The sequence below is a fragment of the Paraburkholderia sp. C35 genome, assembly GCF_003121405.1.
GTDB lineage: Bacteria > Pseudomonadota > Gammaproteobacteria > Burkholderiales > Burkholderiaceae > Paraburkholderia.
Genome location: NZ_QBUY01000048.1, coordinates 1 through 57,671, shown reverse-complemented (window position 1 = coordinate 57,671; position 57,671 = coordinate 1). Strand labels below are relative to the sequence as shown.

The window sequence follows — 57,671 nt, the reverse complement described above, 5'->3', positions numbered from 1 at the left end:
GGACAGGGCCGTGGTGACGGCTTTCGAGACAGCCGGCGCGTAGCCTTCGCCGCCCGCGCCAGAACCCGCACCGCCCGCGCCGCCGCGCGTCGGCGACGGCTCCTGCGGCACGGTCAGACCGACGGATTGCGCCAGATCGTTGACGGCTTCCGGAAAGGAAAGCCCCGCGTGCTCCATTAGAAAGCCGATGGCCGTACCGTGCGCGCCGCAGCCAAAACAATGATAGAACTGCTTAGTCGGACTAACGGTGAACGAAGGACTCTTCTCGTTGTGGAACGGACAGAGTCCCATGAAGTTCGCGCCGCCCTTTTTCAGTTGCACATACTTGCCCACCACGTCGACGATGTCGACGCGGTTCAGCAGGTCCTGCAGAAAGGAATGCGGAATCACAGTGCAGACGCGGCCTTAAAAAGAATGAGGCAAGGGTGCGTGGCGCACCCTGCCATGCGCGCGGCTCCGCAAAACGGGCGCGCACACGGCGTACGGGATCTGGCAGCCTACTTCGACAGCGCCGCCTTGACCTGCGCGGACACGGCCGTCATGTCGGCCTTGCCGGCGAGCTGCGGCTTGAGCACGCCCATCACCTTGCCCATGTCCTGCGGGCCAGCCGCGCCGACCTGCGCGACGGCCGCCTGCACCGCCGCAGCGATTTCCGCGTCCGACAGCTGCTCGGGCATGTACGCGCTCAGCACGTCCAGCTCGGCCTGTTCCTTGTCGACGAGATCGGTGCGGCCAGCCGTTTCGAACTGGGCGATCGAGTCCTTGCGCTGCTTGATCATCTTGTCGATGACGGCTGTCACGGCAGCGTCATCGAGTTCCACGCGATCGTCGACTTCACGCTGCTTGATCGCGGCGAGCAACAGACGGATCGTGCCGAGACGCTCGGTTTCGCGCGCGCGCATGGCTGCTTTCATGTCGTCGTTGATACGGGCTTTGAGACTCATCGTTCACCTGAAATGCGTGGAGGTTTAAAAACGGGTGAAGACGCGGCGCAGAGCGCAAAAACCCGCTTGGGATCGTTCCTCAAGCGGGTTAGTGCCAAATACGCGATGAATCCGTGCACCTGGATGCGGCCTGGCGGAGCTTTGACCGGAACAGCGATTCGCGCACTTCACGCCCTGCTGGCCGGTTACCGCAAGCGCCGGCATGCTCCCGCGCCGTCACCTTATGTGAGCCGCTGCTTTCGCAAGACAGACCGGGCGATAGCGACGACTTCACGTTGAATCAGTAAAACTTCTTGGGCAATTGCTGGCTGCGCAGACGCTTGAAATGGCGCTTCACTGCCGCTGCCTTCTTCCGTTTGCGTTCCGATGTCGGCTTCTCGTAAAACTCGCGCGCACGAAGTTCGGTCAACAACCCGTTCTTCTCTATCGTGCGCTTGAAGCGGCGCATCGCGACTTCAAAAGGCTCGTTTTCTTTTACGCGGATAGTCGTCATCTTTCAATAACGGAGCTTGGCGAAGAACGGAAAGTATAACAGTTGTTTCCCGCAATGGCGTTAGGGTGTCAAGCCCTTATCGGACGGGCTTCCGCGCCTGTATGGAATGCGTTGTTCGTCGGTTTCTGAACCGCCCTTAATCTGCTTGCCGCCCTTTGACCGCGCTATGGATTCACCGTGAATTCCGCTGCCGCCTGCCCGGCCGCGACACCCGACGCCCAAGCCCATTGAAAGTTATAGCCGCCGAGCCAACCGGTCACGTCGACGGCCTCGCCGACGAAATACAGGCCCGGCACGCGCGCGCTCATCATCGTCGCCGAAGACAGTTCGCGCGTATCGACGCCGCCGCGCGTCACTTCGGCTTTCTTGTAGCCTTCCGTGCCGTTCGGCGGCAGCGGCCAGCGCGACAGCGCCTCGCCGACCCGGCGCAGCGCCTTGTCGGGTAGATCGGCGAGACGCGCGTCGGCGGGTACGCCATGCGTCTGCAGCCAGACATGCGCGAGGCGCGCAGGCACCCATTCGGCCAGCAGATTGCCGATCTGGCGCTTCGTGGTGGTTTTCGCCTCGATCAACGCGTCGACGGCGTCCTGTTCCGGAAGCAGATTGATGTGCACGGGCTCGCCCGGCTGCCAGAAGCTCGAAATCTGCAGCACGCCCGGACCGGACAGGCCGCGATGCGTCAGCAGCAGGTCTTCCACGAACTCGCCGCCCGTTTTCTTCGCGCCCGTCGCCAGATGCACTTCCAGCGACACGCCCGACAACTCCGAAAACGGCTGCCAGTCGGCGGCGGCGAAGGTAAGCGGCACGAGGGCCGGGCGCGTGTCGATCAGCTTGTGGCCGAACTGCTTGGCGCCGCGATAGCCGAAATCCGTCGCGCCGATTTTCGGTATCGACAGGCCGCCCGTGGCGATCACCAGCGCGCGGGCGCGGATCGGGCCGGCGTGCGTGTCGAGGGTGAAACCGTCGGAATCGGCGTGATGCACCTGTTCGACGGCAAGCGGCCGGCGCCACGCGACGTTGCCCGCGTCGCATTCGCTCTTGAGCACATCGATGACGGCGTCGCTCGACTGATCGCAGAAAAGTTGCCCTTTGTGCTTCTCGTGCCACGTCACCCGGTACTGCTTGAGCAGCGCCATGAAGTCGCGTGGCGTATAGCGAGCGAGCGCCGAGCGGCAAAAATGCGGGTTCGCCGACAGATAATTGTTCGGCCCGGCGTAGAGATTCGTGAAGTTGCAGCGGCCGCCGCCCGAAATGCGGATTTTTTCGGCGAGACGCGCGGCGTGGTCGATCAGCACGACGCGCCGGCCGAGTTGCCCCGCCACCGATGCGCACATCATGCCCGCCGCGCCCGCGCCGATTACGGCGATATCGAAGGATTCCATGGGGCAGCATTGTAACCGGCGCGCCTGCTGCGGCCGGGTACGTCCGGCGGCGCGATGCCTGCGCTGCTATACTTTCAGGTTCCTTTTTTGATGATTCGGGCGGCAGGACAGGCGCCCGATCGGCGGTCGAATCATGCTCGTTCTCGGCATAGAAAGCTCCTGCGACGAAACCGGTCTCGCGCTCTACGACACGGAGCGCGGCCTGCTCGCGCACGCACTGCATTCGCAGATCGCGATGCATCGCGAATATGGCGGCGTGGTGCCGGAACTGGCGTCGCGCGATCACATCCGGCGTGCGCTGCCGCTGCTCGAAGAAGTACTGGAGCGCTCGGGCGCGTCGCGCGGCGACATCGATGCGATCGCATTTACTCAAGGGCCGGGACTTGCGGGCGCGCTGCTAGTGGGCGCGAGCATCGCGAATTCGCTGGCGATGGCGTGGAACAAGCCGACCATCGGCATTCATCATCTGGAAGGGCATTTGCTGTCGCCGCTGCTCGTCGACGCGCCGCCGCCGTTCCCGTTCGTCGCACTGCTGGTGTCGGGTGGACATACGCAACTGATGCGTGTCACCGATGTCGGCGTGTACGAGACGCTTGGCGAAACGCTGGACGACGCCGCCGGCGAGGCATTCGACAAGACGGCGAAGCTGCTGGGCCTGGGCTATCCGGGTGGGCCTGAGGTGTCGCGTCTTGCTGAGTTTGGCACGCCGGGCGCCGTGGTGTTACCGCGTCCGATGCTGCATTCGGGCGATCTCGATTTCAGTTTCAGCGGGCTGAAAACGGCTGTTTTGACGCACATGAAGAAGCTGGGCAGCAACGTTTGTGAGCAAGCCAAGGCTGATCTGGCGCGTGGTTTTGTCGACGCTGCCGTCGAGGTGCTTTCCGCCAAGTCGCTGGCGGCGCTGAAGAAGACGAAGCTCAAGCGGCTCGTTGTTGCAGGCGGGGTTGGCGCTAACCGGCAGTTACGGGAGGCTCTTTCTGCCGCCGCGCAGAAGCGCGGGTTCCACGTGCATTATCCCGACCTTGCGTTGTGTACGGATAACGGCGCCATGATTGCGCTTGCCGGAGCGCTGAGGTTGCAGCGCTGGCCCGCGCAGGCTGCGTCCGACTACGCTTTTACGGTCAAGCCGCGGTGGGATTTGGCGTCGCTCGCGCGATAAGCGTTGTGCTGCGTGGATAAGTGCTGACATCGGTGGTTTGCCTTCTGCTTCACGAAGGCAAACCACCCAAAAGCGCCGCAAACAACGACGCCCTTACTTCTCGATCACCGCGTAAGCCGAGTGATTGTGAATCGACTCGAAGTTTTCGGCTTCGAGCACATACCCAACAATTCTCGAGTCCGCATTCAGACGCTGCGCGACATCGCGCACGAGATCCTCGACAAACTTCGGATTCTCATAAGCGCGTTCGGTGACGAACTTCTCATCGGGCCGCTTGAGCAGACCCCAAAGTTCGCACGACGCCTCTTCTTCAGCGATACGAATCAGCTCTTCGACCGCCACGTCGCCGGTCAACTCGGCGTTGATCGTCACATGCGAGCGCTGGTTATGCGCGCCGTACTGCGAAATCTTCTTCGAGCAGGGGCACAGGCTCGTCACCGGCACCAGCACCTTCAGGAAGAATCGCGTCACGCCGTTGCGCGAATCCGCCGTCAACGTCACTTCGTAGTCCAGCAGACTTTGCACGCCCGACACGGGCGCCGTCTTGTTCACGAAATACGGAAACGACACTTCGATACGGCCAGCCTGCGCCTCGCGCTTCTCGAGCATCGATGCCAGCATCGCGCGAAACACCGTCGAATCGAGCGGCGCCTTGTTCTCTTCGAGCAGCGCGACGAAACGCGACATATGCGTGCCCTTCACTTCGGCAGGCAGATGAACGTCGAGATTCCACGTGCCGACCGTCGGCTGAACGCCGTCCGGCGTGCGCACCGTCAACGGATGACGCACCGCCTTTACGCCGACCCGCTGAATCGGAATCTGGCGGGTGTCGACCGTGCTCTGCACGTCGGGCATCACAAAGGCGGGGTTCATCTGGTTCATGTTCTTGTCCTCAACTGGCAGCGCGAATCGACGCGCAAAATGACAACCGCCGGCTTGCGCCGGCGGAGCCCGGCGGGTACGCAACCCGCCGATTCATATTGGAGTGGATGCAACGAGCCGTTTTCTGCTTCGAACGGCCCGCTATGTTACGCGACGCGTTTGACCGACTTGCCGCTCGCGTGCTCCACAAATCGCTCGCGGATGGATTTCGCGATGCCCGCAGCGTCGAGACCACACGACGCCAGCAGCTTCGCCGGGTCGCCGTGATCGATGAAGCGATCGGGAAGGCCCAATTGTAGTACGGGTCGGATAACCCCACTCTCCATCATGGCTTCCACGCACGCCGAACCGGCGCCGCCCATCACGCAGCCTTCTTCGACCGTGACGATGGCATCGTGCGTCTCAGCCAGCTGGCGCACGAGTTCGGCGTCGATCGGCTTCACGAAGCGCATGTTGGCCACCGTTGCGTCCAGTTGCTCCGCCGCTGCGAGCGCCGGCGCGACCATCGTGCCAAAGGCGAGAATCGCAATGCGCTTGCCAGCCGGTTGCGTCGACTCGCGGCGCACTTCGCCCTTGCCGAGCGGCAGCGCAGCCATCTGCTTGACCGTCGCCACGCCCGTGCCCGCGCCACGCGGATAACGCACGGCCGTCGGATTCGGCTGTTGCAGCGCCGTGTACAGCATCTGGCGGCATTCGTTTTCATCCGACGCAGCCATCACCGTCATGTTCGGGATGCAGCGCAGAAACGCCAGATCGTACGCGCCAGCGTGCGTCGCGCCGTCCGCGCCGACGAGACCGGCGCGATCGATTGCGAACACAACGGGCAGGTTCTGCAGCGCGACGTCGTGAATCAGCTGGTCATAACCGCGTTGCAGGAACGTCGAGTAGATCGCGACGACTGGCTTCAGGCCTTCCGTTGCCAGACCGCCCGCAAACGTCACCGCGTGCTGCTCGGCGATGCCGACGTCGTAGTAACGATCCGGAAAACGCTTCTCGAACTCGACCATGCCCGAGCCTTCACGCATTGCCGGCGTGATGCCGACCACGCGCGAATCCAGTTCGGCCGCGTCGCACAGCCATTCGCCGAACACTTGCGTGTAGGTCTTCTTGGCGGGCGTCGTCGACGGCTTGATGCCTTCGGCCGGGTTGAACTTGCCGGGACCGTGGTACAGCACGGGGTCGGCTTCGGCCAGCTTGTAGCCCTGACCTTTCTTCGTCACCACGTGCAGGAATTGCGGACCACGCAGTTCCTTGATGTTCTGCAGCGTCGGGATCAGCGAATCGAGGTCGTGGCCGTCGATCGGTCCGATGTAGTTGAAGCCGAACTCTTCGAACAGCGTGGCCGGCACGATCATGCCCTTCGCGTGTTCTTCGAGCTTGCGCGCGAGGTCGAGCACAGGCGGCGCATGGCGCAGCACGCGTTCTACGCCCGCACGCGCCGCTGCGTAGAAGCGGCCCGACATCAGGCGCGCGAGATGGCGATTCAGCGCGCCCACGGGCGGCGAAATCGACATGTCGTTGTCGTTGAGGATGACCAGCAGCGGCACGTCGTCTTCGACGCCGGCGTTGTTCATCGCCTCGAAGGCCATGCCCGCCGTCATCGCGCCGTCGCCGATCACGGCGATGGCGAAGCGGTCGTCGCCCTGCAGCTTCGCGCCGATCGCCATGCCGAGCGCCGCCGAAATCGACGTGCTCGAGTGCGCCGTGCCGAACGTGTCGTACGGCGATTCATCGCGTTTCGGGAAGCCCGAGATGCCGCCGAGTTGACGCAGCGAAGGCATCTGGTCGCGGCGGCCCGTCAGGATCTTGTGCGGGTAGGTCTGATGACCCACGTCCCAGACGATGCGGTCGCGCGGCGTGTCGAACACATAGTGCAGCGCGATCGTCAGTTCGACCGTGCCGAGGTTGGACGACAGGTGGCCGCCCGTCTGCGACACGCTGTCGAGCACGTAGGCACGCAACTCGTCGGCAAGCGGGTGCAACTGGCGGCGATCAAGGCGGCGCAGGTCCGCGGGGTCGTCAATGGTTTTCAGCAAGTCGTACATCGTCGTTCCATTGTAGGAAAACTTACGCGCCCGCACTTCATTCGCGCACACCCGAAGAGTCTTGTGCGGGCGGCGGGCTTTCGCGTTACATCTACTTCAGCTGACCCGGTTCACCACGAGGTCAGCCAACTCGGCGAGCCGCTGTGCGCGGGCGCCAAAAGGTGCAAGTGCTGCATGCGCGTCGCTGCGCAGTTGCGCAGCCAGCGCGCGCGAAGCGTCGAGCCCGATAATCGACACGTAGGTCGGCTTGCCGTCCTTCGCGTCTTTGCCGGCCGTCTTGCCGAGCGTCGCGGAATCGGTCGTGACATCAAGAATGTCGTCGACGACCTGAAACGCGAGACCCACGGCAGCCGAATACGCGTCCAGCGCCTGCAGCGCGCTGGCGTCGGGCGTGTCGCCTGTCAGTGCGCCCATGCGGACGGCTGCGCGCAGCAACGCGCCCGTCTTCAGGCGGTGCATCGTTTCGAGTTGCGGGCGCGTCAGCGTATGGCCGACGCTCGCGAGATCGATTGCCTGACCGCCGGCCATGCCGATCGAGCCGCTCGCCAGCGCCAGTTCGCGCACCAGCGCGGCCTGCTTCGCGGGCTCGAGCACGTCCGATGTCAACGCAACGAAAGCCTGCGATTGCAGCGCGTCGCCGACCAGCAGTGCCGTCGCTTCGTCATATTGGACGTGTACCGTGGGCTTGCCGCGGCGCAGATCGTCGTCGTCCATGCAGGGCATGTCATCGTGCACGAGCGAATAGACGTGGATCATCTCCAGCGCCGCCGAGGCCGCGTCGAGGCACTCGGCCTTCGCGCCCGTCAGTTCGCCTGCCGCGTGGCACAGCAGCGGGCGCACCCGCTTGCCGCCGCCCAGCACAGCGTAGCGCATTGCTTCATGCAGCCGCGCGGGTTCAATCGATTCCGCTGGCAAATACTGTTCGAGTGCGCCCTCTACCCGGTCCAGCACCGAGCGCATCCATTGTTCGAAGGTCATAGATCGTCTCCGCTGTCGGCAGCGGTTGTACCTGCTGTGTTCACGGGAAGCGGCTTGAGCGTCTCGCCATCGAGGACGCGCACCTGCTGCTCCACTTTTTCGAGCTGCTGCTGGCAAAACGCCACGAGTACGGCACCGCGCCGGTAAGCCGCGAGCGACTCTTCCAGATTGAGGCTGCCGCCCTCCATGCGCCCGACGAGCCCTTCCAGCTCCGCCAGCGCCGCCTCGTAGCTCTCGGGCAGCGGTGTAGTGTCGGAACCTTCCGCGCTGGTAGGGGACAAACCAGCCGTGTCTGTGGAAGCCGTCTTCGCCATGAATCGTCGCAAAATTAAAACAAGTCGGACATTCTACGGCAAAAGCAACATTTTCGACCTGTAAGCACACCAGGGGGTGTAGGCGCGACGCTTGCGCAACACTCCAGACGATAGAAATGAATCCAACGTTTGCGCCGCGAAATCGCGAGCATCCACGACATTTTTAACCCAAATCAGGCACTTAGTCGCCCCAAGGAGGGGGAAACAGGTATAATCGCGGGCTCCCTAAATCGAATCTTCGATGGTTGGGTTGTTCACTGCTTTCACGTCTTCATCGGGAGTGGGAATGTCCAATCTGAGCAATGCATTGCAGCTCAAGGCTATTCACAGCCAGCTGCCAGTCACGGCTTACTTTGACCCAGCGCTTCACGAGCGCGAACTCGAAACCCTTTTCAAGAAAGGTCCTCGCTACGTCGGGCACGAACTTATGGTGCCGGAAGCGGGAAACTATTTTGCCTTGCCCAGCGAACGCGAGGGGCGCGTGCTCGTTCGTAACCAGCAGTCGCAAATCGAACTGCTGTCGAACGTGTGCCGTCACCGCCAGGCAATCATGCTCAACGGCCGCGGCCAGACGGAGAACATCGTCTGTCCCCTGCACCGCTGGACCTACGATCTGAACGGCCAGTTGCTCGGCGCACCGCATTTCGCCGACAACCCCTGCCTGAACCTCGGCGCCACGCCGCTGCAAAGCTGGAACGGCCTGCTGTTCGAATCGCAGGGCCGCGACGTCGCGAAAGATCTGGCAAGGCTCGGCACGGCAAAGCATTTCGATTTCTCGGACTACATGTTCGATCACGTCGAGGTGCACGAGTGCAACTACAACTGGAAGACCTTCATCGAGGTCTATCTGGAGGACTATCACGTCGTACCGTTCCATCCGGGCCTCGGCAGCTTCGTCAATTGCGACGATCTGAAGTGGGAGTTCGGCGACTGGTACAGCGTGCAGACGGTCGGCGTGCACAACGAACTCGCGCGTCCGGGCAGTCCGACGTATCGCAAGTGGCACGATGAAGTGCTGCGCTTCCGCGACGGCAAGATGCCGGAATTCGGCGCGATCTGGATGGTGTACTACCCCGGCATCATGGTCGAGTGGTATCCGCACGTGCTGGTCGTGTCGTGGCTGATTCCGCAAGGTCCGCAGAAGACCACGAACGTCGTCGAGTTCTATTACCCTGAAGAAATCGCGCTGTTCGAGCGTGAGTTCGTCGAAGCAGAACGCGCCGCCTATATGGAAACCGCGCGTGAAGACGACGAGATCGCCGAGCGCATGGACGCTGGCCGCCTCGCGCTCATGCAACGTGGCGAATCGCAGGTCGGTCCGTATCAGAGCCCGATGGAAGACGGCATGCAGCACTTCCACGAGTTTCTGCGTCGCGAACTCGGCACGATCTGATCCTCGCGCCGCGCGCGGCATTGACGGCATCAAACCAGGAATGACGGGCTTCGGCCCGTCATTTTTGTTTAGACTAGAGCTATCGTTCGGCGCTGCCGAAGCCAGTCTCTCAGGAGCCGTCATGCCACACACTCACTACACCACGCTGATCTCCGCAGGCAATCTCGCCGAACGTCTCGCTGCCGCGCCAGGCAGCGTGTTCATCGCCGATTGCCGTTTCGATCTCGCCGATGTCGAAGCCGGCGAGAAAGCCTATGCGGCGGGCCATCTGCCGCAAGCACACTATCTGCACCTCGATCGCGACCTGTCCGGCGCGAAGACGGGCAGCAACGGGCGTCATCCGTTGCCGGAGCGTCAGACGCTGGTCGAGCGGCTGGCCGCGCTTGGCCTGAAGCATGGCCAGCAAGTCGTCGCGTATGACGCGCAGGATGGCCGTTACGCCGCGCGTCTCTGGTGGCTGCTGCGCTGGCTCGGCCACGATTCCATCGCGCTGCTGGATGGCGGGCTCGCCGCATGGCAAGCCGCTGGCCATCCGGTGACGCAAGACGCGCCGCCAACGGCAAGCGGCGACTTCAAGGCGGGCGCACCGCTGGCCGTGACAGTCGACGCTCAAGCCGTGCAACGCAACATCGGTACGAAAGAACGCGTGATTCTTGATGCCCGCGCGGCGGATCGCTATCGCGGCGAGAATGAGACGCTCGATCGCGTCGGCGGCCACATTCCCGGCGCCCGCAATCGCTTCTTCATGGATAACCTGACTGCCGACGGCCGCTTCAAGTCCGCGCACACCTTGCGCGATGAGTTCAACGCTGTGCTGCCCGCGGGCGTGTCCGGCGAGCACGTGGTGCTGCAATGCGGCTCTGGCGTCACCGCATGCCACAACGCACTGGCGATGGAGATCGCCGGGCTGCATGGCGCAGCGCTGTATGGCGGCTCGTGGAGCGAATGGAGTTCGGATTCGTCGCGTCCTGTCGCGACAGGACCGAATCCTTAACCTGATGCGTCTGCGGCGCCGTCACGCGAAGGCGCCGCAGACGCCTTAAAAACTCAACCGACGCCGTGCTCCTTGAACCACGCAAGCGCGCGGCGCCAGCCGTCTTCGGCATCGGCCTTCTTATAGCTCGGCCGATAATCCGCGAAGAACGCATGCCCAGCGTCGTCGTACACGACGAACTGAGAGCCGCGTCCCGCCTGCGGCCCTTGCGCGATGGCCTGCTTCATCTTCTCGAGCGAGTCTTGCGGGATGCTCTGATCCTGCAACCCGTATAGCCCGAGCACAGGCACCTGCAGATCGGATACGCGATCGATCGGATTGGCCGGTGTCATCGGCGTCTGGTTGCCGGCCACGCGTCCGTACCACGCCACGGCCGCCTTCACGCGTGGATTGTGCTCTGCATACAGCCACGTAATCCGCCCGCCCCAGCAAAAGCCGTTGATGCCGACCCGGTTCACGTCGCCGCCATGCTCGCCCGCCCATTTGAAGGTCGCATCGAGATCGGCCAGCACTTGCGAATCGGGCACCTTGCTCACGAGTTGCTCGTTGAGCTGCTGCATCGTCGGGTACTTCGTGGGATCGCCTTGTCGCGTGTACAGATCGGGCGCGATGGCGAGATAACCCTGCTTGGCAAAACGGCGGCACACATCGGCGATATGCTCGTGCACACCGAAGATCTCGTGAACCACGATGATCACGGGCAAATGCGTCTTGCCCTTCGGCTGGGCGCGATAGGCAGGCACCAGCGTATCGCCCGATTTGATGCCGACTTCGCCCGCTTCCAGGCCGTCGCTATCCGTGTGGATGGTCTGCGCGGAGACAGGCAGCACGCATGCCGCGAAGCCGCTGCCCAGCGCTGCCTTGATGAAGGTGCGCCGGTCGAAAGGAACGTGTGGAACGAGACTGTCGACTTCTGGCTTCAACATGCTGTGCTCCTCGTTGGAATGGGTAGTCGGCAAGCAGCCAACAGGATACGCGCAAAGCGCATCCTGTTGCATGAGCATCGATACCCGAGTGAGAAGCGTCAGTGCAGCTTGACGCGAGGAAGCGTCGTGCGTCGGAGCCAGTGCGCGAACGTATCGAGCACCATGCGCGCATAGCCGTGCAGCGCGGCGATATGCAGCCGGTACAGCGACATGTACATGAAGCGCGCAAACAGCCCTTCGATCAGCATGTTGCCGCCGATCACCCCGCCCATCAGATTGCCGACCGCGCTGAAGTGCCCGAGCGACACCAGCGAGCCGAAGTCGCGATACGTGAACTCAGGCAACGGCCGCCCTTCGAGCCGGTTGCCGAGTGCGCGCAGCAGAAAGCTCGCCTGCTGATGCGCGGCCTGCGCGCGCGGCGGCACGTTGCGCTCGTTGCCGGGCCACGCGCAGGCAGCGCAATCGCCGAGCGCGAAGACGTTATCGTCGATGGTGGTTTGCAGCGTGGGGCGCACTTCGAGCTGACCAAGCCGGTTCACAGCGAGGCCGTCTAGCTGCCCCAGCACGGGCGGCGCCTTGATGCCTGCCGCCCACACCGTCAGATCGGCGCGGATGCTCTTGCCGCTCGCCGTGCGCACGACGCCCGGCGCGACTTCCGCCACCGTCTCGCCGACCATCAGCTTTACGCCGAGCTTTTGCAGCAGTTCGGCCGTGGCAGTGGAGACGCGCTCCTGAAGCGCGGGCAGGATACGCGGCCCGGCTTCAATCAGTACGATGCCGACGTCATGCCGCGGATCGAGCTTGTGAAGACCATACGCGGACAACACCTGCGCCGTGTTGCGCAGTTCCGCCGATAGTTCGACACCCGTCGCGCCGCCACCGACGATCGCCACCTGAATGCGCGGCTCGCCGGAATTCGCTTCGACAGGCTCATGCACCTGATGCTCGGCGCGCATGCACGCGGCAATCAGACGTTTGCGGAAACGCTCGGCCTGATGCACGGTATCGAGGGCAATCGAATATTCCTGCGCGCCCTGCACGCCGAAGAAATGCGTCGTACTGCCGATCGCGATGACCAGCGTGTCGTACTCCAGAACACGCTCAGGCAGCAGTTCGGCGCCGTCGTCGTCGAGCACGCGGCCCAGCGTGATGGACTTTGCCGTGCGGTTGAGAGCGACCAGTTCGCCCTGCTGAAATTCGAAGCCATGCCAGCGCGCCTGCGCGGCATATTCCAGTTCCTGCGTGAACGGGTCCATGCTGCCCGCGGCCACTTCATGCAGGAGCGGCTTCCAGATATGAGTCGGATTACGATCGACCAGCGTGACCTGGCCGCGTGGCTCGCCGCCGCTCTTCCTGCGCGCATAGCGGTCGCCGAGCCGTGTTGCCAGCTCCAGGCCGCCCGCGCCTCCACCTACGACGACAAAACGATGCATCAGAACTCTCCGTATTGACCGATAAAGTTGTGCGTCGATGCGGCGCATGTCGTATGAATGCGCCGCTTTAAATCGCGTTCTGTCGATTGTCGGTGAGCAACGGGATACGCCACAAGTCCTTAAAAACCGAACCGTGACATGCGAGCGACGTTATCCCATTGACCCGAGGAGGCAACAATGCTGTGCCAGTGTGGCATGAACCTCACTGGCCTGTCAGCGTGACCGCCCGTGGCGCCTGCGCAGCGCTCAGTGCGCTTCCTCCCAGTTCGTGCCCGCGCCCACTTCGGCGACGAGCGGCACCTTCAGTTGCGCAACGCCGCACATCAATTCCGGCAGGCGCTTACGTACATCGGAGAGTTCGTCGTCGGGAACTTCGAGAATCAGTTCATCGTGCACCTGCATGATCATGCGCGTACGGATACCCGACGTCTCGATCCAGTCCTGCACCGCGATCATCGACATCTTGATCAGATCGGCGGCCGTGCCCTGCATCGGCGCGTTGATGGCGGCACGCTCGGCTGCCTGACGGCGCGGACCGTTGCCGCCGTTGATCTCGGGCAGCCACAGACGGCGGCCGAACACGGTTTCGACGTAGCCCTTCATCTTCGCGCTCGTACGCGTGTTCTCCATGTAGGCGGCAACGCCCGGATAACGCGCGAAATAACGGTCGATATAGAGCTTGGCTGCATCGCGCGTGATGCCGAGGTTCGATGCAAGACCGAACGAACTCATGCCGTAGATCAGGCCGAAGTTGATAACCTTCGCAATGCGCCGCTGATCGTTCGACACTTCGAGCGGCGTCACGCTGAACACTTCGGATGCCGTGGCGCGGTGAATGTCTTCGCCCTGCTTGAACGCGCGCAGCAATGCTTCATCGCCGGAGATATGCGCCATGATGCGCAGTTCGATCTGCGAATAATCCGCCGACACCAGCTTGTGGCCCGGCGGCGCGATGAACGCCTCACGAATGCGGCGGCCTTCGCCCGTACGCACGGGAATGTTCTGCAGATTCGGATCGTTCGATGCAAGCCGCCCCGTCACCGCGACAGCTTGCGCATAGTTCGTATGCACGCGGCCGGTAGTGGCGTTGACCATGCGCGGCAGCTTGTCGGTGTAGGTCGACTTGAGCTTCGACAACCCGCGATGTTCGAGAATCGTCTTCGGCAGCGGATAGTCTTCGGCGAGCTTTTGCAGCACCTCTTCGTCAGTGGAAGGTGCGCCGCTCGGCGTCTTCTTGATGACGGGCAGTTCGAGCTTCTCGAAGAAGATCTGCCCGATCTGCTTCGGCGAACCCAGATTGAATTCGCCGCCTGCCAGTTCGTAGGCTTCCTTTTCGAGTTCGACCAGGCGCGTCGCAATCTCGTTGCTCTGCACGCGCAGCTTTTCCGTATCGATCAGCACGCCGTTGCGTTCGATCTTGCGCAGCACGCGCGACGTCGGCAATTCGATGGTGCGATACACGTGATCGAGCGGCACTTCGGCAGCAACCTGCGGATACAGCGCCTGATGCAGACGCAACGTGATGTCCGCGTCTTCGGCAGCGTATTCGGATGCCTGTTCGAGCGCCACTTCGTCGAAACCGATCTGCGATGCACCCTTGCCCGCGACGTCTTCGTACTTGATCGTCTTCAGGCCGAGATGACGCAGCGCGAGGCTGTCCATATCGTGCGTGCGATGCGATTCGAGCACGTACGACTGCAACAGCGTGTCGTGCTCGATGCCGTCCATCGTGATGCCGTAGTTCGCGAGCACCTGTTCGTCGTACTTCAGATGCTGGCCGACCTTCTTTTTATCCTTGCTTTCGAGCCACGGCTTGAGCTTCGCGAGTACTTCGTCGCGCGGCAGTTGCACGGGCGCGTCCGGCCCGCGATGCGCGACGGGAATATACGCAGCCTTGCCCGCTTCGACGGAAATAGAAATGCCGACGATCTGCGCCGTCATCGGATCGAGCGAGGTGGTTTCCGTATCGAACGACGTGATGGCGGCAGCGTTGATCTTGTCGAACCCCGCGTCGAACTGTTCCCACGTCTGCACCGTGTCGTATTCGCGCTCGCCTTCGATGGTCGGCGCGGGCGGCACATCCGTTTCCGGGCCTTCCACTGCATCGGCGACTTCCACTTCACGCAGCCACGTCTTGAAGCCGCTGCGCGTGAACACGTCGCGCAGTTCTTCGCGCGATTCGGGACGTGTCGGCAACGTCTCTTCGAACGAGAGAACGTGTCCGGGCAGATCGCAATCGGTTTCGACGGTGACGAGCTTGCGCGCCATCGGCAGGAAATCGAGCGCGCGGCGCAGATTGTCTCCTACCGCACCTTTGATTTCATCGGCGTGTGCGACGATGCCATCAAGTGTTTCAAACTGCGTGAGCCATTTGATCGCGGTTTTCGGTCCGCACTTTTCGACGCCGGGCACGTTGTCGACGGTATCGCCGATCAGCGACAGATAATCGACGATGCGCTCGGGCGGCACGCCGAACTTGCCGACCACGCCTTCGCGATCGAGCTTCTCGTTCGTCATCGTATTGATGAGGGTGACATGATCCGTCACGAGCTGCGCCAGATCCTTGTCCCCAGTGGATACGATCACGTTCATGCCGCGCGCTTCGGCGCGCTTGGACAGCGTGCCGATCACGTCGTCGGCTTCGACGCCTTCGATCATCAGCAGCGGCCAGCCGAGCGCGCGCACGGCCACGTGGATCGGTTCGATCTGCTGCGAGAGATCGGTCGGCATCGACGGACGGTTGGCCTTGTACTCCGGATACCAGTCGTCGCGAAACGTCTTGCCTTTGGCATCGAACACGCACGCGCTATACTCTGCCGTAACCTCCTTGCGCATACGGCGCAGCATGTTGATGATCCCGTACAGTGCACCTGTGGGTGCGCCATCGGGACCGCGCAAATCAGGCATCGCATGGTAGGCCCGGTACAGATAACTCGAACCGTCAACCAATAGCAGGGTCTTACCTTCCAGGTTCTGTTCTTCAGGCATTATGACTAAGAGAAAAGTGATTCCGAGTCTGCGATCGCTCGCAGATCAAGAGCGCGCTACAGCCAAGAAGGCCCGCGCATCGTGGCAGATGTTCACGATTATGGCAGAGTTTATCGAGGCGACCGAGTACCTGTCGGAGATCCGCCCGGCCGTGAGCATCTATGGTTCGGCGCGTCTGAAGCCGGCCTCGCCGTACTACAAACTCGCCACGCAGATCGCGCGCAAACTGTCCGATGCGGGCTTTGCCGTCATCTCCGGCGGCGGCCCCGGCATCATGGAAGCGGCCAACAAGGGCGCACATGCGGGCAAGGCGCCTTCCGTCGGCCTGAACATCGAGTTGCCGCACGAGCAGTCGGGCAACCAGTGGCAGGACATCTCGCTGCGCTTCCGCCACTTCTTCACGCGCAAGGTTACGTTCGTGAAGAACTCGGACGCCGTGATCGTCATGCCGGGCGGCTTCGGCACGCTCGACGAACTGGCCGAAGTGCTCACGCTGATCCAGACCAAGAAGTCGCGTCATGTGCCGATCATTCTGGTCGGCGCGGAGTTCTGGAAAGGCCTGCTCGGCTGGTTCGAATCGCAGCTGGTACCGATGGGCCTCATCAATCCCGGCGACATGAACCTGATGCAGGTCATCGACGATCCCGACCAGGTGCTCGAAGCGGTGCTGGCGTTCTATGAAGAGCGCGAAGAACCCGAACAGCATCCGAAGTCGGATGAAGACCGGATGTTCTATCTGTGATCGTCTAGCGCGATTGCATTGCGGACCTGGCCGAAGAGGCTGCGTCCGTGATGCGCGCTACGGCCGCGGCTGTACTACCGAGCGCGTGCTTTGCCACGCGCTTTTTCTTGCGCGGTCGCTTCCTGCGTTTCCTTCGCCTGTGCTTCGAGCCAGCGGCAGAACTGCTCGACCAGCGGCGCATTCGCGACTTCGCGCCGCGCGACCCACCAGTAACCACGCGCGGCGATGCGCGGCCCTTCCAGCGGCATCACGAGCCGCCCCGACACCAGTTCGTCTTCGAGCAGCGGCATCGGGCCGAGCGCAACGCCCAGTCCATCGACGGCCGCCTGCAATGCCATATAGACGTGGTCGAACGACTGCTTCTTGCGGCACTTCGCCTTGATGCCCGCCGTCTGTAGCCAGTGATGCCACGCGTCCGGCCGCGTATCCGAATACAGCAGCACATGGCGCGCGAGGTCATCGGCGGTATCGATAGGCAGGCGTTGCAGCAGCGCGGGACTGCACACGGGAATCTCGCTTTCCTCCAGGAACTGCCCGCTCGCGCAATTGGGCCAATGCGCGGGGCCGCGCCGCACGGCGACGTCGAAAGTGTCGAGCGTCTCGACAGGCGCATTCGATGTCGCGAGCCTGAGTTCGACGTTCGGCGCCATGCGCTGGAATTGCGACAGACGCGGCAACAGCCACTTCATCGCGAAGGTGGGCAGCGCGTTCACGCGCAGCACATGCACGACGCCGGTATCGCGCAACTGATCGGTCGCGGCGGCAATGCTGTCGAACGCGGCCTGTATCTTGTCGAGATAGCGCCGGCCATCTTCCGTCAGCCGCACGCGCTTGCCGTTGCGATGAAACACCTGCACGCCGACCCACGCCTCGAACGCCGCCACCTGACGGCTGATTGCACCGTGCGTCACATGGAGTTCGTCGGCGGCGGCCGTGAAGCTGTTATGCCGGGCGGCGGCTTCGAAGGCGCGCAGCGCCGGAAAAGGAGGAAGCTTGCGGTTCATCCTTGTGATTCTAGATCACAAGAGAATGACCGAGAAATCGTTTTGCGCGGGCGGCAAACAGCGCTAATCTTCACCGCTTGTACTGGATGGTGAACAACGATGGATCAGCACCTCGACGCGCCGGAGCACGTGCCCGCTCCGACCACGCGCGAAATCTTCATGGGCTTTCTGGGCCTGGGCCTGACCTCGTTCGGCGGTGCGCTGCCGCTCGCGCGGCGCACCATCGTGGACCGGCACCGCTGGCTGACGGCCGCGGAATTCACCGATCTGCTTGGTCTGTGCCAGTTCCTGCCGGGCGGCAACGTGATCAATCTGTCGGTAGCGCTCGGCATGAAGTTTCGGGGTTTGCGCGGCGCGCTGGCGGGTATTCTCGGGCTGATCGCCGGGCCGTCGCTGGTCGTGATCGCGCTCGGCGTGCTCTACGAGCACACGCAGAACGATCCGCATATCAAGCATCTGTTCGCCGGGCTGGCGGCAGCGGCGGCCGGTTTGCTGGTTGCGATGGCGGTGAAGATTTTGATGCCGTTACGCCACGATCCACGTGCCGCTGTGATCACCGTGCTCGGCTTCATCGCAATAGCCGTGCTGCGCTTCCCGCTGCTGCCGACCATGCTCGTGCTGACGCCGCTCAGTATCTTCATCGCGTCGCGCGTCGCGAAGGCCGAAGCGGCGGCCCTGGCGCAACAACAAAAAGAGGCGTCGAAATGATGGAAACGCTGATCGCGCTTGCTGTGATCTTCAGCCAGCTATCGCTGCTGGCGTTTGGCGGCGGCAATACCATCCTGCCGGAAATGCAGCGGCAAGTGGTCGAAGTGCATCACTGGATGCCCGCCAGCGAGTTCAGTGCGCTGTTCGCGCTCGCGCAGGCCGCGCCTGGACCGAACATGATGATCGTGACGCTGGTGGGCTGGCATGTGGCCGGTTGGGCGGGGATGCTGGTGACGTCGCTGGCGAAGTTCGGGCCGTCGTCTATCGTGACGATACTCGCGATGCATGCGTGGAACCGCTTCAAGGATCGTCCCTGGCGGCGCGTCGCGCAGAAGGGTCTCGTGCCCGTGACTGCGGGGCTCGTCGCGGCGAGCGCGGTGTTGATTGCGCAGTCGTCGGATACGTCCTGGCTCGCATGGGTGATCACGGGTGCGTGCGCCGTGCTCGCGTTTAAGACGCGGATTCATCCGTTGTGGTTGCTGGGAGGCGGTGCAGTTTTGGGGATGGTGGGGTTGGCGTATGTGTAGGGTGGTCGGCCTGGTATGTCGTTGGCATCCGCGGTTTGTTATCGGTTCTTCATGCGTTGCCCCTGTGCGGGGCGGCACCTACTTTTCTTTGCCGCCGCAAAGAAAAGTAGGCAAAAGAAAGCGGGCTAACACCGCCAATGCTAGTTATTGCCTGCGGGCCCCCACCGGGTCCTATCCCTCACACGGCATCTCCCTTCTTCATGCTCGTTGCTCACGCTTCGAATAAGCGCCTACCCCACTCCAATCACCCGTAGCGCCCCGAACGGCAGCGACTCGCATATGCAGCCCAGGTGGCAAACGGTGTGTAGGGCGTAGTCCTTCGCACGCGAGCGATCCTACAAGACACACCGCCCATGCTTTTCAGTCCGGAGTGGAGCGTATAAGGCGCGACGGCCAACACACCGTTTGCCACCTGGGCGGCCTGGGCCGAACTGGTAAGGCTTGCTGAGACGCGGGAGTGTGAAGCGGGTGATGCGCCCTTAAAGAGCGCTGGCAGCGGGCATCGAGAGAATCGATGCCGCGAACAGGACGGGGCCGTTGGGGGCCCGCAGGCAAAAACTAGCATTGGCGGTGTTCAGCGGCTTTCTTTTGCCTACTTTTCTTTGCCGCTGCAAAGAAAAGTAGGTGCCGCCCCGCACAGGGGCAACGCTAGTAGACCACTAACAAAAAGCGGATGCCACCAACAACCAAAGCGTCGCAAACAAAAAAAACCCCTCACTTCAACCCTAACCTCTTCGCCAGCCGATTCAAATTCGCCCGATCCATCCCAAGCGTGCGCGCGACGGCGGCCCAATTGTGATTATTCCGTTCCAGAGCATCGTTCACCAGCATGCGCTCATAAGCCGTCACAGCACTACGAAAATCGGCAGCACCCGCTTCATCAGCCCCAGCAGAAACCGCCCCCGACACCACAACAGGCAACTCATTGCCGCTCCCCACCGAGATACCGAGATCCGCCGCCGTCAGCGTGAGAATCCGCGGTCGCTCACGATGCCTCGACAAAGCCTTGAAAGCGCTGCGCCCAATCATATGCTCAAGCTCACGCACATTGCCCGGCCAGTGATACGAGAGCAACGCAGTCTGTGCATCCTGCCCCAGACGAATACTGAGCAACCCAAGCCGCGCGCGATTCTCCTCGAGAAAAAACCCCGCCAGCAGCAACACATCCCGTCCACGCTCGCGCAACGGCGGCACGCGCAGCGGATACACACTCAACCGGTGATACAGGTCCGCCCGAAAACGCCCCGCCCGCACTTCCTCGGCAAGATCGCGATTGGTCGCAGCGATGAGCCGCACATCCACCTTGTGCTCGCTGTCCGAGCCAATGCGCTGCAATTGCCCGTTCTGCAGCACGCGCAGCAGCTTGGCCTGCACACCAAGCGGCAACTCGCCGACTTCGTCGAGAAACAGTGTGCCGCCATCGGCGAGTTCGAACTTGCCGCGCCGGTCCGACGAGGCGCCCGAGAACGCACCGCGCACATGGCCGAACAGTTCGCTTTCGACCAGCGTATCCGGCAGCGCCGCGCAGTTCAGGCTGATCATCGGCTTGCGCACGCGCGGCGAACCCGCGTGAATCGCATTCGCCACCAGTTCCTTGCCGACACCCGTCTCACCCGTCACGAGCACGGTCAGATCGCTATTCGCGACCACGCGGATTTCGTTCACCAGTTGCTGATGCGCGGGGCTGCTGCCGATCAGCTCACGGCTGCCCTGCCCGCTCGCCTGCCGATACGCCTCGGCGCGCTGCCGCTCTTCTTCCGTGTTGCGCTCGAGCGTATCGATGCGCTCGGCCACGCTCACCGTCGCCGCTGCGAGGCTCAGAAAGGCCTGCAACGTGTTCATGTCGATGCTGTCGAAACGCGCCGGATCGAGTGAATCGAGTGTCAGCAAACCCCACGGCCTGCCGCCGATCAGCAGCGGGCAACCAAGGCAGTCGTGCACTTCCAGATGGCCGCTCACGCCCTGCACGAGACCATCGTATGGGTCGGGCAAATCGGAATCGGCGGGAAAGCGCGTCGGCTCTTCGCTCGACAGCAGCGCCGCGAAACGCGGGTGGTCGCTCACACGGAAGCGGCGGCCCAGCGTGTCGCCCGTCAGGCCATCAATGGCGAGCGGCACGAGGGTGTCGTCATCGAGACGCAACAGGGCCGCTGCATCGCCGGGAAAAAGCGTACGCAGCGTCGTCAGGAGACGGCGATAGCGCTCGCGCTCCGGCAAGTCGCGCGACAGATCCTCGACCAGCGGAAGCAGCGCGTCGAGCACCTCAGGTGCAGTCAATTTGACTTCGATTGGAGTCGATTTAACCCTTGTCATATTCACAGCCAATGTTTCTAAGCCACTGATTTTATGACATTTCAAACCTGGCCCGGTAGATGCATAAGGACAGTGTGAAACCCGCCGCAATCAGGCGATAACCCACTCACCCAACACTGAGGACACAAGTCATGCTGTCAGCCGAACATCGCGCAATCGTCAAGGCAACCGTTCCGCTGCTCGAAAGCGGCGGCGAAGCGCTCACCACGCATTTCTACAAGACCATGCTGGCGGAGTATCCGAGTGTGCGCCCGCTGTTCAACCAGGCGCACCAGCAATCGGGCGATCAGCCGCGCGCGCTCGCCAATGCCGTGCTGATGTACGCGCGTCACATCGATCAGCTGGAACAACTCGGCGGACTGGTTTCGCAAATCGTCAACAAGCACGTCGCGCTGAACATTCTGCCCGAGCATTATCCGATCGTCGGCGCATGTCTGCTGCGCGCGATCCGCGAAGTGCTCGGCGCGGAAATCGCCACGGATGCCGTCATCGCAGCGTGGGGCGCTGCGTATCAGCAACTCGCCGATCTGCTGATCGGCCTCGAAGAAAACGTGTATGTCGAGAAGGAAACGGCCACGGGCGGCTGGCGCGGCACGCGTCCGTTCGTCGTGGCGCGCAAGGTCAAGGAAAGCGACGAGATCACCTCGTTCTATCTGCGTCCCGCCGATGGCGGCGACCTGCTCGAATTTCATCCGGGCCAGTACATTGGCCTGAAGCTGACGGTGGACGGTGAAGAGATTCGCCGCAACTATTCGCTGTCGGCTGCGTCGAATGGCCGCGAATATCGCATCAGCGTGAAGCGCGAGCCGAATGGCAAGGCTTCGAATTATCTGCACGACTCGGTGCACGAAGGCGCGACGCTGCAACTGCTCACGCCGTCCGGCGATTTCACGCTGGAACACAGCGACAAGCCGCTCGTGCTGATCAGCGGCGGCGTGGGCATCACACCGACGCTCGCCATGCTGCACGCCGCACTGCAAACGTCGCGTCCGATCCACTTCATTCACGCGGCGCGACACGGCGGCGTGCATGCGTTCCGCGAGTTCATCGACGATCTCGCCGCGCACAATCCGCAGCTCAAGCGCTTCTATGTGTATGAGAAGCCGCGTCAGCAGGACGTCGCACATCATGCAGAAGGTTATATCGACGCAGCACGTCTGATCGAATGGCTGCCGGCGACGCGCGATCTCGATGTGTACTTCCTCGGACCCAAGTCATTCATGAAGGCCGTGAAGCATCATCTGAAGGCAATCGGTGTGCCGGAAAAGCAGAGCCGTTTCGAATTCTTCGGCCCGGCTTCATCGCTCGACTGACCGAGCGATTCCCGCAGTAGAAGTTATCGTTGTTGTTGTCTGTTGACGCTACCCTGGTAGTACTTTGGAAGAGACTGCGCTACGCGTCTCTTCCTTTTTTATTTGCGCAGGCGTTTAGCGATCGTCGTCATGAATCGACGACGGATGACGGCACATTGCATCCACCGTCACTTCCATATACGGATAAAGCGGCAACTGCATCAGGATCTCGTTCAGTTGCGCCGGGCTTTCCACGTCGAACACGCTGTAGTTGGCATAGAGACCTGCAATGCGCCACAGGTGCCGCCAGATGCCTTCTTTTTGCAGGCGCTGCGCCAGCGCCTTTTCATTTGCCTTCAATTCGTTGGCGCGCTCGACGGGCATGTCGGGCGGCAGCTTAACGATCATCTTCACGTGAAATAGCATTAGTGCACTCCCTTAGATTCAATGCAATCGCGCGGCGCAATTCCACTCGCCGCGCTTTCAAAACTTTAGCAACACCGCGCTTATCAGGCGCGCACGCGCTCCACTTCGCTGGTCGGCACGTTGGTGCGTTCCGTGACGAGACTGAAGTCGAAGTCGATCAACGCAAACTGTCCGTCGATGCCATACGGCTTGCCGGTTGCACCTTCTTCTTTCTTGACGGCGGGCACGAGGCCATCGCGAGTCGCGAATGCGAAGTCATCCCACAGATACGGATCGCCGTCGATATTGATCTGCGTCGTCAGCTTGCGGAAGCCGGGCGCCGACACGAAGAAGTGAATGTGCGCCGGGCGGTGGCCATGACGGCCAAGCAGATCGAGCAGTTGCTGCGTCTTGCCTTCGGGCGGCACGCTATAGCCGATCGGCACCACGCTGCGGAAACTGTATGTGCCGTTTTCGTCGGTACGGATCGAGCGGCGCAGGTTGAACGCAGCTTGCGACTTGTCGAAGTGCGAGTAGTTGCCCAGATGGTTCGCGTGCCACACTTCGACCAGCGCGCCCTGCACCGGCTTGCCGGCTTCGTCGAGTACACGGCCGCGCATCACCAGCGTTTCGCCCGGCTCGTTGCCGTTGTCGAGGCGTGCATGGCCCGTCGATTCCGGCGCGCCCGCCACGTACAGCGGGCCTTCGATCGTGCGCGGCGTGCCGCCTTGCAGACCGGCCTTCGCTTCCGCTTCATCGAGGCGCACGTCGAGGAAATGCTCGAAGCCGAGGCCCGCAGCCAGCAGACCCAGTTCGCCGCTCTGACCGGCTTCGCCGAGATAGTTGAGGGCTGCCCAGAACTCGTTCGGCGTCACGTCGAGCTCGTCGATCGTGATGAACAGATCGCGAATGATGCGGTTGACCACCTGCTTCGTGCGGGCGTGACCTTCGTGCGTGGCGCTTGCGTTGATCTTGTTCAACAGGGCGTCGATGGTTTCGATGTTCATGGGGATGTCTCCTTTTAGTCCAATCACTGATGACGATGCCAAATGTGCTTAGGGCGCTGCGGATTCAGCACCGCCATAGCTAAGCTTTAACCACACTCGCGCCGTACTTCGAATCGCGGCGCAGTCTCCCGATCTTGTCGAGGTCGAGTTGAATACCGAGTCCCGGGCCGTGCGGCAAGTGCAACGAGAAGTTCTCGTAACGCAGCGGTTCGGTGAGAATTTCTTCTGTGAGAAGCAGCGGCCCGAACAGCTCGGTGCCCCACTTCAGTTCGCGGAACGTGCTGAACAGTTGCGCCGAAGCCATCGTACCGAGCGCGCCTTCCAGCATGGTGCCGCCGTACAGGTCGATGCCCGCCGCGAGCGCAATCGATGCCACGCTCGCCGCGCCCGTCAGACCGCCCGATTGCGCGATCTTGATGGCGAACACATCGGCCGCGTGTTCGCTGGCAATATCGAATGCATCGGTGGGACCGTGCAGCGCTTCGTCGGCCATGATGGGCACTTTCGAATGATGCGTAAGGCGCTTGAGGCCGCGGCGGTCTTCGGCAGCGATGGGCTGCTCGATCAGATTGCAGCCTGCGTCGGCGAGGCGCTCGCTCGCCCACAGCGCTTCCGTCTGACTCCACGCCTGATTCACGTCGACGCGCACTTCCGCACGTTCGCCCACGGCTGCCTTGATGGCCGCGACGTGCGCGATATCGTCGGCCGGTGCGCGCGTGCCGATCTTCAGCTTGAACACGCGGTGACGCTTCTTTTCCAGCATCGCATGCGCTTCGTCGATATCGCGGCCTGTGTCGCCGCTGGCGAGCGTCCACGCTACTTCGACGGAATCCGTCACACGGCCGCCGAAGAGTTCCGACAGCGGCACGCCGACGCGTTGTCCCTGTGCGTCGAACAGCGCGGTTTCGACTGCACATTTCGCAAAGCGGTTGCCCTGGAAGCATTCGCGCAGCTTCGCCATAGCCTGGCCAGGACGGGTCGCGTCCATGCCTTTGAGCATCGGCGCGAAATAGGTGTCGATATTGGTCTTGATGCTTTCGGGGCTTTCCTCGCCATAAGCGAGACCGCCGATCGTGGTGGCTTCGCCCCAACCCGCTATACCATCCGTGCATTGAATGCGGATTAGCACGAGCGTCTGGCAATTCATCGTGGCGACCGACAAACGGTGCGGACGAATCGTCGGAACATCGACCAGAATGGTCTCTACAGCTTGAATCTGAACGGGACTTGGTATCATACGGCTCTCCTGCTGATGTGCTGATACTAGGCTCGTCGCCGGAATCCGTCCAAGACCGATTGAGTCTATTTCCATACCTTCGGGGCATAGATGGAACTGCGCCAACTTCGTTATTTCGTAGCGGTCGCTGAAGAACGGAATTTCACCCGTGCCGCCGAGCGCCTGAACATGACGCAGCCGCCGCTGTCGCGGCAGATCCAGCAAATCGAAGACACCGTCGGGCTGGCGCTGTTCGAACGCGGCGCGCGCCCGCTCAAGCTGACAGAAGCCGGACGCGTTTTTTACGTGCAGGCCAAGCGGCTGCTCGAAGAAAGCGATGAACTGCTGCCGCTCACCCGGCGCCTTGCGCAACTGGCCGAACGTATCGTGATCGGCTTCGTGCCTTCTACGCTGTATGGTCCGTTGCCGGATGTCATTCGTGCGTTTCGGGAAGCAGCGCCGCTCATCCAGATCTCGCTGATCGAGATGTTCACCATCGAGCAACTCAGTGCGCTGAAGGGTGGGCGTATCGATGTGGGCTGCGGGCGGTTACGGTTCGATGAATCGCAACTCGCGCGCGAAGTGCTGGTTGAAGAGCCTCTGATAGCCGCGCTGCCTGCGGGGCATGCGCTTACCGATGTCGGGCAGTTGACGCTCGATGCGCTGTCGAAAGAGACGTTGATTATCTACCCGTCCACGCCGCGGCCCAGCTATGCCGATCAGCAACTTTCAGCATTCCGCGATCATGCTGTGGAGCCCGCTGCCGTGCATGAGGTGCGGGAACTGCAGACCGCTCTGGGGCTAGTCGCCGCGCAGGTGGGCGTGTGTCTTGTTCCCGAGAGCGTGCGGGGCTTGCGGGCGCGTGGTGTGGTGTATCGATCGATCGAGGCGACCAAGGTGTCGTCGCCGATCATCATGAGCCGGCGGCTGCAGGATCAGAGTCCTACTACGGATCTGTTCTGTTCGATTGCAAGAGATCTGTTCAAGAAGCCATTGACGGTTTAGGTGCGGTTCATTGCTGAAGCACCGGACACACCTCATGGACGCTGAACACTGCCATCGTCATCATGCCAGCGTGCCACGCTGGCATCGGCGGACCGCGTTGCCCGCGAAATCGCCAAAGCGAAAAGCGCCCCGGCCTTCAGCACGCATTCAACGAGCGATTGCGCAAAGATCCAGCCGGACTCATTCAACTCGACCGGCAAAGCAGGCACCACCGCGACAAGGCTGAGTCCACACAAGAACGAGAAGATCCATTGCGCGCGCCTGATGCCGCGTGCGGCAGCGCTGCCACTCCCCGTCCATGCAATCTTCGCCAATGCGAGCGCCGCAACGCCCAGTTCGCCGGCAGCGGGATCGAATTCTGCAGGCATTTCGATCAGCGACCAGCCGCACACGCCGAGAATCAACAAACGCGGCACCAGCGAGAGCCGCACGCCGCTGCGCTGCAGCGCAGGCAACGACATGAACTCAGGACGAATCGATTCAACGCCATCACGGGCGTTCTGAAACGATTGGTCCAAACCTGCCTTCACGTTCGAAGCCCTCCGCGTCAATAGACGCACGTCATTACGAAAACGGACAGGCAAATTGTCGGCCGCCAAAAGCACTAACGGAAGTTAATCCTTGTTAACGTAAAGGGCTTCCTCACGCTTCTTAAACGATCTCTCTGCATAGGCTTTTTATGCAATGGCAGCGCCGTCATCGCGCTGCCATCTTGCCGCCATTTAATGCACTGCTGCTATGCGCGATCACGTGTAAATAACGGTGCGACATAGTCGACCACGATGACAAACGCAATCGCCACAGCGCCAATTGCGAAGAGCAAACGGTGGCTGCCGCCACTCGTGTTGAACAGCGCCGAATAGGTGTAACCCGCAATAGCCTGCGCAGCCGCAAAGGTCGTCGTGGCGCGGCTCCAGATCTTGTGCTGCCTGACGTGATCGTTTGGTACGACTTCATGCACGCGCGCAAGCATCATCGGCACGATACCAGGTGGGAAGCTGCCGATCACGAGTGTCAGCATGCCGATCACGATCTCGTTGCTCGACAGCGCCAATGCGGCCACCGCGGCCACTTGCAGCAGTGACAGCACGCGGATGGCAAAGCGTCCGCCGAAGCGATCAGCCACGAAACCATATACAGGCGCACCGAAAATGGCGCCTGCACCATACAAAATCCAATATGCCGCGCCGACGTGCGCACCCGCACCCAGTCCACGCGCAATGAAGTCGACAAGGAAAACCATCGTGGGCACGAGACCGAGCGCCATCAACGCGTACTCGGCATAGAGCAGGCGAATCGTCGATGCGTTGTCCGCTGTCGCAGCCGAAGGCGTGTGCGCCGGCTGCACATGCGCTCTCGAAGCAGGCGGCCAGCCCGACCACGTAGCCAGCGTCAATGCAGCCGACAGCATGGCAATGCCAATCCATGTATTGCGCAAACCCAGATTCAGCAGCAGCGGAACGATCGTCCCCGATGCCGCAATGCCCACGCCAAGCCCGAGGAAAATCGCACCGCTCGCGAGTCCCTTGCGCTCCGGCGGCACGTGCGGCAGCACGGTCGCGGCGACCAGCACCATGATCATTCCGCCCGCCACCCCGGACAGCAGGCGCCAAACGAAGAACCACGCAACGGACACAGGGAACGCACAGGCGAGAAACGCGAGCGTGACCAGCACCATCATCGCGCGCAAGGTGTGCGTGTTCGTCAGACGATGCGCCACCGGACGGCCAAGCAGCGCGCCCAGCAAATATCCGGCGAGATTGGCCGCACCCAGATACACCACGTCCGATGCCGCGAACCAGTGCGCCTGGATCAGCGGTGGAATCAGTGGCGTATAGGCGAAGCGCGCCAGCCCGATGCCGACAAGGCTCGCGCTGAATCCCGCAAAGATGTGCCGCCACACGGCGGCCCGGCCGCGAACGGCCGTGTGGGAGAGTGATGCGTCAGTGGACATGATTTGAAGTTCCGCTCGAAGCCGCGCCACGCGCGGCAGTTTGTCATACGCGGGGTATTTGCCCGCTATTTTTGACACGCATGTCAAGTTTTGCGGATTCTAGACACACATGATAAAGATGGCAAGAATCCATATCGGCGGAATGGAAATGGCACGCGAAGCGAACGCGCGTTTCGTTGCAAGGAGTCAAAAAAGCGTTTACTCTTCGAACTACGACTTTAGTAGTCGCAGTTAAAAAGGCATTCGCGGCGCCGTACATTCGTGCGAATGCCACTGCCTCGCGGCGCTTGCAGCGTGGCATCAAACCGTTTATCTATCGGAGAGTTAAAGTGAAATTCGTTCAGACCGTTCTTGCTTCCACAGCCGCAGCCTGCATCGCACTGACGGCGCCGCATGCCGCGCACGCGCATGGCGTCGACGGGCCGCGCGAGCACATCAGCCCGGCCTTTCAGACGGCCATTGCAAACGTGCCGGGCAAGACGATGACGGCCATCATCGTCGATTACAAGCCGGGCGGCGTGTCGCCCTCCCATCGTCATGGCCAGGCGTTCGTAGTGGGTTACGTGCTTCAGGGCGAGATCCGAAGCAAGGTCGACGACGGCGAAGAGCGCGTCTATCACGCAGGCGAAAGCTGGACGGAAGCACCCGGTGTGCACCACATGGTTAGCGAGAATGCGAGCAAAACCAAGCCCGCCAAGCTGCTCGCCATCTTTGTCGCAGATGACAACGATAAAGATCTTGTCACGTGGGACAAGAAGTAAGCGCAATACATGTTTAAACGGAAGTTCATCCTCGACAGGCGCGCATGCATGACCTCATGCGCGTCGTTGAGGGCTTAAAGCTTTCAGGCACCTGAAGCAGAAACTATTACGTTGCACTTTCCGGTTAACAACGCTTAACTTGCTGTATGGCCGCCTGAACGTCCAATATGGAGTCACGGCGCGTCGATGTCGGGAATCGATTTCGCGCATTGCTGCGCGCCATGCAGGCAAGTCGCTGATCTGCCTTGCGAGCCACACCGTACAACACTGTTGACGTCAGCAGCAGCACCTCGGCCGCCTCAGAGCGTGCCGCCCGCCAAACTCTGTGACGGAGGTGAATGATGACTCGTCCGGTTGAAGAAGATATCGTCAGACGCGCATTGGTAGGCGTCCTGATGCCCACGCCCATTGACTCGATCAAGAAAGCACAATACGGTCCAAAGAAAAAATTCCGCATGACCAAGCGGCCGCCGCCCGAAGCACTCGAGCCAGTCGAGGTCGAGCCGCCGCCCGCTCATATCTCGATCCTCGAACAATTGTCATCGAAGACATTGAGCGTCTGCTGGAGCGACCCACGCTCCGGCCACTATGCCGATCAGGTGTGGCGTATCGGGCTCGCACGCATGGACTCGTTCTGCGTGCTGACAGGCATGCCGATCCGGCGCGGCGATCCCGTATTCCGTCCGCGGGCTTGCGAAAGCTACTTCCCGGCCAATCGCGACCGGATGATTCTTGCCTCTGCCGTACCGTCCTGCCCCAGCGCAATCATGCTCGACTAGATTCGCACGCACGGTCTTAAGTGCGTGCCGTTAAGCCTGAACAAACCTTAAGCGCCACAGGCCGCGAGGCTTCGGCGCTTCCACATATTGGTGCTGCGCGTAGTTGAAGCATGCGTACGCTTCATGCGGCAACATTCGTTGCAAGCCAGTACCGCAGCTATCTTTCACGCGAAACTCACACGATTTGCGTGCCTTTGTCATACGCATGACTTTTCTCTGCTGCTAGCCGCAGCGCAAGCGGTCATACCGCCGTGCGCGGGTGTCACCTCCGTTGCGACCGTGGTGTGCGACATTGCAACCGCATGCTCGCAGACGAAATACTGAATCCCACGTTTTTGCCAAATCGACCTGCCGTCTGCGCCGCCAGCCGCGCCAGGCCCCGCTGCATAAGCCTCGCAGCCCTTTCCTACGACGCATCCGTACCCGTCGAGGCGCCGAAGCATGCATGTCCCCTCGGTTGCAGAGCATGCGCAAATTGTCTATCCTCACAACTACGATAACTTTGATCGCAGTTACTGGAGAAACCCCATGAAGATCTTCCACGTCGATTCGAGCGCCAAGCGCGAACGCTCCAACTCTCGCGCGTTGTCGCGCCAGTTCATTGACAACCTGCGCGCCGAAGGCGTGGACGTCGAAGTCGATTATCTGGACGTCACTGTCGATACGCCGCCGCACGTCACCGAAGCCTTCGCCATCGCGACTTACCATCAGGAACACGAGCGCACCGATGCCATGCGCGCCACCCTCGCGCCGTCCGACGCGCTGTGCCAGCGCCTGCTCGAAGCCGATGCACTGGTGTTCGCCATGCCCATGTACAACTGGTCGATGCCCTCGGCATTCAAGGCGTTCATCGACACGGTCACGCGCCCCGGCATCACCTACAAGATGGACGCCGAAGGCAACATCGTCGGTCAGTTGAGCCGTCAGAAGGTGTTGTTCATCACGACGCGCGGCGCCGATTTGCGCCCCGGCAACGTGTTTTCGTCGATGGATGCGCTGACGCCGGCGCTCAAGGCCGCATTTGGTTTCATTGGGGTCGACGCGCCGCAGTTCGTCGATGCACAGCCGCTGCAGTTCTCGGATCAGGAAGCCCGTAACGACGCGCTCAAACGCGCCCACGCCGAACTGGCGGACGTGGCCTCTGCGTGGGCCGCATGGGAACGGGAGCGCGCCGACAGCACGCAGGCCGAGACGGTGTAATCAATCGTCAGTACAAAGCGCCCAATGACAAAAGGCCGCAGCCCTCGAGGGCCGCGGCCTTTGTCGTTCAGGCGGCGAGTACTGTCAGGAACGGGCGCCGGGAGTCGAACCGCCGCGAGCGCCCGTGCGCTCGCGCCGCCGGCCCGTCGCCCGGCCGTCCAGCCACTTCACCACTTGCGGCCCATACGTGCGCGGTGCCTTGGCCGACGTGCGTACCGCCAGATCTTCGAGCGACTGCGACGCCAGCGCCTCGCGCATGCGTTTCTCGGCGTTCTGCATCACCGCGTGGATCGAGCAGACGCCGCTGGTTGCCCAGGTAGGCGCGGTCTCGCCGAAGACTGCGCAGCGTCCGCGCACTTCGCGGCATTCGAACAGCGCCTTGTCGCCGTCGATTGCCGATACCACGTCGAGCACCGAAATCTGGTTCGCCGGGCGCGCGAGCGCAAAGCCACCCTTCGCGCCTTCCGTTGCAATGACCAGCCCCGCCTTGTGCAATTTGGTAAACAGTTTCGCGACGAAATCGGCCGGCACGCCTTGCAGCTCCGCCAGATCGCGCACGCTCGCCTCGGACACGCCGCCCGGCGCGGCTTCCGTCAGGAAAAGCAGGCAATGCAAGCCGTATTCGACGCCTGCGCTGATGTGAGACATATCCACTCCGACAAATACAATCGGAGTTAGGCTACCTGCTTTTGCGGACGGGTGCAAGCGCACGGCTTTCAGGTCTGAACAATCGCAGCAGACGCTAAAGCGGACGCAGACTGTCCAGTGGGTGCAGTTCGAGCGAATCGTCGACGGAAAGCTCACGCGCGATGAAATCGATCAGCGTGCCCACCCGCCTACTCGGCACGGCACCCGCGTAGACGGCGAACAGATCGACGCGTTCGCCGATAAACGAATCGAGCGCCGTTTCGAGCCTGCCCGACAATAGCTCGTGATAGATATCCCAGCGGTTCTTCAATATCACGCCATAACCATTGACGGCCCATTCGCGCAGCACGCTGCCGTCGCTCGCCACGCGGTTGCCCGAGACCCTGACGGCAATCTGCTTGCCGTCCACCACGAACGGCCAGTTCGTGAAAGGCGCATCGGGCCGCTCGAGTATCAGACAGTTGTGCGAAGACAGTTGCGACGGATGCATCGGCTTGCCGTGCGTCGCCCAGTACGATGGCGCAGCGCACACCACGCGCGGCCCTGTCAGCAGCAGTCTCGCCTTGAGCCGCGAATCGATCAGCGGCCCATTACGCAGCGCGAGATCGAGATGTTGATCGACGAGATCGACTACGCCATCCGTCAGCAGCACCGACACCTGCACTTGAGGATGCAGGCTCATGAACTTGTCGAGCAGAGGAACGACGCGTGTACGGCCGAAATCGTTGCTCGCCGTCAGGCGGATAGGTCCGTTCAACGGGCCATCTTCGCGCAGGCTCAGAATCGCGGAATCCCAGTCGGCGAGCACGCGGCGTGCGTCATCGAGAAAGCGTTGTCCTTCGTGTGTAAAGGCAAGGCGTCGGGTCGTACGCATGATGAGGCGCGCGCCGACTTCCTCTTCGAGCTTTTGCAACGCAAGCGTGACCGTCGAGGTCGAGACGGTACTCTTTCGCGCAGCCGCGGAAAAGCTCCCGGCTTCAGCGATTTCGACAAACAGCCTTAACGCGTCAAGCCGGTCCATCTTCGTGTCCGTTCGAAAGTCGTAGCGGTATGGAGTGGTCGCGATCCGCGTGCCCCGCTGCGTCATGCATTCCAATATGCGGACACATGAAGAAGCCGGGCGTGCAATGGCACGTCGCGAATCGACTCCTGAGTATCGAATACTTCGATCGGCCTCTAAAGACAAACTAGCGTTTTATTCGGTCCATAACGCCTTTGCAGGATCATTCGTGCTAAGGCGAAGACGCTTCAGGTTCTGCGCGCCAGCCGCATCATGACGACGTACAGCACCGCGCCTGCCACGGCCCCGATCAGCCAGCCAAAGTTGTTCTCAGGCAAGAGATGCAGTAGTTGCGTGCACAATTCCCAGCCGATCGAGATCACGCCGGACAGCAAGAGCGCCGCCACGCCACCCTTGTTCCAGCCGCCGTCGTAGTAGAAGCGCCCCGTCGAGGCCATGGTGTAGAGCTCGGACGTCTGCACCTGCTGCTTCTTGATCAGATAGAAGTCGGCCATCATCACGCCATAGAGCGGTGCGAGCACTGCGCCGAACACGCTGACGAAAATCGTAATGGCCTTGGGACTATCGACGAATATCCACGGGCACACCACGACCGCGAGGATCGAAGCGATCAGTCCGCCGCGTTTGAAATCGACATGTTTCGGGAAAAGATTCGCGATGTCATAAGCGGGGGACACGAAATTGGCAACGATATTGATGCCCATTGTCGCCACGATAAAGGTGAGGCTGCCGATGACTACCGCCACCTTGTTCTGGATATGCGCGACGATCGCCACCGGGTCCATGATCATCGAACCGAACACCGTCGCGCTGCCCGACGTGACGATCACCGTGATGATCGCGAACACGATGAAGTTGACAGGCAGACCCAGAAAATTGCCCACTTTCATTTGCTGCTCGCTTTTGGCGAAGCGCGAGAAGTCGCCAAAGTTAAGTAGCAATGCAGCGAAATAGCTGACCACCAGCAGCACGGCACTGCCCATGCCCGCGAGTTGCTGCTGGCCCGTTAGTGTTTTGCCGCCAAGCGTCATGCTCAGACTGCCAAGCCCCGCTTGCGAGAGTATCCACGCCATCAGCGCGAACATCACCACATACACGGCCGGACCGCAAAAGTCGATGAACTTGCGGATCGTCTCCATGCCGCGCTGGAAGATGATCAGCTGGAAGATCCACATGAACAGGAAGCTCACCCAGCCAAGGCCATCGAGCTTCAGAAAACTGACGCCATGCAACGCTGCGGACGCGGGCACGAACAAAAGCAGCAGAGTCGCCACTGCTTTGGATGCGAAGTAAGTTTGCACCCCGTACCAGACGATGCCGACCACGCCGCGAATCACGGCAGCGAGGTTCGCGCCCATCACACCCATACTCACGCGCGCCATCACCGGGAACGGAATGCCGTGCATATAGCTGGGTTTGCCGACCCAGTTCATCAGCACGTAGACGATGAGAATGCCTACCGTCAGCGCGAGCAGCACCTGCCAGCCCGAAATGCCGAGCAGAAACAGGCTCGCCGCAAAGGTGTAGCCGCCCACGCTATGCACGTCCGACATCCACATCGCGAAGATGCTATAGCCCGTCCACGTGCGGCGCGCATGTGGCACAGGGGCGAGATCGTGGTTGTGGAGACGGGAATCGACTTCTTCGGTGACATCGCCCAGCCCGTGCGGCGCATCGAAAAGCGGTGACGTAGACATGGCTCCCCCTGATGGTTGAAGCATGGCCGTCTGTCAAAGACCGCCATGACCTGACGATGCGGCGTAGCGCGCAGGCACGGTCTACAACAAAGCCCGATGGGAATCGCGATTCGCGACGAAGGGTCTTGTTTCTGCAATATAGATTGTTTTAGTAATAAAAGCGGCTGTCGATACCGTCAAAAATGCGGGCATCGATGGAGTGGCGGGCAAACGGAGGGGAGGAGAAGAGATGCATGCTTCCGTGACCGGTGAACGCGTCGCACGGCGTGGATTTCGCCGCTGACCGCCCCTGCCGGCGCCGTCTCGCGAACGGCGCAGCGCCCGTTGGCGGAGGGTAATCCGCGCATCGTTGCGGGCAGGGAAGCATGTGAAGAATATACCGGCGAACGGGGTGGAGAGGCTTCCTGTTTGCACGGCACGACCCACTGAACTCGGGACAATCTTCCGGTAACATATAAATCAACCGAATATTCTTCCGATCACCATCATGCAAGCCCGTAGCCGCCCGCTGGACAACCAGGACCGCGCCATCATGCGCGCGCTGCAGAAGAACGCGCGCCTGTCGAATGCCGAACTTGCCGAGATCGTCGGCATGTCGACGACGGCGTGCTGGAACCGCACGCGTCAACTGGAAACCGACGGCTATATCCGCGGCTACGTCGCGCTGCTGGACCAGCAGAAGCTCGGGTTCGCCGATGTCGTGCTGATCGAGGTCACGCTCGACCGGCACGATGAGGATGCGCTGGCGCGCTTCGGCGACGAACTCGCCACGCTGCCCGAAGTACTCGAGGCCTATCTCGTGTCGGGCGAGTACGACTACCTGATCAAGGTCGCCGTGGACGGCACGGCAGGCTACGAGCGCTTCCTGCGCGAAAAGCTCTACAAGCTCTCGGGCATCCGGCACAGCCGCTCGATGTTCGCGCTGCGCTGCATGAAGAACATTCCTTCGGTGCAGGTCTAAACCCGGCAGCCACGCTCAAGGCCCGAACTGCCCAAAGTACGTGTCGCGCTCGACCATCACGAGCGCGGCACGCTTGTGCGGAAAATCGAATTCCTTCAGCGTATGCGCGCCCAGCCTGTGCATCCACGCGATGTGCCGCGTGTGATCGATGCGCGGCTCGCCGACAATGCGCTGCGTGCGCGGATCATCGAGAAACATGTAGTGCAGGATGCCGTTGAACCACGCGCGCAGCTTGCCCGCGCTCTGAAAGTCGCTGTTGCCGACCAGCAGATGCAGGCCACGATCGAAATCGTCGGCTTCGTAGAACGGCGCCACGCGGTCTTCCTTCGCCCAATACACCTCGAAGTACGCGAACGGCTCATCGTCGAAACAGCCGATCAGCGGATGCACATGCGGGTCCGCACATTGCTCGGCCAGGTAAGCGGCATGCTGCTCGCGCGTGCCCTTGAAGTCCCAGAAGTGCGCGACGCGCTCCTCGTTCTGCCAGTAGTGGAAAACATCTGTGTCACGTTCAACGTCGACGGTGCGCAGCGTGAACGTCATGCCGACCGTCGGCATGAAGCGGCGATACACCACGCCTTTCGGCTTCGGTGCACGCACCGGGTGACGACGGTTGTGATGCAGCGTGTAACGCATCGGCATACCTGCCGACGAAGGCGCCGTGAGCCACAACGAAGGCTGCTGCCAGAAGCTCGCACGTGACGTGGTGACGCGCAAGGTCGAGCCTTCCTGCTCCGCCGTATCCACGATCCCTTCGCGGATCGCGCGCGTGACGAATGCATGGGTCGCGTCGTCATCGTGCGCGAACGGCAACGTCAGCGACACCTGCTGCCGCTTCGGGTCGCGGCAAAAGATCTCCGCGAACGCGGGTAACAGCTGCTCGGGCGCCGCATCGCGCGGCCACGCCGACAATGCAAATCCGTCCGGCGTCGGAACGAGTTCCTCAAAGGCCACGCGGGCGTTCATGATGGTTTTCCTTTCCTCAAAGAGTCGAGTGATGCGTGGGCTTACCAGTCGTAACGCGCCGTCGCCAGCACCGTGCGCTGATTGCCATAGAAGCACGCGAACGCGCTCTGGCAACCCGACACATAGCGCCGATTGAAAATGTTGGTCGCGTTGACGGCGAAGCGCCACTTGCTGATGTCGTAATGCACGGCTGCGTCGTACACGGTGTAACCCGGCACGTGCAGCGAGTTGTCCGCCGCGCCCGCGCTATAGCTTGTGTAACGCAGGCCGCCGCCGAAGCCGAGGCCTGTCAGCGGGCCTGTATGCCATGTCCAGTCGGCCCACAGCGAAGCCGTCTGACGCGGCAACGGAATAGCGACAGGCCACTTGTTCAGTGAATCGTCGTTGGCCTTGATGTTCTTCACGTCCTGATACGCGTATGACGCGATGATGCTCAGATCGCGCGTCACGTTGCCGACCGCGCTGAACTCGATGCCGCGCGAACGCACTTCACCCGTCTGCACGCTGAACGTGCCCGTCGGATCGTTCGGATCGGGCGTGGTGACGTTGGTCTGGTTGATCTGATAGATCGCGGCGTTCAACATCAGGTTCTTGTTAAACGGCTGCCAGCGCAAGCCGAGTTCGATCTGCTTGCCCTTGGTGGGTTCGAACGGCGAGCCGTTCGCGTTGACGCCGATCACCGGGTTGAACGAGGTTGCATAGCTGATGTACGGCGACAAGCCGTAATCGCCCAGATACACGGCGCCCACCCGATACGTGAAGGCGTGATCGTTCTGCCGCTGCTCGGTGTTCGCGACGGTATCCGTGGTCGTGTTGCGGCTCCAGTCCTCGCGACCGCCAATCGTGAAGACAATGCGCGGCGTCAGCTTGATCTGGTCCTGCGCATACACGCCGTAGCTGTCGAGTTTGGTCTTCGTATCGCTATAGCCGAACGAATCCGGTCCGCTGAAAATCGCCGACGTGACCGGCGTGTAGACGGGATTGAACATGTTCAGGCTCGGCGCAAGCGCGAGCTGTTCGCTATCCGTCGACAGTTGGCGGTTGTATTCGAAGCCGAGCAGCACCGTGTGTTCGATCGAACCCGTGCGGAATTGCGCCTGCGCCTGGTTGTCGATATCGAAGCGCGAATAGTTCGGCTGGAACAGTCCCGCGTAACGCGTGAGCGAGGCTTCCGTCGGGTCGGTCGGATCGAGCCCGCCGCCATACACCGTCGAGTTGTTCAGCGACAGATGCATGTAGCGCGTGTTCTGGCGGAACGTCCAAACGGGATCGAAGCGATGCTCGAAGTTGTAGCCGACCGACCATTGCCGCTTGTCATAGCGCGCGAAGTTGCCATCGCCCGTGTAAAGATTGTTGGAGATCACGCCGTTCGGATTCGGCAGAATCGTGCCCGATGCCGGCAGAAAGTTATCCGACACATCGGAGTTATCGCGCAGATAGGTCGCGTACAGCGTCAGCGAGGTATCGGCGGTGGGCTGCCATTTGATCGACGGCGCGAACATCAGGCGTTGATCTGCGTTCGGTCCGGTCGGCATATTGCCGTCGCGCCCCACGCCGACAAAGCGATACGTCAGCGTGCCGTCCTTGTCGATCTTGCCACCCAGGTCGATGCCGATCTGCTTGCGTGCATCGGTGCCGATCTGCAATTCGATTTCGCGGATACGTTCTGCTGTCGGCTGCTTGGTCTGGATGTCGACCAGCGAGCCGGGATCGCCCTGGCCGTACAGCACCGACGTCGGCCCGCGCAGCACCGTGATGCTTTCTACCTGATACGGATCGACGCGCCAGCTCGCCAGATTCAGCGTGTTGGGCACCTGCAGTCCATCCTCGAATACGCTCGGCACAAAGCCGCGAATTGCCGTGTACCAGTCCGAGCGCGTGCTCGCGCCATACGACGAAAAGCCCGGCACGTAGCGCAGCGCCTGATTGATCGAGGTCGCGCCCTGCTCTTCGATCTGCGCCGCCGTCACGATGTTCACCGTTTGCGGCACTTCATCGAGCGGCGTATCCGTCTTCGTCCCCGTCGATGTGCGATGCGCGACCAGTCCCTCCGTATCGCCCGCTGTCGTGCCTTGCACTTTCACAGCGGGCAGCGTCGCGCCCGTCTGAGCATTGTTTTGCGCGCTGTTCTGCTTGTCCGGCGTCTGTTGCGCGTGCGCCTGCCCTGTTCCGCAAGCGAGAAAAGTCATGCTGGCTGCCACAGCAATGGCACGCTGCTGCGTGCCTTTGACCCACTCCATCTGTAACCTCGGAAATATGAATGCAGCGCATCGCGCTGCTTGTTGTTATCAGAGAGCGAATGCCATGCGGCCGCCGCTCGCCCCGGTTTGCGCCCCTGTGCGCGCTTGCACTGCAAAACTGTTTTCGTTGTGACCGGCTTCGAGCGAGCCGGCGATTTCGTCTGCACGGCGCGCGAGCACCGACAGCAGCGTGTCGCTCAAACCGTGGCTGTCTTCGCAGCAGCCTTGCAGATAGATGCGCGGCTGAAAGTGCGCAGGCGTGGCGAGCAGATAGTCGCGCGCCACTTCGCATTGCTCGACGGGTTTGCCCAACGCAGCGGCGAGCGGATCAAGCAAGGTGTGATGCGCGTCACGCCGATAACCCGTGGCAAGCACGACAGCATCGAAATGCTCCATGCGTGCGTCACCATCCATGCGGTCACGCATGCGCATTTCGATGCCGTTGCCGTGCGTGCCCGGCACTTCCTGCACGGCTTCGATCGCGCAGTTGTTCAGTAGCCGATGCCGCGCCGTGCCGCTCACGTTCTGCACGTACAGCAACTCGTAGATCTGTTCGATCAATGGCCGGTCGACCACCGAGTAATTGGTGTCGCGGAACGTATCGAGCAGCGACTGGCGCGCGTCCTTCGGCTGCGAATAGATCAGGTCGGTGAACGACGGATTGAAAATCTCGTTGACGAACGGGCTGTCGTCGGCGGGCTTGAGCGCGGGCGCGCGCATCACGAGCGTGGCATCGACATGCGGGAAACGGCGCGTGAGATCGATAAACACTTCTGCAGCACTCTGGCCACTGCCTATCACTGCAACACGGCGTCGCGCGGCATCGTCTTTCGCGCCGCCAAGCACACCGTCAATCGAGGTCAGATAACCCGACGAATGGATCACCGCCGCCTCGCGCAAGGCCGCGAACGCAGCGGGAATCTGCGGCACGCCACCCATGCCGACCGACAGCGCACGCGTCAACCGATGACGCTCCTTGCCCTGCGCATCGCGTGAGTGCACGCGCAAGTGCGTGATGGTGCGCGGATCGCTATCGTCCGCGACCGGTTCGATCAGCGTCACTGATTCGCCGTAATGCACCTGATCGTCGAATGCGCCGGCGACCCAGCGCAGATAGTCGTGAAACTCGATCCGCGTCGGATAGAAGTTCTTCAGATTGACGAAATCCTGCAGACGTCCACGCTCGAACAGATAGTTGATGAACGTGAAGCGGCTCTTCGGATCGCGCATCGTGACGAGATCCTTCAGAAAGGAAATCTGCATGCGGCTGTCGTCGAGCAGCATGCCGCGATGCCAGCCGAACTCCGGCTGCCGCTCGATAAAGCAATGCGCGCCCGGCGCACTGCCGTTTTCCGCGAGGCGCACGGCCAGCGCGAGATTCGACGGCCCGAAGCCGACGCCGATCAGATCGTGAATGTATTCTCGTTGACTCATGAAATCTCTCCCTTCTACCAGTGGCGACGGACGTGATGCGTATGACGGAAAGCGCGGCGAGCCATCACAGATGACGGCCATCGAAGAACGCTTCGCGAATCATGCGCATCAGCAGCGCCCGTTTGTGCGGAAAATCGAAATGCGCGATGCTCGAAAAACCGTGCTGCTTCAGGTAATCGATCATGCGGGCGTTGTCGTGACGCGGCTCGCAGACGACGGCCTGCGTGCGCGGATCGTCGAGAAAGAGGTAATGGACGAGCGAAGGCAGCCACGCCGCCACGCAGGCGGCACCGCGCCAGCGCGTATCGCCGACCAGCATGTGCAGGCCACGGTCGAAATCCGCCGACGCCGCGAACGGCGCAATGCGGTCTTCCTTGGCCCAGTACGCTTCGAAATAACCGAACGGCTCGCCATCGAATGCGCCGATCAACGGATGCACATGCGGCGTGGACAGCACGCGTTCCAGATACGCGCGATGCGCGTCGAGCGTGCCCGCCTCGCCCCAGAACGCGTTGACGCGCGGCTCGTTCATCCACGTGTGCAGATGTTCGAGGTCACGCGCGACGGATGCCGTGTGCAGCGTGAAGCGATGCCCGAAGTCCGGCACATCGCGCGCATAGACCACACCGTCCGCGTAGGGCGCGCGCCGTGGATGCCGTGCACCGTCCGTTACCGCGTACGAAAGCGCGGCGGGCAATGTCGATGCATCGCGCGTGAGCCACAAATCGGGCTGCTGCGCCCACGCATCGCGCAGGCAAAGGTTTTGAGCCGTCAGCACGCCGCTGTAACGCAGCGCGTCGAGCGCATCGCGATGCAACTCGCCGGCATCGAACGCAACCGATTTGCTGTCGCGGCTCGCGCCAAACGCTGCGCGCAAAGCGGCAAGCGCGGCACGGCGCTGGCCGCCCGGCGAAATGCCCTTGCACCATTCGACGATGCGCAAGCCTTGTTCACGCGTCCAGCGTGCGTTCAGCACGATGCCTTCTGCGCGGCCGTCTTCGGCCACCGTGATGGCGTCGCCTTCCAGATACGCCGCCAGCGACGGCTGCTTGAATGTGTTCATGTCACTCCGTGTGAAATCAGCGGGCATCGCGCACCTCGGTTACGGTTTCGCGGGCTTCCTGTGCGATCGCCGAGTCGAGTCGCAGCGCAAGTGCGTGGGCGAGTTGCGTCAGCGTCTGATGCACGAACACATCGTCGATCGTGATCGCGCAGCCCGCGTGGTTCGCGGCGTCGACGAAGCGCACGACATCGAAAGAGGTCGCACCGGCTTCGAACAGGTTGTCGTCATGGCCTGGCGTATGGCCGTCGATGGTGTGAGTCCAGATGCGCGCGAGCGTGTGCATGAGCCGCGCGGCACGCGGCGACAGATCGTCCGCACTGCGCTGGGCACTCGATGACGTGAACGAAGGCACCGCGCCCGAAATGACAATCGATTCATCCGGTGCGTCAATAAAACGCGCGACAGTGGCGAGATAGTCAGCGCTCAACTGCTCGACGAACGCGCCGTCCACCAGTTCGACGCCATACGAGAACGCGCCCGTCACGCGGCCATCGGGATGCTCGACGATATCGAGCTCGAGATCGAACACCACGCGATGACGCACATCGTTGAACTCATCCACTTCGACGCCATGCCACTGGCGCGCATCGCTCTGCACGGGACGCAGATAGTTGAACATCACCTGGAACAGCGGATTGCCGTTGGCAGTGCGCGACGCGCGCGTGCTATCGACCACGCGCGCGAACGGCGCGGCGACATGCGCATACGCACCCAACGCAGCTTCACGCACGGCGGCAATCACTTCACGCGGCGAACCCGCTTCGCGCATCGCCGTGCGCACGACCACTGCGTTGATGAACAGACCGATCACATCGTCGACGCCGGCATCGCGCGTCGAAGCAAGCACGCCGACCACCTGATCGAGCGCACCCGTGCGACGCGCCAGCGCGACATTCAATGCAGCGTGCAGCAACATCGGCAAGGTGGCCTGCGACGACAGGGCCAGCGCTTTTGCACGCTCAGCCTGTTGCGCATCGAACGCGAACGCAATGCGGCCCGCGCGCCATTCAGGCGCAACGGGACGCGTGCCAGCCGGTTGCGGCAGATGCATCGGCGGCACGTCGCGCAGTGCCTCGCGCCAGTATTTGAGGTCGGCTTGCCTCGGCTTCGCGCGCGCGGCAAATGACGGCTTCATCGGCGATGCCTTCGGCGTCTCGCCCGACACTGCGGCCGCATAAGCGTGCTGGACGTCGTTGAGCCACACATCGATCGAGTGGCCATCAGCAACGATGTGATGAATCACGACCGACAGCACGTGATCGTCGTCTGCCATGCAAATCAGACGCGCACGCCACAACGGCGCTTCGGCGAGATCGAATGCGGCGAGTGCATCTTCATCCGTCAGACGCGTCGCTGCCGCCATGCGTTCGTCTGCCGATGCCATAGCGCACAGATCGACCACGGGCAAGCTCACGCGCCGATGGACATCGATCACCTGACGCGGTTCGGCAGCGCCCTTCACCGATACCAGCCGCACGCGCAACGCGGGATGCTTTTGCGCCGCGTAATCGAAGGCATCTTCGAGCGCACGCACGTCCACAGCGCCACGCAGACGCAGCGCGACGGGAATGTTGTACGCCGCGCTTTCCGGCTGCGCTCGCCACAAAAACCACAGCGCGCGTTGCGCGTCGCTCAGCGCAAGCTCGTTCGAATCGCCAGATGCATACTCCTGCTGCGCACGCTCGCGCGCCTCGACAACAGGCGCTTCGGCCACCCGCTGCGCGTAGGCCGCGAGCGTCGGCGCTTCGAACAGCGTGCGAACCGGCACGTCGAGCGCCAGCCGTTCGCTCACGCCCGTTGCGACGCTCACGGCGGCGAGCGAATGGCCACCCAGTTCGAAGAAGTGATCCGCGCGACCCACGCGCTCGACGCGCAGCACGTCGCGCCAGATGTCTGCAAGCGCCGCTTCGATACCTGCTTCGGGCGCATCGAAACGACGTTCGACGCGCACCGGTTCCGGCAGCGCCGCACGGTCGATCTTGCGATTCGCGTTGCGCGGCAGCGCATCGAGCACGACGATATGCGGCGGCACCATATAGTCCGGCAGCGTGCGGCGCAGATGAACCGCAAGCGCATCGCCGTCGATTCGTTGATCGCGCCTGCTTGCCTCGTCGCCCAGTTCGACATAGGCAGCGAGCGCAGCATCCGCGCCGCTACCGCGCACGACGGCAACGGCATCGCGCACGGCCTCATGTGCCATCAGACGCGCTTCGATCTCGCCGAGTTCGATGCGCAGGCCGCGCACTTTCACCTGATGGTCGATGCGTCCGACGAACTCCAGCACGCCGTTTGCACGTCGCCTCACGAGATCGCCTGTTCGATATAGCCGCGCGCCCGGCGTGCCATACGGATCGGGCACGAAGCGCTCTGCTGTCAGCGCAGCGCGCGCGTGATAACCGCGCGCCACCCCCGTGCCACCCAGATAAAGCTCGCCCGTCACGCCGATCGGCAACGGCTGCAGATTGGCATCGAGCACGTGCGCGCTGCGTTCGCCGACCGGCGTACCAATGGGCAAATAGGCGGCATCGGCGATATCGCTGGCGTCCTCGTGCGCGTCGATCATCCACAGCAGCGGCGTGATGACCGTCTCCGTCGGGCCGTAGCCGTTCACCACACGCACATCGGGAAATGCCTGCCGCAACGCCGCGAACGCTTCGCGCGACGTCGCCTCGCCGCCCACCGTGAGCGAGCGCAGCGAACGCGGCGCGCCATGCGTGCGCGCCCATTCGGCCATTTGCAGCGCGTAGCTCGGCGGGAAAGCCGCAATCGTGATGCGTTCTTTCGCGATCGTTTCGCACGTTTGCGCGGGCGGCCACAATGCATCGTCGGTGACGCGAATGTCGACGCCCGCCGTCAGCGGTGCAAGCCAGCATTCATGCGCGCCGTCGAAATTGATCGACATGAAATGCAGCACGCGGTCTTTTTCGCGCATGCCATAGCGTGCTGCAATTGCCGCGCAATGCATCGCAATCGAAGCGTGATCGACCACCACGCCCTTCGGCTTGCCCGTCGAACCCGATGTATAGATCAGATAAGCGGCCTGTGTCGGCGCGATGGCAGGCTCGCTATACGCGATCTCGGCTTGCGGCGTTTCGTCTTCCGCGTCGATCAGCCAGACGCGCGTGTTGTGCGCCAAAGGCAGCTTCGACACATGACGCCGCTCGGTCACCACATGCCCGATCGATGCATCGTCAACGATATGCGCGAGCCGTTCAGCCGGATGCGTCGGATCGAGCGGCACGAACGCGCCGCCGGACTTGAGAATCGCGAGCAACCCGACGAACAGATCTGTCGAGCGGCCAACCGCGATGCCCACCCGCGTTTCCGCGCCCACGCCCGCCGCCATCATTCGAGCCGCGAGCCGCGCAGCACGCGCGTCGAGTTCGGCGCGCGTGAGCGTCCGGTCCGCGTCGATCACCGCGCTCGCGTCGGGCTTCTTTCTCGCCAGGTGTGCGAGCTTCTCGTGGACGGGGACGAGCGGCGTATCGGCGGATTCATACGTGTTCCATGCGTTCAATTGCGTGCGCTCTGCGGGCGTCAGCCATTCGAGATCGCCAACAGGCGCATCGGGCGATACCAATGCGCTGTCGAGCAACTGCGCGTATTCGCCCGCAATCCGCTCGACGGCTTGTGCATCGAACAGATCCTTCGAATAGACAAAGGCCGCATCGAGCGCGCCGTCCTCGCGCTCTTCGAAGCCGAGTGTGAGATCGAACTTCGCATAAGGTGCGCCGAACGGCAGATCGGTCACGCGCACATCGCCGAACGAAGGCATCGCACGGCGCGCGCCATACGACGCCATCACCTGAAACAACGGATGATGGCTCGCGCTGCGCGGCACGCCGAGCGCCTCGACCACCTGCTCGAACGGCACATCCTGATGCGACTGGCCATCGACGAGTGCGCGCTGCACGTCGCCGATCAGCGTATCGAATGGCTTGCGCGTATCGACGTGCGCGCCCACCACCAGCGTATTGACGAAGAAACCGATCAGCCCCGCCGTTTCCGCACGTTCGCGGTTCGCAGCAGGCACCCCGATCTGCACATGCGACTCGCCGCTCGCTCGCGCGAGCAATGCATGCAAGGCTGCCAGCAACACCGCGAACGGCGTCGCGCGACGTGCCTGCGCAAGCGCGCGCACGCGCTGCGCGGTCTTGGCATCGAGCGTGAAATAGTGACGTCCGCCGTGCGCGCTGCGCTGCATCGGACGCGTGCCGCTGCCGGGCAACGCGATCACACCCGCATCGGGCTTCACCTGTTCGCGCCAGAAACGCAACTGGCGTTCGGCCTCGCCCGCATCGAGCCAGCGGCGCTGCCACAGCGAAAAGTCCGCGTACTGCACGGGCAGCGGCGCGAGCGCAACCGTCTCGCCATGTGCATAAGCGCGATAGAACGCGGCCAGTTCGTCGAGCAGCACGTCGATCGACCAGCCGTCGGAGACGATGTGGTGCATCGTCAGCACCAGCCAGTGTGTCGTGTCGTCGAGTGCGATCAGATGCACGCGCACGAGTGAATCGCTGGCGAGATCGAAAGGCTGGTCTTCGTCTTTCGCGGCCACGTCGGCCGCAATGCGTTCTCGTTCGCTTTTCGCCGCGCGCGAAAGATCGGTAAAGCGCCACGGGCAGCGCGCAGGCGCATGCACGACCTGTTCGACGCCGCCATCGGCGGATTCGGCAAACGTGGTGCGCAACGCTTCGTGACGTGCGATCAGCGCATCGAACGCATGACGCAGCACCGCGCGATTCAGCTCACCGTCGAGCCGCAGACGGCTCGTCACGTGATACGCCGCCGGTTCATCGATCATGCGCGCGTGCAGCCACAGCCGCGTCTGCGCAAACGATGCAGGCACAGCGACCGAACGGTCCGCACGCGCCGGAATCGGCAGCACGCGAAAGTCGATGCCCGCTTCGGCGAGCTTCGTGATAAACAGCTTGCGCTGCGCGTCGGGCAGTTGCGCGAATCGCGCGGCAAGCGCCAGCAGATCGGGTTGAGATGTCATTCGATCGTTCCTCATTGCGCTTCGAGTTCACCGAGCAACGCGTCGATCGCGCGCGCTGCATCGTCGAGTGAGTGCGCGCCGCGCGCTTCGAGCGCCGCGTCGATGGCAGCAGCGCAGCGCGCCAGCGTGCGGGCATCGAACAGCGTGCGCAGCGGCAGCGCGAGCGACCAGTGCAGATTGATTTGTGCGTTCGCCTGCGTCGCCAGCAGAGAGTGGCCGCCTAGTGCGAAGAAATCGGCATCGCGGCCAATCGCGTGGTCCGCTTCAAAACGCAGCACGCGCGCCCAGATGGTGGCAAGCTCGCGCTCGGTATCGGTGTGCAGTTCGGCGGCCTGTGCGCTTTGCAGCGCAGGCGCCGGCAACGCGTTACGGTCGCACTTGCCGTTCGGCGTGACGGGCAACGCGTCGAGCTCGATCACATGCGCCGGCACCATGTAGCCAGGCAGTTGCGCGTGCAATGCAGCAAACAGCGTGGCCTGGTCGAACGTTTCTTCGTCGCGGCGCGCGATATAACCGATCAACTGTTCGTCGCGCACGATCACGACGGCATCGTGCACACCGGGCGCAGCGCGCAACAGTGCTTCGATTTCACCCGGCTCGATGCGCAGGCCGCGCAATTTCACCTGCTGATCGGCGCGGCCAAGATAGTCGAGCACGCCGTCCGTGCGCCGGCAGACAAGATCGCCCGTGCGATACAGCCGCGCGCCCGGCGTGAACGGATCGGGTATGAAGCGCTCGGCCGTCAGCGCCGCGCGTCCGAGATAGCCGCGCGCCAGCCCGACGCCACCCAGATACAGTTCGCCGATTGCACCCGCCGGCAGCGGATGCAGCGAGGCATCGAGCGCATGCAACTGGATATTCGCAATCGGTTTGCCGATGGGCACGGCCAGGGCTTGCGCATCGGCATCGGTGCACGTCCAGTGCGAGACGTCGATGGCCGCTTCCGTCGGGCCGTACAGGTTGTGCAATTGCGCTTGCGGCAGCAGCGCGCGTGCACGCGCCACCAGTTCGGGCGAAAGCGCTTCCCCGCTCGCGACGATGCGCGAGATGCTCGTGCACTGTGCCGCAGCGTCAAAGTCTTTCAGATGACCGAGGAACGCGCCGAGCATCGACGGCACGAAGTGCAGCGTCGTGACACCAAAGGCCGCGATTGCAGACGCGAGACGCGCGGGATCGCGATGATCGCCGGGCGCAGCAATCGCGAGCGTCGCGCCCACCGACAACGGCCACACGAACTCCCACACCGATACATCGAAACCAAACGGCGTCTTGTGCAATACAACGTCTTGTGGCGTCAGACGGTACGCGTCCTGCATCCACGCGATGCGGTTCGCCAGCGCACGGTGCGTGTTGCCTGCGCCCTTGGGCTTGCCTGTCGAACCCGATGTATAGATCAGGTATGCAAGCTGATCCGCCTCGACGGCAACCTGCGCCGCAAGCGGAGCGTGTGCAGCGAGTTCCTCAATGCACAGCACGCGTGTGCCGTCATTGCGAATCGAATCGAGCACGCGTGCATGCAGCGACCGTTGAGTCAGCACGACAGCAGGCTGCGCATCGTCGAGCAGATACGCGATGCGCTCGGCGGGATAGTCGGGATCGACAGGAAGATAGGCCGCGCCCGCTTTCAGCACGCCAAACAGCGCCGCCACCATTTCCAGCGAGCGCTCGACGCACAGCGCCACCACACTATCCGCCGTCACGCGTTCGTTCAGCAGCACGCCCGCAACACGATTCGCGCGGTCATCCAGTTCCGCATAGGTCACGCGATGGCGCGTGCCACTGGCGTCGATGAAGTCGAGTGCGATAGCATCCGGCGTCGCGCTTGCCTGACGCTCGAACTGACGATGCAGCGGCAATTGCTGTTCCGCTGGCCACGTGCGCGCGGTGTCGTTGAACTCAGCAAGTTGCCCAAGATCGTCATGCGTCGCAATCGACACGCTGCCGAGCAACGCTTGCGGATCGGCAATAAACGCTTCGATGCTCGCGTTGAATGCACGATGCAACGCTTGCACACGCGCTGCGTCGATACGCCCTGTGTCGAAGCCGTAATCGATCGTCAGCGTATCCCCCGCCTGCACGACAAGCGTGACAGCCAGATCCGTGGCTTCGATGCTGCGAACGTCCGACAGGCGCAACGCGCGTTCATCGTTCGCGGACCAGGCGGGATCGACAGGATAGTTCTCGAACACCACCAGCGTATCGAACATCGCGCCGCCACCTTGACCTGCCCAGCGCTGAATGTCGAACAGTGGCGTGTGCGCGTGCTCGGCGTCGGCGGCGTTGTCGCGCTGCAGATCGGCGAGCCACCCGGCGATGCGCCGTTGCGGCGCAGGCGTCGCGATCACAGGCAAGGTGTTGATGAACAGGCCGAGCACGCTGTCGACATCAGGCAGCGCGTCGGGCCGTCCCGCCACGGTCGCGCCGAATGCGACGGTCGCGTGATGCGTCATGCGCTGCAACGCAAGCGCCCACGCGCCTTGCACGATGGTATTGACGGTCAGCTTGAGACTGCGTGCGAGCGCGGTCAGCTTCGTCGTGGTGGCCGCGTCGAGCTGCGCACGCCATGTGTGATTCGGTGCGGCAGCCTTCTCCGCCGATACATTCGGCGCAACCAGCGTCGGCTCGTCGAAGCGCGCAAGGCGTTCCAGCCAGAAGGCCTTGTCGGCTTCATGATCGCGCGCATCGAGCCACGCGATGAAGTCGCGATACCTCAACCGCGCCGTCTGACCGAACGACAGCGCGCGGCGTTCGCTCATGTAGTCGCGCAGCACGTCGGCGAACATGCGCGCCGTGCTCCAGCCGTCGAGCAAAAGATGATGACGTGTCCACACGAAACGCCATTCGTCTTCGCTGAAGCGGATCAGCGTGACGCGCATCAACGGTGCCTGCGTCAGATCGAAACCCTGTGCACGATCTTCATCCAGCCATTGCGCGAGGCTCGCGTCCTGATCCGCGCGGCCACGCCAGTCGAGCACGGCGACTGGCAGCTTCGCCTGTCGATGCACGATTTGCAGCGGCACATCGGCGTCGTGCCAGAAGCTCGTGCGCAACATGTCATGCTGCGGCACGATGCGATTGAACGCGTCGGTCACACGCGTGACATCGGGTGACGTCAGCGTCGCGACCAGTTGATTGACATAGGTGGTCCGGTCGGGCGCATACAGCGAATGGAACAGGATGCCCTGCTGCATCGGCGACAGCGGATACATATCGTCGACGAAGCGCGAATCGAGTTCCAGGCGCTCAAGCATCGCCTGCGTGAGACCCGCGCGCTCAGCAAGCGGGAAATCGGCGGGCGTCGCACTCGCGCCGCGCTTCGACACGCGCTCGATGCAACGCGACGCGATCTCGCGCAACGTCGCTTCGAAAGTGCGCGCGAGCTTCTCGACAGTGCCTGCGTCGAACATCGCTGCGCTATAGACCCAATGCACCTTGAGCTTGCGCGTGCCGTCGATATGCGCGTGAATCGCCAGCGCATTCGACATCGGTCCGGCAGGGTCGCGTTCGCAGCCTGCGCCGCCGAAGCGTGCAGCCAGCGCGTGATCGTTCGCTGCATCGCCGAACTGGCCCAGATAGTTGAATGTCACGCGCGGACGCGGCAGCGCTGCGAGGGCCGCGCGCGTCGCTTCGTCTGCGAGATAGCGCAGCACACCGAAGCCGACGCCCTTGTTCGGCACGGCGCGCAATGCGTCTTTCACGGCTGCGAGCGTATCCGTGCCCGACGCGCCGACGGGAAGCGCAACGGGATAATGGCTCGTCAGCCAGCCGATTGCGCGGCTGGCATCGAAGTCTTCGAACAAGGCTTCACGTCCGTGGCCTTCCAGTTCGATCAGCAGCGCATCGGTATCGACGCTTTCGCCCAGCGTGTGAGCGAGCGCCGCGACGAGCAGATCGATGGTCTGCGTGCGCCATGCGGCGTTCGCGTCGGTGAGCAGCGTGTGAGTGAGCGTTACGTCGATGGTCCATTCGATCGTAGCTGCATCGGCGTTGGTCGCCGTGCCGTGCGGGTTGTCGAACGGCAGCGCGGTGCTTACCTGCTGCGTCTTGTTCCAGTACGGGATCTCGTTGCCGAACAGCGTCAGTGCGTTGCTGGCGAGACGCTGCGCCCAGTCCGATGCGCTCGCGCCCGGCGCTGCAAGGCGTGCAACGCGCCTCTCGCGTGCTGCGACGTAGGCCGCGTCGAGGTCTTCGAGCAGCACGCGCCACGACACGCCATCGACGATCAGATGATGAACCGCAAGCCAGACGCGCGGCGTACCGTCGGGCAGCATCGCGACCAGCGCGCCCGCGAGCGGTCCGCGCGTCAGATCGAAACTACGCTGCACGCCGTCGAATTGTGCGAGCGCGTCGTGTTCGTCGCGTGCTTCGATGGCGACGAGCGGCAGTGTGTCGAACGGCTTGGCTGCGTAGCGCGCGGTCCATGAAGCGCCGCCCTGCGTGAAGCGGAGACGGAATGCATCGTGATGCGCGAGCACGACGCCGAATGCCTGCGCGAACGCATCCAGATCGAAGCGTTCGTCCGCATGGAGTTCGACAGCCTGATTCCAGTGTTGACGCGCGGGAATCTTCAGGTCGAAGAAACGCAACTGTGCAGGCGTCAACGCGATGCGCGACTTATCCGCGTCAGGTACTGCTCGCGTTGCGGCCTTCGTTTCAGCAACGGCCACTGCTTGCGCGACTTGCGCCAGTTGCGCGACGGTCGGCTTGTCGAACAGTTGCTTCGGCGTGAAGCGCACGCCGCGTTTGCGCGAGCGTGCGATCACCTGCAATGCCAGAATCGAATCGCCGCCAAGCTCGAAGAAGTTGTCGTCGCGGCCCACGTGCGGCGCACGGAGCACTTCCTTCCAGACATCAGCAAGAATGCTCTCGGTGCCTTCCAGCGGCGCATCGCCTGATGCCTGCACAACGGGCTGTTGCGCAAGCTCGCGCAGCTTCGCGCGGTCGATCTTGCCGTTCGCCGTGACGGGGAAAGCGTCGCACACTGTGAGCGTGCCGGGCACCATGTAGTCGGGCAGTCGCGCGGCGAGTTGCGCACGCAGCGCGGCTTCGTCACCCGCGCCGTCTACAACGACAAACGACGCAAGACGTGCGCGGCCCGCTTCGTGAATCGCCAGCGTTTCCGCCTGTTTGACGCCATCGAGCGCGCGCAGCGTCGCGCTCACTTCGCCAGGCTCGACGCGATAGCCACGTATCTTCACCTGATCGTCGAGACGGCCCAGATAATCGATTGCACCGTCTGCGCGCAGACGCACGCGATCGCCCGTGCGATACAGGCGCGCGCCGTTCACGTCCGGCACAAAGCGCTCCGCCGTCGCAGCGGCGCGACCCAGATAGCCGCGCGCAACGCCGGGGCCGCCCAGATACAACTCGCCGATGCCGCCCGCGGGCACAGGCGCGCCTTCCGCATCGAGCACACAAGCACGCGCGTTCGGCAGCGGACGCCCCGTGGGCACGCCAGCCGATGCGCCCGTGATGGGCCTGTTGGCCGTCGCATCGAACGTCAGCGCGCCGACAGTCGCTTCCGTCGGGCCATAGTGATTGATCACGCGGCACGCGGGCCGCAGCGACGCGATCCGCTCGACGAGCAACCACGGCAGCGGCTCGCCGCCCAGCACAAGCGCGTGCAGCGGCAATACGTCCGCAGGCTGCTGCGCTTCGAGCAGCGCATGCAGATGGCTCGGCACGATCTTCAGCACGCCGACGCAACGTTCGCGCATCGTCGCGGCGAAGCGGTCGGGATCGAATGCGGACTCCTTCGGCAGCAGATGCAGCGTGCGTCCCGAGCACAACGCGCCGAATAATGTGGTGTGACCAAGATCGGCCGCAACCGTCGAGACCATCGCCATGCTCGCGCCGGGCGCAAACTTCAGTTCGTCGAGCATGCCCTGAACGTAGTCCGCCAGCGCACGATGCGATATGACCACGCCCTTCGGCGCACCCGTCGAACCTGACGTGTAGATCAGATACGCCGCCTGTTCGGGGGCAATGGTCACGGAGGTCGCTTCGCCTTGTGCATCGACCAATGTGTTGAGCGAGACTACATGCGAAGCCGGTTCGATTTGCGGCGCATTCGCAGCGACGATCAAGCAGCGCGCATTGCACGCCGCAATTGATGCTTCGATCCGCTCGCGCGGCGCGGCCGGATCGAGCGGCACGGCCATCGAACCCGCTTTCAGCACGGCAAGCAGCGCGATCACAAAATCGACCGAGCGCTCGATGCACAACGCCACGGCCTGCTCGGCACCTGCGCCGTGTTCGATCAACGCATGTGCCGCCCGCGACGATGCACGGTCGAGCTCTTCGAACGTCAACTGGCGATGGGCATCGGTGACGGCCGTCTGTTGCGGCGTGACGTTAGCGTGATGCGTGAACGCAGCTACTACGTCGGTGAACTCGAACACTTGAGTACGGCCTTGCAGCATCATGCCGCGCGTATCCGCGCATGCAAGCGAGCCGATCTGCGACGCCGGGTTCGTCACGCTATCCGTCAGCAGCGCAACGAAACTGTCGAGCCACGCATGGGCGGTCGCATCGTCGATGCAATCCGTTGCCCACGCGGCGACCAGTTCGATGCCATGCGTGTCGTCGGTGAAATCCAGCGCGAAATCGAAGCGCGCCGCGAGATCGGGGCCCGGTGTCAGCGTCGCGACAGCGCGAGGCAATGTAACGGGTTCATCGAATACGAACTGCTGTGCGAACTTCACACGCAACCATTCTTCGCCGCGCCGCACGGGCGGCTTGACGGCATCGATCACCTGATCGAAAGGGACGTCTTGGTTTGCGTAAGCGCCCAGCGTCGTCTCGCGCACCTGTGCGAGCAACCCGGAGAACGTTGCGCGCGGCGCTACGCGTGCGCGCAACGCAACGGTGTTGATGAACAGGCCGAGCAGGTTGGCCGTTTCAGCGCGTTGACGGTTCGCAACGGGCGCTGCAATAGCGATGTCCGCTGCGGCAGTCAGACGATGCAGCCATGCATGCAATGCCGTCAGCAACACGATGAACGTTGAAGCGTGCGTGTTGCCTGCAAGCTCGCGCACGGCAGCGGATGTCTGCCGATCGAGACGACGCGAGACGCGCTTGCCGATGAGCGTGCGTTCCGACGGCGTCACGCGATCGACGGGCAAGGCAAGCGGCGCGGGTGCGTCCTTCAATGCATCACGCCAGTAGCGCAATTGCCGCTCGCGCTCTGCGCCATCGAGCGAATCACGCTGCCATTGCGCAAAATCCGCGTATTGCGCGGCGAGCACGGGCAACCCGACGGCGCGGCTTTCCGACAATGCCGCGTAGGCTTCCGCAAGTTCGGCAAACGCGCAACGCGACGACCAGCCGTCGCTGATTGCATGATGCGCGGTCAACATCAGCCGGTGTTCGTCATCCCCAAAGGTAACGAGCGACGCGCGCAATAGCGGACCGCGTTGCAGATCGAAGGGCTGCGTGGCGTGTTCGTTCGCGTGTTCGTCTGCGCGCGTGTTACGCGCGTCTTGAGCGACGCTGCGCAGATCCACGTGAAGGATTGGCACCGTTATGTGAGCATGCACGCGCTGCATCACGATGCCGTTCTCGTCTTCGTGCAAGGTTGTGCGCCATGCTTCGTGACGTTCGATTACTTGTGCAAGCGCACTTTCCAGTACTGCGCGATCAATCGATCCGCGAATGTTCCAGTGTGCGGCAATGTGATAAGCGTCGCCGGCGTCGCGCGTTTGCGCGAGTACCCAGAAGCGCTGCTGCGCAAACGATGCACGATAGTCCGTGAATTCTGCGGCCGAATCGCGTGCTGCCGCTTTCAGGGGCAACCACTGTGTGCGCTCTTCTACTTCAGCCGTCTCGACGAGTGCCACGAGTGCTTCGAGCGAATGATCGGCAAATAGCGTGTCCAGTCGCAGATTCACGCGCAGTTCCGCGCGAATCGCCGCTTGCAGACGCATGATCGCAATCGAATCGCCACCTCGCGCATGGAAGTGATCATCGAGTCCGATGGGCGCGCCGCCCAGAATCGAATGGCAGATTTCGGCGAGTTTGCGCGCCGTCTCGCTTTGCGGCGCGCGATACGATGCGTGCGCCGTTTGCGTCGCGATCTGCGCGCGAAGCGCTCCACGGTCGAGCTTGCCGTTCAACGTATAGGGCAGCGCCTCGAGCAAAGCGAAGCGATGGGGCTGCCATGCATCCGGCAAATGCCGCGACAGATGCTCACGCAACGCGCCTTCTTCGGCTTTCGTTTCGTTGAGAGTGACGCAGGCAGTCAACTGCGTGCGCCCTGCTGTCTCTTCGACCAATACCGCCGCATCGCGCACGCCTGGATGCAAGCGCAGACATTGCGCGATCTCGCCGGGTTCGACGCGCACGCCGCGAATCTGCACCTGATCGTCGATGCGGCCCATGTAGTCGTACGCACCATCGTCACGCAGTCGCGCGATATCGCCGGTACGATAGACGCGCGAGCCGGGTGCGCCGTGCGCATCGGGAATGAAGCGCTCTGCCGTTTGCGCGGCACGTCCGTGGTAGCCGCGCGCGAGACATGCGCCACCCAGCAGCAACTCGCCTGCCGAACCGTCGTCGATGCCCGCACCTTCGGCCGATGCAGTCACGCTCACGCGCGCGGTCCGCAATCCGATCGGCCTGCCGATCGGTAACGACGCGCACGACGTGTCATTCCATGTCGCGTGAGGATCGAGCGGCCATAGCATCGGCGAGATCACGGTTTCCGTCGGACCATAGCCGTTGATCAGCCGCACGTTGTTAAACGTTTGCCTGATTTCGGCGAACACGTCGCCGGGCATCGCTTCACCGCCGAACGCGAGCACGCGAAGTGCCGCAGGCACACTCTCACGCCGCGCCGCTTGCGCAAATTCACGCAGATAAGCCGGCGGAAACGCAGCGATCGTCACCCGCTCCTGCTTGACCAGTGCGCATGCTGCGTCGGGTGCAACCGTACCGGGCGGCGTGATCGCAATGCTCGCGCCTGCCACGAGCGGCGCGAGCCAATACTCGTGCGCGAGATCGAAGTTTACCGACGCAAAATGCAGCACGCGGTCCGCATCCGTCATCGGATAGGCGGCGATCACGGCATCGCAATGCGCAGCCAGCGGGCCATGCTCGACCACCACGGCCTTCGGCGTGCCCGTCGAGCCCGACGTGTAGATCATGTAGGCCGCCGAGCGGGGATGGACCTGCGCATCGTCGAAGTCGACAGGCTCTGCCATGTCGATTGCATCGGCTTCGATGCAGTGTTCGAATCTTGCGCGCATTGTTTGATCGGCGGAGCGCGTGACGATGCCGTGCCGCAGCCCTGCATCGCGCACCATCCAGTCGAGTCGTTGCACGGGATGACGCGGATCGAGCGGCACAAATACGCCACCTGCTTTCAACACCGCGAGCAACGCGACGAACAGATCGCACGACCGCTCGATGCACACGCCCACGCGCACTTCCGCACCCACGCCTCGCGCGCGCAACGCCGCCGCGAGCTGCGACGCACGGGCGTCGAGTTCGCCGCGCGACATGCGCACGGTATGCGGCGCGAACGCGGCGAGCGCGGGCGCGTTGGGAGCACTGCGCGCAAGGTCGCGCAGCCGCTGATGCAAGGCAGTCGGAAAAATCGTCATTCGTGTGAAGTCCTTCGGCGTGGCCGCTATGCCGCCGCATCGGGACACGGTATGTCCTCATCCCGGTTTTGGCGGCTTCACACAGGTGACGAATCGCGCGAAAAAATATTTACCCCTTCGAAGGAATAAATTCTGTGGAGTCCTTGTTTGCTCGCGCTCGCGGCGATTCAACTAAAGTTTTGCCGCGCCCAAACGTCTATCCGATGACGACCCTTCATGCGCCTTGCGCGCATTCACTTTCACGCCTGCATTCGATGACTGTTTCCAACGCACCGCCTATGACTGGTTCGGATCGACCGAACAAGCCTGCTACCCGTCTGCTGTTGTCACTCTTGCGACGCTCGCGCAGCGCGCTTGCGCTCGCGCTGGTCGCATGCGTGGCGAATGGCGTGTCGAGCGTGTTGCTGGTCGCGACGCTCAACCGCGCGTTGAGCGCACCCGCTGCCGCCGATCTACCGCTCGCATTACGCTTTGCCGCGTGTGCGCTCGTCGCGCTGCTTGCGCGCATCGTGTCGGGCGTGCTGTTCGCGGGGCTGTCGCAGGACACGATGGGCCGCATGCGCGAGCACGTCGCCGCGCGCGTCGCGTCGGCCGAGTTGCGCGACGTCGAACGTGTCGGCGCCGCGCCCGTGCAATCGATCCTCACCGACGACGCAACCAACGTATCGATGCTTTTCTTCGCGCTGCCGAACATCGTGATGCACGGCTCGATTGTCGCGGGCTGTCTTGCGTATCTGGCGTGGCTGTCGTGGCCGGTTTGCGTGCTGGCGCTGAGCGCGATCGTGATCGGCTCGCTCGGCTACCGGATCGGCGATATCCGCGCGATTGCATCGCTGGAAGCAGCGGGCAACGCACAGGACCGCCTGTTCGACTATCTCGGCTCGCTGTTTGCGGGCGCGAAGGAACTGAAGCTGCATCGCGAGCGCGCGCGGCAGTTCGTCGATGGACAACTCGGCGCGGCGATCACTGAAGTGCGCGATCACCGGCGCCGCGCGTTCGTCGCGTATGCCGTTGGCGTAGGCTGGATCATCTTTCTGTTCTATGTGTTTCTCGGTGCAGCGACATTTCTGCCTTCTATCGGCGTGCATGCCGATGCACAGGCGGCTGCCGGCTATGTGATCGTGTTTCTGTTCATGCTGGTGCCGCTCGATGGCTTGCTGAACAATCTGCCGACAGTCAACGCAGCGCGCGTATCGCTCGATCGCATCGAGCGTGTGCTGGCGGAATTCGAGGAACCGCAGAGTGCTGGTGCTTTGCCGGCTCCGACAGTTCCGGTTGCAAACGCGGAAGCTGCGGCATTCGATACGCTCTCGCTGCGCGGCATCACGCACGCGTATTTCCATGAGCGTGACGAGCGCATGTTCCGTATCGGGCCAATCGATCTGAGCTTTAAACCTGGCGAACTGGTGTTTATCGTCGGTGGTAACGGCAGCGGCAAGACGACGCTTGCGAAAGTGCTGACAGGTCTTTACGAGCCGGAAGACGGCGTGATTGAAGTGGATGGCGTACCTGTCACGCGTGAGATGCGGCCGGCGTATCGTGAGCGTTTTTCGACGGTGTTCAACGACTTCCATCTGTTCGATTCGCTGCTGGGCATTGTCGATCCCGACGATGCGAATGGCAATGCGCGTGCGGCGGCTGATGCGCGGGCCAATGCGTTGCTTTGCAAGCTTGCGCTGGATCATAAGGTGCGAGTGGAGAATGGCACGTTCTCGACTCGCGCGCTGTCGACTGGGCAGCGCAAGCGGCTCGCGCTGGTGGTCGCGTATCTGGAGGATCGGCCTTTTTATCTGTTCGATGAATGGGCTGCCGATCAGGATCCGTCGTTCAAGGCTGTGTTTTATGAGCAGTTATTGCCGGAGTTGCGTGGGCGCGGGAAGACTGTTGTGGTGATTACGCATGATGATCGATATTTTTCGTTGGCGGATCGTGTGTTGAAGCTGGATAACGGGGCTATAGTGGATGAGGTGCGTGGTGTGCCACACGCGAATTCGGGGGTCGGGTTTTCGCATGTGATGCAGGCGGAGGTTGATGTGCGGTGAAGGTTTTGGGTTTGCCTTTGGGTCTGCCTTTGCTTTTGATTTTGCTGGCATCCGCTTTTTGTTAGTGGTCTGCCTGGGTTGCCCCTGTGCGGGGCGGCACTTACTTTCTTTGCCGCCGCAAAGAAAGTAAGCAAAGAAAGCGGGCTAACACCGC

The 57,671-nt window shown here is 62.4% G+C and carries 40 protein-coding genes (1 of these 40 running past the window's edge); 13 read left to right on the top strand and 27 right to left on the bottom strand.

What is annotated here, in order from left to right; all coding sequences use genetic code 11:
* The 4 genes from dnaG to DK391_RS25205 all read right to left on the bottom strand — a co-directional run.
* On the bottom strand, positions 1-390 hold the 5' portion of the coding sequence (gene dnaG, locus DK391_RS25220; protein ID WP_109480726.1) for a DNA primase. Its footprint begins 1,500 nt before the window's first position; the window shows 390 of its 1,890 coding nt (coding positions 1-390); it begins with the start codon at positions 388-390; the stop codon falls past the left edge of the window.
* 107 nt (positions 391-497) lie between these two features.
* On the bottom strand, positions 498-944 hold the full coding sequence (locus tag DK391_RS25215; protein ID WP_109480725.1) for a GatB/YqeY domain-containing protein: 447 nt from the start codon (positions 942-944) through the stop codon (positions 498-500).
* A 280-nt stretch (positions 945-1,224) separates the two neighbouring features.
* Positions 1,225-1,437 carry a 30S ribosomal protein S21 gene (rpsU, locus tag DK391_RS25210; protein WP_012403240.1) on the bottom strand — a complete coding sequence of 71 codons (213 nt, stop codon included), beginning with the start codon at positions 1,435-1,437 and terminating at the stop codon, positions 1,225-1,227.
* Between the two features lie 164 nt (positions 1,438-1,601).
* Positions 1,602-2,819, bottom strand: a complete 1,218-nt coding sequence (locus tag DK391_RS25205) for an NAD(P)/FAD-dependent oxidoreductase (protein WP_109480724.1) — start codon at positions 2,817-2,819, stop codon at positions 1,602-1,604.
* Positions 2,820-2,952: 133 nt separating this feature from the next.
* On the opposite strand from DK391_RS25205, the gene tsaD reads away from it, so the two are divergent.
* Complete coding sequence (tsaD, locus tag DK391_RS25200) at positions 2,953-3,978, top strand: tRNA (adenosine(37)-N6)-threonylcarbamoyltransferase complex transferase subunit TsaD (RefSeq protein WP_109480723.1); 1,026 nt, start codon at positions 2,953-2,955, stop codon at positions 3,976-3,978.
* Between the two features lie 93 nt (positions 3,979-4,071).
* Here tsaD and folE2 read toward each other — a convergent pair whose 3' ends face one another.
* The 4 genes from folE2 to DK391_RS25180 all read right to left on the bottom strand — a co-directional run bounded on the left by folE2 (position 4,072) and on the right by DK391_RS25180 (position 8,197).
* Positions 4,072-4,860, bottom strand: coding sequence for a GTP cyclohydrolase FolE2 (gene folE2 / locus DK391_RS25195; protein ID WP_109480722.1), 789 nt, complete (start codon positions 4,858-4,860; stop codon positions 4,072-4,074).
* 146 nt (positions 4,861-5,006) lie between these two features.
* Positions 5,007-6,905 (bottom strand): 1-deoxy-D-xylulose-5-phosphate synthase, encoded by a 1,899-nt coding sequence (dxs, locus tag DK391_RS25190; RefSeq protein ID WP_109480721.1) that lies wholly within the window; start codon positions 6,903-6,905, stop codon positions 5,007-5,009.
* 96 nt (positions 6,906-7,001) lie between these two features.
* A complete protein-coding gene (locus DK391_RS25185; RefSeq protein ID WP_109480720.1) occupies positions 7,002-7,883 on the bottom strand; it encodes a polyprenyl synthetase family protein in 882 nt (293 codons plus the stop codon).
* Complete coding sequence (locus DK391_RS25180; RefSeq protein WP_162600908.1) at positions 7,880-8,197, bottom strand: exodeoxyribonuclease VII small subunit; 318 nt, start codon at positions 8,195-8,197, stop codon at positions 7,880-7,882. The genes DK391_RS25185 and DK391_RS25180 overlap by 4 nt, the downstream gene beginning before the upstream one ends.
* A 286-nt stretch (positions 8,198-8,483) precedes the next feature.
* Between DK391_RS25180 and DK391_RS25175 the strand changes: the two genes are divergently transcribed.
* Positions 8,484-9,590, top strand: coding sequence for an aromatic ring-hydroxylating dioxygenase subunit alpha (locus DK391_RS25175; protein ID WP_109480719.1), 1,107 nt, complete (start codon positions 8,484-8,486; stop codon positions 9,588-9,590).
* A 121-nt stretch (positions 9,591-9,711) separates the two neighbouring features.
* The gene (locus tag DK391_RS25170) at positions 9,712-10,584 is read left to right on the top strand and encodes a sulfurtransferase (protein ID WP_109480718.1); all 873 of its coding nucleotides are present in this window, start codon (positions 9,712-9,714) and stop codon (positions 10,582-10,584) included.
* A 53-nt stretch (positions 10,585-10,637) separates the two neighbouring features.
* Here DK391_RS25170 and DK391_RS25165 read toward each other — a convergent pair whose 3' ends face one another.
* The 3 genes from DK391_RS25165 to polA all read right to left on the bottom strand — a co-directional run bounded on the left by DK391_RS25165 (position 10,638) and on the right by polA (position 15,931).
* Positions 10,638-11,510, bottom strand: coding sequence for a dienelactone hydrolase family protein (locus DK391_RS25165; protein WP_109480717.1), 873 nt, complete (start codon positions 11,508-11,510; stop codon positions 10,638-10,640).
* Positions 11,511-11,608: 98 nt separating this feature from the next.
* Positions 11,609-12,943 carry an NAD(P)/FAD-dependent oxidoreductase gene (locus DK391_RS25160; protein ID WP_109480716.1) on the bottom strand — a complete coding sequence of 445 codons (1,335 nt, stop codon included), beginning with the start codon at positions 12,941-12,943 and terminating at the stop codon, positions 11,609-11,611.
* Positions 12,944-13,189: 246 nt separating this feature from the next.
* A complete protein-coding gene (gene polA / locus DK391_RS25155) occupies positions 13,190-15,931 on the bottom strand; it encodes a DNA polymerase I (protein ID WP_109480715.1) in 2,742 nt (913 codons plus the stop codon).
* A gap of 1 nt (position 15,932) precedes the next feature.
* Between polA and DK391_RS25150 the strand changes: the two genes are divergently transcribed.
* Entirely contained in the window at positions 15,933-16,673 is a 741-nt protein-coding gene (locus tag DK391_RS25150) for a TIGR00730 family Rossman fold protein (RefSeq protein WP_109480714.1), read from the top strand.
* Positions 16,674-16,747: 74 nt separating this feature from the next.
* Here the strand turns inward: DK391_RS25150 and DK391_RS25145 are convergent, their stop codons facing one another.
* A complete protein-coding gene (locus tag DK391_RS25145; RefSeq protein ID WP_109480713.1) occupies positions 16,748-17,677 on the bottom strand; it encodes a transcriptional regulator GcvA in 930 nt (309 codons plus the stop codon).
* Positions 17,678-17,776: 99 nt separating this feature from the next.
* Here DK391_RS25145 and DK391_RS25140 point away from each other — a divergent pair, with 99 nt between their 5' ends.
* Positions 17,777-18,385, top strand: a complete 609-nt coding sequence (locus tag DK391_RS25140) for a chromate transporter (protein ID WP_109480712.1) — start codon at positions 17,777-17,779, stop codon at positions 18,383-18,385.
* Positions 18,382-18,912 (top strand): chromate transporter, encoded by a 531-nt coding sequence (locus DK391_RS25135; RefSeq protein ID WP_109480711.1) that lies wholly within the window; start codon positions 18,382-18,384, stop codon positions 18,910-18,912. The genes DK391_RS25140 and DK391_RS25135 overlap by 4 nt, the downstream gene beginning before the upstream one ends.
* A 714-nt stretch (positions 18,913-19,626) precedes the next feature.
* Here the strand turns inward: DK391_RS25135 and norR are convergent.
* The gene (norR, locus tag DK391_RS25125) at positions 19,627-21,225 is read right to left on the bottom strand and encodes a nitric oxide reductase transcriptional regulator NorR (RefSeq protein WP_109480710.1); all 1,599 of its coding nucleotides are present in this window, start codon (positions 21,223-21,225) and stop codon (positions 19,627-19,629) included.
* A gap of 131 nt (positions 21,226-21,356) precedes the next feature.
* On the opposite strand from norR, the gene hmpA reads away from it, so the two are divergent.
* Positions 21,357-22,538: an NO-inducible flavohemoprotein gene (hmpA, locus tag DK391_RS25120; protein ID WP_109480709.1), complete on the top strand. Its 1,182-nt coding sequence runs from the start codon at positions 21,357-21,359 to the stop codon at positions 22,536-22,538.
* 114 nt (positions 22,539-22,652) lie between these two features.
* Here hmpA and catC read toward each other — a convergent pair whose 3' ends face one another.
* The 3 genes from catC to DK391_RS25105 form a co-directional block, all read right to left on the bottom strand.
* Positions 22,653-22,943, bottom strand: coding sequence for a muconolactone Delta-isomerase (gene catC, locus DK391_RS25115; protein WP_109480708.1), 291 nt, complete (start codon positions 22,941-22,943; stop codon positions 22,653-22,655).
* Between the two features lie 83 nt (positions 22,944-23,026).
* Positions 23,027-23,929 (bottom strand): catechol 1,2-dioxygenase, encoded by a 903-nt coding sequence (catA, locus tag DK391_RS25110; protein ID WP_109480707.1) that lies wholly within the window; start codon positions 23,927-23,929, stop codon positions 23,027-23,029.
* 79 nt (positions 23,930-24,008) lie between these two features.
* On the bottom strand, positions 24,009-25,166 hold the full coding sequence (locus DK391_RS25105; RefSeq protein WP_109480706.1) for a muconate/chloromuconate family cycloisomerase: 1,158 nt from the start codon (positions 25,164-25,166) through the stop codon (positions 24,009-24,011).
* Between the two features lie 90 nt (positions 25,167-25,256).
* Between DK391_RS25105 and DK391_RS25100 the strand changes: the two genes are divergently transcribed.
* Positions 25,257-26,150 (top strand): LysR family transcriptional regulator, encoded by an 894-nt coding sequence (locus tag DK391_RS25100; protein WP_109480705.1) that lies wholly within the window; start codon positions 25,257-25,259, stop codon positions 26,148-26,150.
* Positions 26,151-26,182: 32 nt separating this feature from the next.
* Here the strand turns inward: DK391_RS25100 and DK391_RS25095 are convergent, their stop codons facing one another.
* A complete protein-coding gene (locus DK391_RS25095) occupies positions 26,183-26,668 on the bottom strand; it encodes a hypothetical protein (protein ID WP_239482941.1) in 486 nt (161 codons plus the stop codon).
* A 218-nt stretch (positions 26,669-26,886) separates the two neighbouring features.
* A complete protein-coding gene (locus tag DK391_RS25090) occupies positions 26,887-28,104 on the bottom strand; it encodes a YbfB/YjiJ family MFS transporter (RefSeq protein ID WP_109480704.1) in 1,218 nt (405 codons plus the stop codon).
* Positions 28,105-28,433: 329 nt separating this feature from the next.
* Here DK391_RS25090 and DK391_RS25085 point away from each other — a divergent pair, with 329 nt between their 5' ends.
* From DK391_RS25085 to DK391_RS25075, 3 genes are all read left to right on the top strand, one after another.
* The gene (locus DK391_RS25085; protein ID WP_109480703.1) at positions 28,434-28,865 is read left to right on the top strand and encodes a cupin domain-containing protein; all 432 of its coding nucleotides are present in this window, start codon (positions 28,434-28,436) and stop codon (positions 28,863-28,865) included.
* 395 nt (positions 28,866-29,260) lie between these two features.
* On the top strand, positions 29,261-29,644 hold the full coding sequence (locus DK391_RS25080; RefSeq protein WP_239482940.1) for a DUF3331 domain-containing protein: 384 nt from the start codon (positions 29,261-29,263) through the stop codon (positions 29,642-29,644).
* A gap of 528 nt (positions 29,645-30,172) precedes the next feature.
* On the top strand, positions 30,173-30,844 hold the full coding sequence (locus DK391_RS25075) for an NAD(P)H-dependent oxidoreductase (RefSeq protein WP_109480701.1): 672 nt from the start codon (positions 30,173-30,175) through the stop codon (positions 30,842-30,844).
* A gap of 84 nt (positions 30,845-30,928) precedes the next feature.
* On the opposite strand, the gene DK391_RS25070 is transcribed toward DK391_RS25075, so the two are convergent.
* The 3 genes from DK391_RS25070 to DK391_RS25060 form a co-directional block, all read right to left on the bottom strand.
* Complete coding sequence (locus DK391_RS25070; RefSeq protein WP_109480700.1) at positions 30,929-31,492, bottom strand: Rrf2 family transcriptional regulator; 564 nt, start codon at positions 31,490-31,492, stop codon at positions 30,929-30,931.
* A 94-nt stretch (positions 31,493-31,586) separates the two neighbouring features.
* Complete coding sequence (locus DK391_RS25065; protein ID WP_109480730.1) at positions 31,587-32,513, bottom strand: LysR family transcriptional regulator; 927 nt, start codon at positions 32,511-32,513, stop codon at positions 31,587-31,589.
* Between the two features lie 227 nt (positions 32,514-32,740).
* Complete coding sequence (locus DK391_RS25060; RefSeq protein ID WP_109480699.1) at positions 32,741-34,210, bottom strand: NCS1 family nucleobase:cation symporter-1; 1,470 nt, start codon at positions 34,208-34,210, stop codon at positions 32,741-32,743.
* Between the two features lie 487 nt (positions 34,211-34,697).
* Here DK391_RS25060 and DK391_RS25055 point away from each other — a divergent pair, with 487 nt between their 5' ends.
* Positions 34,698-35,171, top strand: a complete 474-nt coding sequence (locus DK391_RS25055) for an Lrp/AsnC family transcriptional regulator (RefSeq protein ID WP_109480698.1) — start codon at positions 34,698-34,700, stop codon at positions 35,169-35,171.
* Positions 35,172-35,186: 15 nt separating this feature from the next.
* On the opposite strand, the gene DK391_RS25050 is transcribed toward DK391_RS25055, so the two are convergent.
* The 6 genes from DK391_RS25050 to DK391_RS25025 form a co-directional block, all read right to left on the bottom strand.
* The gene (locus DK391_RS25050; protein WP_109480697.1) at positions 35,187-36,137 is read right to left on the bottom strand and encodes a GNAT family N-acetyltransferase; all 951 of its coding nucleotides are present in this window, start codon (positions 36,135-36,137) and stop codon (positions 35,187-35,189) included.
* A 41-nt stretch (positions 36,138-36,178) separates the two neighbouring features.
* Complete coding sequence (locus DK391_RS25045; RefSeq protein WP_109480696.1) at positions 36,179-38,377, bottom strand: TonB-dependent siderophore receptor; 2,199 nt, start codon at positions 38,375-38,377, stop codon at positions 36,179-36,181.
* Positions 38,378-38,425: 48 nt separating this feature from the next.
* Positions 38,426-39,811, bottom strand: coding sequence for a lysine N(6)-hydroxylase/L-ornithine N(5)-oxygenase family protein (locus tag DK391_RS25040; protein WP_109480695.1), 1,386 nt, complete (start codon positions 39,809-39,811; stop codon positions 38,426-38,428).
* A 64-nt stretch (positions 39,812-39,875) separates the two neighbouring features.
* Entirely contained in the window at positions 39,876-40,874 is a 999-nt protein-coding gene (locus DK391_RS25035; RefSeq protein WP_239482939.1) for a GNAT family N-acetyltransferase, read from the bottom strand.
* A gap of 16 nt (positions 40,875-40,890) precedes the next feature.
* Entirely contained in the window at positions 40,891-45,873 is a 4,983-nt protein-coding gene (locus tag DK391_RS25030) for a non-ribosomal peptide synthetase (RefSeq protein WP_109480693.1), read from the bottom strand.
* A gap of 11 nt (positions 45,874-45,884) precedes the next feature.
* Positions 45,885-55,475 (bottom strand): non-ribosomal peptide synthetase, encoded by a 9,591-nt coding sequence (locus tag DK391_RS25025; protein WP_109480692.1) that lies wholly within the window; start codon positions 55,473-55,475, stop codon positions 45,885-45,887.
* 254 nt (positions 55,476-55,729) lie between these two features.
* Here DK391_RS25025 and DK391_RS25020 point away from each other — a divergent pair, with 254 nt between their 5' ends.
* Positions 55,730-57,517: a cyclic peptide export ABC transporter gene (locus DK391_RS25020; protein WP_109480691.1), complete on the top strand. Its 1,788-nt coding sequence runs from the start codon at positions 55,730-55,732 to the stop codon at positions 57,515-57,517.
* Positions 57,518-57,671 lie beyond the last annotated feature (154 nt).

Excerpts from the sequence above, each read along its gene's own strand:
- catC (WP_109480708.1), bottom strand. The coding sequence starts at position 22,943 with ATGCTATTTCACGTGAAGATGATCGTTAAGCTGCCGCCCGACATGCCC.
- DK391_RS25205 (WP_109480724.1), bottom strand. The coding sequence starts at position 2,819 with ATGGAATCCTTCGATATCGCCGTAATCGGCGCGGGCGCGGCGGGCATG.
- DK391_RS25170 (WP_109480718.1), top strand. The coding sequence starts at position 9,712 with ATGCCACACACTCACTACACCACGCTGATCTCCGCAGGCAATCTCGCC.
- DK391_RS25080 (WP_239482940.1), top strand. The coding sequence starts at position 29,261 with ATGCCCACGCCCATTGACTCGATCAAGAAAGCACAATACGGTCCAAAG.
- dxs (WP_109480721.1), bottom strand. The coding sequence starts at position 6,905 with ATGTACGACTTGCTGAAAACCATTGACGACCCCGCGGACCTGCGCCGC.
- DK391_RS25025 (WP_109480692.1), bottom strand. The coding sequence starts at position 55,475 with ATGACGATTTTTCCGACTGCCTTGCATCAGCGGCTGCGCGACCTTGCG.
- DK391_RS25070 (WP_109480700.1), bottom strand. The coding sequence starts at position 31,492 with ATGTCTCACATCAGCGCAGGCGTCGAATACGGCTTGCATTGCCTGCTT.
- DK391_RS25150 (WP_109480714.1), top strand. The coding sequence starts at position 15,933 with ATGACTAAGAGAAAAGTGATTCCGAGTCTGCGATCGCTCGCAGATCAA.
- DK391_RS25140 (WP_109480712.1), top strand. The coding sequence starts at position 17,777 with ATGGATCAGCACCTCGACGCGCCGGAGCACGTGCCCGCTCCGACCACG.
- folE2 (WP_109480722.1), bottom strand. The coding sequence starts at position 4,860 with ATGAACCAGATGAACCCCGCCTTTGTGATGCCCGACGTGCAGAGCACG.
- DK391_RS25030 (WP_109480693.1), bottom strand. The coding sequence starts at position 45,873 with ATGACATCTCAACCCGATCTGCTGGCGCTTGCCGCGCGATTCGCGCAA.
- DK391_RS25165 (WP_109480717.1), bottom strand. The coding sequence starts at position 11,510 with ATGTTGAAGCCAGAAGTCGACAGTCTCGTTCCACACGTTCCTTTCGAC.
- DK391_RS25175 (WP_109480719.1), top strand. The coding sequence starts at position 8,484 with ATGTCCAATCTGAGCAATGCATTGCAGCTCAAGGCTATTCACAGCCAG.
- DK391_RS25090 (WP_109480704.1), bottom strand. The coding sequence starts at position 28,104 with ATGTCCACTGACGCATCACTCTCCCACACGGCCGTTCGCGGCCGGGCC.
- DK391_RS25020 (WP_109480691.1), top strand. The coding sequence starts at position 55,730 with ATGACTGTTTCCAACGCACCGCCTATGACTGGTTCGGATCGACCGAAC.
- DK391_RS25060 (WP_109480699.1), bottom strand. The coding sequence starts at position 34,210 with ATGTCTACGTCACCGCTTTTCGATGCGCCGCACGGGCTGGGCGATGTC.
- DK391_RS25135 (WP_109480711.1), top strand. The coding sequence starts at position 18,382 with ATGATGGAAACGCTGATCGCGCTTGCTGTGATCTTCAGCCAGCTATCG.
- norR (WP_109480710.1), bottom strand. The coding sequence starts at position 21,225 with ATGACAAGGGTTAAATCGACTCCAATCGAAGTCAAATTGACTGCACCT.
- DK391_RS25050 (WP_109480697.1), bottom strand. The coding sequence starts at position 36,137 with ATGAACGCCCGCGTGGCCTTTGAGGAACTCGTTCCGACGCCGGACGGA.
- DK391_RS25055 (WP_109480698.1), top strand. The coding sequence starts at position 34,698 with ATGCAAGCCCGTAGCCGCCCGCTGGACAACCAGGACCGCGCCATCATG.
- catA (WP_109480707.1), bottom strand. The coding sequence starts at position 23,929 with ATGAACATCGAAACCATCGACGCCCTGTTGAACAAGATCAACGCAAGC.
- DK391_RS25215 (WP_109480725.1), bottom strand. The coding sequence starts at position 944 with ATGAGTCTCAAAGCCCGTATCAACGACGACATGAAAGCAGCCATGCGC.
- DK391_RS25075 (WP_109480701.1), top strand. The coding sequence starts at position 30,173 with ATGAAGATCTTCCACGTCGATTCGAGCGCCAAGCGCGAACGCTCCAAC.
- DK391_RS25180 (WP_162600908.1), bottom strand. The coding sequence starts at position 8,197 with ATGGCGAAGACGGCTTCCACAGACACGGCTGGTTTGTCCCCTACCAGC.
- DK391_RS25145 (WP_109480713.1), bottom strand. The coding sequence starts at position 17,677 with ATGAACCGCAAGCTTCCTCCTTTTCCGGCGCTGCGCGCCTTCGAAGCC.
- polA (WP_109480715.1), bottom strand. The coding sequence starts at position 15,931 with ATGCCTGAAGAACAGAACCTGGAAGGTAAGACCCTGCTATTGGTTGAC.
- hmpA (WP_109480709.1), top strand. The coding sequence starts at position 21,357 with ATGCTGTCAGCCGAACATCGCGCAATCGTCAAGGCAACCGTTCCGCTG.
- DK391_RS25160 (WP_109480716.1), bottom strand. The coding sequence starts at position 12,943 with ATGCATCGTTTTGTCGTCGTAGGTGGAGGCGCGGGCGGCCTGGAGCTG.
- tsaD (WP_109480723.1), top strand. The coding sequence starts at position 2,953 with ATGCTCGTTCTCGGCATAGAAAGCTCCTGCGACGAAACCGGTCTCGCG.
- DK391_RS25185 (WP_109480720.1), bottom strand. The coding sequence starts at position 7,883 with ATGACCTTCGAACAATGGATGCGCTCGGTGCTGGACCGGGTAGAGGGC.
- rpsU (WP_012403240.1), bottom strand. The coding sequence starts at position 1,437 with ATGACGACTATCCGCGTAAAAGAAAACGAGCCTTTTGAAGTCGCGATG.
- DK391_RS25065 (WP_109480730.1), bottom strand. The coding sequence starts at position 32,513 with ATGGACCGGCTTGACGCGTTAAGGCTGTTTGTCGAAATCGCTGAAGCC.
- DK391_RS25040 (WP_109480695.1), bottom strand. The coding sequence starts at position 39,811 with ATGAGTCAACGAGAATACATTCACGATCTGATCGGCGTCGGCTTCGGG.
- DK391_RS25100 (WP_109480705.1), top strand. The coding sequence starts at position 25,257 with ATGGAACTGCGCCAACTTCGTTATTTCGTAGCGGTCGCTGAAGAACGG.
- DK391_RS25045 (WP_109480696.1), bottom strand. The coding sequence starts at position 38,377 with ATGGAGTGGGTCAAAGGCACGCAGCAGCGTGCCATTGCTGTGGCAGCC.
- DK391_RS25035 (WP_239482939.1), bottom strand. The coding sequence starts at position 40,874 with ATGAACACATTCAAGCAGCCGTCGCTGGCGGCGTATCTGGAAGGCGAC.
- DK391_RS25105 (WP_109480706.1), bottom strand. The coding sequence starts at position 25,166 with ATGATACCAAGTCCCGTTCAGATTCAAGCTGTAGAGACCATTCTGGTC.